General features: G+C 58.6%; 52 protein-coding genes (1 of these 52 running past the window's edge). 40 read left to right on the forward strand and 12 right to left on the reverse strand.

The window, feature by feature from the left end; genetic code table 11:
* Positions 1-178 precede the first annotated feature (178 nt).
* Both B5F19_RS03685 and B5F19_RS03690 read right to left on the reverse strand, forming a co-directional pair.
* Positions 179-1,183 carry a deoxyguanosinetriphosphate triphosphohydrolase gene (locus B5F19_RS03685; protein WP_087288116.1) on the reverse strand — a complete coding sequence of 335 codons (1,005 nt, stop codon included), beginning with the start codon at positions 1,181-1,183 and terminating at the stop codon, positions 179-181.
* 105 nt (positions 1,184-1,288) lie between these two features.
* Positions 1,289-2,470, reverse strand: coding sequence for an FtsW/RodA/SpoVE family cell cycle protein (locus B5F19_RS03690; protein WP_087288118.1), 1,182 nt, complete (start codon positions 2,468-2,470; stop codon positions 1,289-1,291).
* 125 nt (positions 2,471-2,595) lie between these two features.
* Between B5F19_RS03690 and tsaE the strand changes: the two genes are divergently transcribed.
* The 17 genes from tsaE to B5F19_RS03775 all read left to right on the forward strand — a co-directional run bounded on the left by tsaE (position 2,596) and on the right by B5F19_RS03775 (position 20,814).
* Entirely contained in the window at positions 2,596-3,027 is a 432-nt protein-coding gene (gene tsaE, locus B5F19_RS03695) for a tRNA (adenosine(37)-N6)-threonylcarbamoyltransferase complex ATPase subunit type 1 TsaE (RefSeq protein WP_087288120.1), read from the forward strand.
* A gap of 679 nt (positions 3,028-3,706) precedes the next feature.
* Entirely contained in the window at positions 3,707-4,417 is a 711-nt protein-coding gene (tsaB, locus tag B5F19_RS03700; RefSeq protein ID WP_087288122.1) for a tRNA (adenosine(37)-N6)-threonylcarbamoyltransferase complex dimerization subunit type 1 TsaB, read from the forward strand.
* Between the two features lie 36 nt (positions 4,418-4,453).
* Entirely contained in the window at positions 4,454-5,095 is a 642-nt protein-coding gene (gene upp, locus B5F19_RS03705; protein ID WP_087288124.1) for a uracil phosphoribosyltransferase, read from the forward strand.
* Between the two features lie 226 nt (positions 5,096-5,321).
* Positions 5,322-6,371: a D-alanine--D-alanine ligase gene (locus tag B5F19_RS03710; RefSeq protein ID WP_087288126.1), complete on the forward strand. Its 1,050-nt coding sequence runs from the start codon at positions 5,322-5,324 to the stop codon at positions 6,369-6,371.
* A gap of 6 nt (positions 6,372-6,377) precedes the next feature.
* Positions 6,378-7,772 carry a UDP-N-acetylmuramoyl-tripeptide--D-alanyl-D-alanine ligase gene (gene murF, locus B5F19_RS03715; RefSeq protein WP_087288128.1) on the forward strand — a complete coding sequence of 465 codons (1,395 nt, stop codon included), beginning with the start codon at positions 6,378-6,380 and terminating at the stop codon, positions 7,770-7,772.
* A 29-nt stretch (positions 7,773-7,801) separates the two neighbouring features.
* Positions 7,802-8,131 carry a hypothetical protein gene (locus tag B5F19_RS03720; protein ID WP_087288130.1) on the forward strand — a complete coding sequence of 110 codons (330 nt, stop codon included), beginning with the start codon at positions 7,802-7,804 and terminating at the stop codon, positions 8,129-8,131.
* Positions 8,132-8,153: 22 nt separating this feature from the next.
* Positions 8,154-10,073, forward strand: a complete 1,920-nt coding sequence (abc-f, locus tag B5F19_RS03725) for a ribosomal protection-like ABC-F family protein (RefSeq protein ID WP_087288132.1) — start codon at positions 8,154-8,156, stop codon at positions 10,071-10,073.
* 31 nt (positions 10,074-10,104) lie between these two features.
* Complete coding sequence (locus tag B5F19_RS03730; RefSeq protein ID WP_087288134.1) at positions 10,105-10,743, forward strand: YdcF family protein; 639 nt, start codon at positions 10,105-10,107, stop codon at positions 10,741-10,743.
* Positions 10,744-10,781: 38 nt separating this feature from the next.
* Positions 10,782-11,477 carry an MBL fold metallo-hydrolase gene (locus B5F19_RS03735; protein WP_087288135.1) on the forward strand — a complete coding sequence of 232 codons (696 nt, stop codon included), beginning with the start codon at positions 10,782-10,784 and terminating at the stop codon, positions 11,475-11,477.
* A gap of 548 nt (positions 11,478-12,025) precedes the next feature.
* The gene (gene prfA / locus B5F19_RS03740; protein WP_087288138.1) at positions 12,026-13,090 is read left to right on the forward strand and encodes a peptide chain release factor 1; all 1,065 of its coding nucleotides are present in this window, start codon (positions 12,026-12,028) and stop codon (positions 13,088-13,090) included.
* Between the two features lie 95 nt (positions 13,091-13,185).
* Positions 13,186-13,443: a hypothetical protein gene (locus B5F19_RS03745; protein ID WP_087288140.1), complete on the forward strand. Its 258-nt coding sequence runs from the start codon at positions 13,186-13,188 to the stop codon at positions 13,441-13,443.
* A gap of 11 nt (positions 13,444-13,454) precedes the next feature.
* Positions 13,455-14,108, forward strand: a complete 654-nt coding sequence (locus B5F19_RS03750) for an HAD-IA family hydrolase (protein WP_087288142.1) — start codon at positions 13,455-13,457, stop codon at positions 14,106-14,108.
* Positions 14,101-15,648: an L-threonylcarbamoyladenylate synthase gene (locus tag B5F19_RS03755; RefSeq protein ID WP_087288144.1), complete on the forward strand. Its 1,548-nt coding sequence runs from the start codon at positions 14,101-14,103 to the stop codon at positions 15,646-15,648. Before B5F19_RS03750 ends, B5F19_RS03755 begins: the two co-directional genes overlap by 8 nt.
* 976 nt (positions 15,649-16,624) lie before the next feature.
* A complete protein-coding gene (locus B5F19_RS03760; RefSeq protein ID WP_087288146.1) occupies positions 16,625-16,978 on the forward strand; it encodes a DUF4180 domain-containing protein in 354 nt (117 codons plus the stop codon).
* Positions 16,979-17,174: 196 nt separating this feature from the next.
* Positions 17,175-17,780 (forward strand): dephospho-CoA kinase, encoded by a 606-nt coding sequence (gene coaE, locus B5F19_RS03765; RefSeq protein WP_087288148.1) that lies wholly within the window; start codon positions 17,175-17,177, stop codon positions 17,778-17,780.
* Between the two features lie 3 nt (positions 17,781-17,783).
* Positions 17,784-19,193 carry an aminopeptidase gene (locus tag B5F19_RS03770; RefSeq protein ID WP_087288150.1) on the forward strand — a complete coding sequence of 470 codons (1,410 nt, stop codon included), beginning with the start codon at positions 17,784-17,786 and terminating at the stop codon, positions 19,191-19,193.
* 523 nt (positions 19,194-19,716) lie between these two features.
* The gene (locus tag B5F19_RS03775) at positions 19,717-20,814 is read left to right on the forward strand and encodes an SLC13 family permease (protein WP_242972685.1); all 1,098 of its coding nucleotides are present in this window, start codon (positions 19,717-19,719) and stop codon (positions 20,812-20,814) included.
* A 110-nt stretch (positions 20,815-20,924) separates the two neighbouring features.
* On the opposite strand, the gene B5F19_RS03780 is transcribed toward B5F19_RS03775, so the two are convergent.
* Positions 20,925-21,362: a hypothetical protein gene (locus B5F19_RS03780; protein ID WP_087288153.1), complete on the reverse strand. Its 438-nt coding sequence runs from the start codon at positions 21,360-21,362 to the stop codon at positions 20,925-20,927.
* On the reverse strand, positions 21,359-21,922 hold the full coding sequence (locus B5F19_RS03785; RefSeq protein ID WP_242972686.1) for a helix-turn-helix transcriptional regulator: 564 nt from the start codon (positions 21,920-21,922) through the stop codon (positions 21,359-21,361). Before B5F19_RS03785 ends, B5F19_RS03780 begins: the two co-directional genes overlap by 4 nt.
* Positions 21,923-22,084: 162 nt before the next feature.
* Between B5F19_RS03785 and B5F19_RS03790 the strand changes: the two genes are divergently transcribed.
* The 6 genes from B5F19_RS03790 (at position 22,085) to B5F19_RS03815 (ending at position 30,243) form a co-directional block, all read left to right on the forward strand.
* Entirely contained in the window at positions 22,085-22,789 is a 705-nt protein-coding gene (locus tag B5F19_RS03790; RefSeq protein ID WP_087288157.1) for an ATP-dependent Clp protease proteolytic subunit, read from the forward strand.
* A 378-nt stretch (positions 22,790-23,167) separates the two neighbouring features.
* Positions 23,168-24,931: an S-layer homology domain-containing protein gene (locus B5F19_RS03795; protein ID WP_087288159.1), complete on the forward strand. Its 1,764-nt coding sequence runs from the start codon at positions 23,168-23,170 to the stop codon at positions 24,929-24,931.
* Between the two features lie 27 nt (positions 24,932-24,958).
* Positions 24,959-26,368, forward strand: coding sequence for an MBOAT family O-acyltransferase (locus B5F19_RS03800; protein ID WP_087288161.1), 1,410 nt, complete (start codon positions 24,959-24,961; stop codon positions 26,366-26,368).
* A 15-nt stretch (positions 26,369-26,383) separates the two neighbouring features.
* Positions 26,384-27,766 (forward strand): hypothetical protein, encoded by a 1,383-nt coding sequence (locus tag B5F19_RS03805; RefSeq protein WP_087288163.1) that lies wholly within the window; start codon positions 26,384-26,386, stop codon positions 27,764-27,766.
* Between the two features lie 31 nt (positions 27,767-27,797).
* Positions 27,798-28,442 carry a hypothetical protein gene (locus tag B5F19_RS17405; RefSeq protein WP_087288165.1) on the forward strand — a complete coding sequence of 215 codons (645 nt, stop codon included), beginning with the start codon at positions 27,798-27,800 and terminating at the stop codon, positions 28,440-28,442.
* A gap of 82 nt (positions 28,443-28,524) precedes the next feature.
* Entirely contained in the window at positions 28,525-30,243 is a 1,719-nt protein-coding gene (locus tag B5F19_RS03815) for a D-alanyl-D-alanine carboxypeptidase family protein (protein ID WP_087288167.1), read from the forward strand.
* A gap of 60 nt (positions 30,244-30,303) precedes the next feature.
* Here the strand turns inward: B5F19_RS03815 and B5F19_RS03820 are convergent, their stop codons facing one another.
* The 4 genes from B5F19_RS03820 to B5F19_RS03835 all read right to left on the reverse strand — a co-directional run bounded on the left by B5F19_RS03820 (position 30,304) and on the right by B5F19_RS03835 (position 35,084).
* Complete coding sequence (locus B5F19_RS03820) at positions 30,304-31,029, reverse strand: GNAT family N-acetyltransferase (RefSeq protein WP_087288169.1); 726 nt, start codon at positions 31,027-31,029, stop codon at positions 30,304-30,306.
* On the reverse strand, positions 31,022-32,155 hold the full coding sequence (locus tag B5F19_RS18300; RefSeq protein WP_087288171.1) for a HAMP domain-containing sensor histidine kinase: 1,134 nt from the start codon (positions 32,153-32,155) through the stop codon (positions 31,022-31,024). The genes B5F19_RS03820 and B5F19_RS18300 overlap by 8 nt, the downstream gene beginning before the upstream one ends.
* Positions 32,148-32,846, reverse strand: coding sequence for a VanR-ABDEGLN family response regulator transcription factor (vanR, locus tag B5F19_RS03830; protein ID WP_087288173.1), 699 nt, complete (start codon positions 32,844-32,846; stop codon positions 32,148-32,150). Before vanR ends, B5F19_RS18300 begins: the two co-directional genes overlap by 8 nt.
* Before the next feature lie 996 nt (positions 32,847-33,842).
* Positions 33,843-35,084: a 6-phosphofructokinase gene (locus B5F19_RS03835; RefSeq protein WP_087288175.1), complete on the reverse strand. Its 1,242-nt coding sequence runs from the start codon at positions 35,082-35,084 to the stop codon at positions 33,843-33,845.
* Between the two features lie 145 nt (positions 35,085-35,229).
* Between B5F19_RS03835 and fba the strand changes: the two genes are divergently transcribed.
* Together fba and B5F19_RS03845 are read left to right on the forward strand one after the other, a co-directional pair.
* Positions 35,230-36,198, forward strand: a complete 969-nt coding sequence (gene fba / locus B5F19_RS03840; RefSeq protein ID WP_087288177.1) for a class II fructose-1,6-bisphosphate aldolase — start codon at positions 35,230-35,232, stop codon at positions 36,196-36,198.
* Positions 36,199-36,395: 197 nt separating this feature from the next.
* The gene (locus B5F19_RS03845; RefSeq protein WP_242972687.1) at positions 36,396-37,718 is read left to right on the forward strand and encodes a glycosyltransferase; all 1,323 of its coding nucleotides are present in this window, start codon (positions 36,396-36,398) and stop codon (positions 37,716-37,718) included.
* A 22-nt stretch (positions 37,719-37,740) separates the two neighbouring features.
* Here the strand turns inward: B5F19_RS03845 and B5F19_RS03850 are convergent, their stop codons facing one another.
* Together B5F19_RS03850 and B5F19_RS03855 are read right to left on the reverse strand one after the other, a co-directional pair.
* Complete coding sequence (locus B5F19_RS03850; RefSeq protein ID WP_087288181.1) at positions 37,741-38,382, reverse strand: undecaprenyl diphosphate synthase family protein; 642 nt, start codon at positions 38,380-38,382, stop codon at positions 37,741-37,743.
* A gap of 598 nt (positions 38,383-38,980) precedes the next feature.
* Positions 38,981-40,984, reverse strand: a complete 2,004-nt coding sequence (locus tag B5F19_RS03855; protein WP_087288183.1) for a DUF262 domain-containing protein — start codon at positions 40,982-40,984, stop codon at positions 38,981-38,983.
* Between the two features lie 334 nt (positions 40,985-41,318).
* Between B5F19_RS03855 and B5F19_RS03860 the strand changes: the two genes are divergently transcribed.
* A complete protein-coding gene (locus B5F19_RS03860; protein ID WP_140394150.1) occupies positions 41,319-41,906 on the forward strand; it encodes a hypothetical protein in 588 nt (195 codons plus the stop codon).
* Positions 41,907-42,476: 570 nt separating this feature from the next.
* Here the strand turns inward: B5F19_RS03860 and B5F19_RS03865 are convergent.
* On the reverse strand, positions 42,477-42,812 hold the full coding sequence (locus B5F19_RS03865) for a type II toxin-antitoxin system RelE/ParE family toxin (RefSeq protein WP_087288187.1): 336 nt from the start codon (positions 42,810-42,812) through the stop codon (positions 42,477-42,479).
* 2 nt (positions 42,813-42,814) lie between these two features.
* Complete coding sequence (locus B5F19_RS03870; RefSeq protein ID WP_087288189.1) at positions 42,815-43,111, reverse strand: type II toxin-antitoxin system RelB/DinJ family antitoxin; 297 nt, start codon at positions 43,109-43,111, stop codon at positions 42,815-42,817.
* 303 nt (positions 43,112-43,414) lie between these two features.
* On the opposite strand from B5F19_RS03870, the gene B5F19_RS03875 reads away from it, so the two are divergent.
* From B5F19_RS03875 to B5F19_RS03935, 14 genes are all read left to right on the forward strand, one after another.
* Positions 43,415-43,543: a DUF4391 domain-containing protein gene (locus B5F19_RS03875; RefSeq protein ID WP_087288191.1), complete on the forward strand. Its 129-nt coding sequence runs from the start codon at positions 43,415-43,417 to the stop codon at positions 43,541-43,543.
* A gap of 2 nt (positions 43,544-43,545) precedes the next feature.
* On the forward strand, positions 43,546-44,364 hold the full coding sequence (locus tag B5F19_RS17035) for a hypothetical protein (protein ID WP_087397831.1): 819 nt from the start codon (positions 43,546-43,548) through the stop codon (positions 44,362-44,364).
* Positions 44,351-46,306, forward strand: coding sequence for a site-specific DNA-methyltransferase (locus B5F19_RS03880; protein ID WP_087288194.1), 1,956 nt, complete (start codon positions 44,351-44,353; stop codon positions 46,304-46,306). Before B5F19_RS17035 ends, B5F19_RS03880 begins: the two co-directional genes overlap by 14 nt.
* Positions 46,307-46,317: 11 nt before the next feature.
* On the forward strand, positions 46,318-47,196 hold the full coding sequence (locus B5F19_RS03885; protein WP_087397829.1) for a hypothetical protein: 879 nt from the start codon (positions 46,318-46,320) through the stop codon (positions 47,194-47,196).
* The gene (locus B5F19_RS03890) at positions 47,193-50,183 is read left to right on the forward strand and encodes a DEAD/DEAH box helicase family protein (RefSeq protein ID WP_087288199.1); all 2,991 of its coding nucleotides are present in this window, start codon (positions 47,193-47,195) and stop codon (positions 50,181-50,183) included. Before B5F19_RS03885 ends, B5F19_RS03890 begins: the two co-directional genes overlap by 4 nt.
* Positions 50,184-50,521: 338 nt before the next feature.
* Positions 50,522-50,911: a sigma-70 family RNA polymerase sigma factor gene (locus B5F19_RS03895; protein ID WP_158099076.1), complete on the forward strand. Its 390-nt coding sequence runs from the start codon at positions 50,522-50,524 to the stop codon at positions 50,909-50,911.
* 224 nt (positions 50,912-51,135) lie between these two features.
* Positions 51,136-51,498 carry a hypothetical protein gene (locus B5F19_RS03900; protein ID WP_087288203.1) on the forward strand — a complete coding sequence of 121 codons (363 nt, stop codon included), beginning with the start codon at positions 51,136-51,138 and terminating at the stop codon, positions 51,496-51,498.
* Positions 51,495-51,704: a DNA-binding protein gene (locus tag B5F19_RS03905; RefSeq protein WP_087288205.1), complete on the forward strand. Its 210-nt coding sequence runs from the start codon at positions 51,495-51,497 to the stop codon at positions 51,702-51,704. The genes B5F19_RS03900 and B5F19_RS03905 overlap by 4 nt, the downstream gene beginning before the upstream one ends.
* Positions 51,701-52,075, forward strand: a complete 375-nt coding sequence (locus tag B5F19_RS03910; RefSeq protein ID WP_087288207.1) for a helix-turn-helix domain-containing protein — start codon at positions 51,701-51,703, stop codon at positions 52,073-52,075. Before B5F19_RS03905 ends, B5F19_RS03910 begins: the two co-directional genes overlap by 4 nt.
* A 356-nt stretch (positions 52,076-52,431) precedes the next feature.
* On the forward strand, positions 52,432-52,851 hold the full coding sequence (locus tag B5F19_RS03915) for a hypothetical protein (protein ID WP_087288210.1): 420 nt from the start codon (positions 52,432-52,434) through the stop codon (positions 52,849-52,851).
* Positions 52,839-54,794 (forward strand): MobP3 family relaxase, encoded by a 1,956-nt coding sequence (gene mobP3 / locus B5F19_RS03920; protein WP_164475103.1) that lies wholly within the window; start codon positions 52,839-52,841, stop codon positions 54,792-54,794. Before B5F19_RS03915 ends, mobP3 begins: the two co-directional genes overlap by 13 nt.
* 144 nt (positions 54,795-54,938) lie before the next feature.
* Positions 54,939-55,241 (forward strand): DUF6809 family protein, encoded by a 303-nt coding sequence (locus B5F19_RS03925; protein ID WP_087288211.1) that lies wholly within the window; start codon positions 54,939-54,941, stop codon positions 55,239-55,241.
* A 3-nt stretch (positions 55,242-55,244) separates the two neighbouring features.
* Complete coding sequence (locus B5F19_RS03930) at positions 55,245-56,402, forward strand: site-specific integrase (protein WP_087288213.1); 1,158 nt, start codon at positions 55,245-55,247, stop codon at positions 56,400-56,402.
* A gap of 4 nt (positions 56,403-56,406) precedes the next feature.
* Positions 56,407-57,671, forward strand: partial view of a site-specific integrase gene (locus B5F19_RS03935; RefSeq protein WP_087288215.1) — the 5' portion only. 310 nt of this gene lie beyond the right edge of the window; the window shows 1,265 of its 1,575 coding nt (coding positions 1-1,265); it begins with the start codon at positions 56,407-56,409; the stop codon falls past the right edge of the window.

A 57,671-nucleotide genomic window follows, 5' to 3' on the forward strand; every position in this document is an offset into this window, starting at 1 on the left:
GCTCGATGGCAAAAGGATCGGTCATGCCGATTCCCACGGGGCGGGCCCCGTGGGAGCCCTTTTGATTTTAAATGCTCGGGCGAAGTGAATTCGCCCCACGCCAAGGTTTTCGCCTGCGGCGAAAACGCTTGTACGCGCTGCGCGCGCCCCATCTGCGATGGGGCCCCCATCGCCGGCCCTATTTGACGGTCCAGGCCATGGGAATAAACAGCTTCGTAAACTGCTCGATGGCAAAAGGATCGGTCATGCCGGCGATGTAGTCGCACACGGCCCGGTCCACACCCTCCTCCAGGCGGATCTCCTGAAAGTCGGGGGGAAGCTCGTCCGGGTTTTTCTGGTAGTGCTCGAACAGCCGCCGGAGCATCTCCTGGGCCTTGCCCTCCTCGCCCTTGGCCAGGGGGTTGGTGTAGACGCTCTCGAACATGAACTCCCGCAGGGCGGCCATGGCCTCGCCCACCTCCGGGGACTGGCAGATGGCGTCCTGGTCCCGGCTGGCGGTGATCACGTCCTCCACCAGGGCGTTGATCCGCTCCCCGTGGGTGAAGCCCAGAATTTTGGAGATGGCCAGGGGGATGTCCATGGGGTAGATGATCCCGCCCCGGAGGGCGTCCTCAATGTCGTGGTTGATGTAGGCGATCTGGTCAGCCAGGCGGACCACCTGGCCCTCCAGGGTGGCGGCCTGCCGGCCCTTGGTGTGGCAGACGATGCCGTTGCGCACCTCCCAGGTGAGGTTCAGCCCCTCGCCCTCCTTTTCCAGCCGGTCCACCACCCGCAAAGACTGCTGGTAGTGGGCGAAGCCCCCGGGCATAATGGAGTTGAGCAGCCGCTCTCCGGCGTGGCCGAAGGGGGTGTGGCCCAGGTCGTGGCCCAGGGCGACGGCCTCGGTGAGGTCCTCGTTCAGGGAGAGGGCCCGGGCGATGGTCCGGGCGATGCGGTTGACCTCCAGGGTGTGGGTCATGCGGGTGCGGTAGTGGTCCCCCTCCGGCTGGAGGAATACCTGGGTCTTGTGCTTCAGCCTCCGGAAGGACTTGCTGTATACGATGCGGTCAATGTCCCGCTGGAAGCAGGTGCGGATGGAACACTCCTCCTCCGGGCGCTGGCGGCCGCGGCTGTCTTTGGCCTGACAGGCGCGGGGGCCCAGGAGGGACGCCTCCACCTGCTCCCGGTGTTCCCGGGGCGTCATAGGCAGAACCTCCTTTCCCACGGGCAAAAACCCTTCTACTACAATATACGAAAAAACAAGGGAATTTCCTTCTTGGTTCCGAAAAAAATTTGAAAATTTTTCGCCTCACTGACCGGAGCGGTCCCGCAGCCAGCTGGGCAGGTTCCGGGCCTTGATGCTGGAGACGATGCCCATGGCGGCGTACAGGGTGATGATAGAGGAGCCGCCGTAGCTGAAGAAGGGGAGGGTGAGGCCCATCACGGGGAAGACGAACAGGCACATCCCCACATTGGCCGCCACCTGAATGAGCAGCATACCCGCCATCCCCATGGCCACATAGGCGTGGAAGGGGGAGTTGGCGTTTCGGGCCACCCAGATGCACCGGAGGATGATGAGGGAGAGGAGGAGCAGCAGGGCCAGACAGCCCACCATGCCCAGCTCCTCGCCGCACACGGCGAAAATAAAGTCGGTGTCCCGGGCGGGGAGCGCGCCGGTGGTGGACTGGGTCATGCTCCCTTGCAGGTAGCCCTTGCCGAAGATCTGGCCGGAGCCGATGGCCAGGAGGGAGCGGGTCTGCTGGAGGCCCACCCCCAGGGGCTCAAAGCTGTGGTCAAAGAGTACCCGGATGCGCTTGATGAAATATACGCTGTCCCAGGCGGCTGTGTTGGGCAGCACAAAGATCCAGAGTACCGCAAAGCCAATGACAACGGCGCCGATTGCCAGCACGAACCAGCGCAGCTTCACCCCAGCGCTCCATGCCATGGTGACGAAAATAAAGGTATACACCACGCACATGCCCATGTCGCCGCACACGGCGGCGATGAGCCCCAGCATAAAGACGGTATAAGCGCCGATTTGGAGGACCGAGAGGACTGAGCCGATGTCCCGGCCCTGATCCTGAATCTTGGTAATCAACAGGGCCAGAAGAAGGATGAAGGGAATCTTATCAATCTCGTTGGGTTGAATGTTGATAGGGAGAAAAGGAAGGTCCAACCAGTTCCGGTTGCCGCCCACATTACTGCCAAAGGGAGTGAGCAGCAGCAGGATAAACAGGACGCTGCCCACAAAGAGCCACTTCCAGTTTTTCTCCACGAACAGCTGAAAGTCCACAAAGGTACAAAGGATATAGACCACCACCCCCAATAGGATGGCGATGATCTGGATGATCACCTCCCGGTCATTCTCATTGTACCGGGTGGCGGAATAGATCAGAGCCACGCCATAGGCGCTGGCCAGCAGACACAGGAGCAGAAGGAGCTTGTCCCCTTTTTTCCAGAACTCCTGAAGGGGGGAGAACAGGGTATTCACAGGTTCACCTCCGGTCAAATGGAATACGGCCCTATATTTTATCACTTTTTTGTGGAAAGGGGAAGGGTATCTGTGTTATAATCAAAAAGATTCTGAAAACATTTTGTGAACGCGGGGGAGATCCCATGGAGTATATTTCCAACAGCGCCCAGGAGACCGAGGCCCTGGGGGAGCGACTGGCCGCCCGGCTGCGGCCGGGGGACGTAATCGCCTACACCGGCGACCTGGGGGCGGGCAAGACCGCCTTTACCCGGGGGCTGGCCCGGGGTCTGGGGGTCATCGACCGGGTGACCAGCCCTACCTTTACCATTGTCAACGAGTACGAGGGGGGGCGGCTGCCCCTGTTCCACTTCGATTTGTACCGCATGGACTCCCCGGAGGAGCTCTTTGACATCGGCTGGGAGGACTACCTGGCCCGGGGCGGCGTGTGCGCCGTGGAGTGGAGCGAGCACGCCGAGGGCGCTTTTGAGGAGGAGCCCATCTGGGTGGACATCCGGCGGGGGGAGAGCGATGAGCAGAGGGTTATCTCCATCCGCAATGCTCCAGACCTTCTTTAAAAAGGAAGTTTGGAAAGAAATTTTGTGCGGGACGGCGTTTCACAAGGGTTTCGCCCTGCGGGGCGAGGTTCTTCTCTGTGATTCAAGGGGGAGTTTCGCCGCCTGCGGGCGGCGAGTGACTTTCTGGCCGTCCAGAAAGTCACCAAAGAACCGCTGGGGACGCGGCCGACGGGCACTTCGTGCCCATAGGACCGCTTTCCCCAGACCCCGTTTACGGGGGATGCGCACCTGCGAGTCGGCAGAAAATTTCCGGCGCGCAAAATCTGAGTGACTTTCTGCCTCTCCTTCCGGCCCACTGGGGCCTGACTGTTCCAAAATTGCGGCCAGTGCGGTTTCCCTTCCGCGCCTGGCTTTGCCGAGCCAACGCTCCCGGTGCGTATTTGGGAGGGAGCCCCAAGGGGCTCCCCTACCCAAATTCAGAAAAAGTGTCCTTGAAACCCGTAGGGGAGGGGCTCGCCCCTCCCGACGTTCCAAGATACGGCGGGCCGGTCTGGGACCGGCCCCTGCGAAATGGGGGACGGCTTCTGTGTTCGCCGTAGGGGCGGCTATCAGCCGCCCGAGCCTTCCCCTTTAGGGGCCGACTCCCCTTATCAAGGGGACGATTCCCCCTGGGGGGAAGGCTTATAAAAAGCAGACGGCGCAGCTCCCCCTTGAAAAAAGACAAAGAAGGAATACAACCATGAAAATTTTAGCCTTAGAATCCTCCGCCACCGCCTGCTCGGCGGCCCTGTGGGGGGAGGATGGGCTCATCGCCCAGAACTTTCAGAACAGCGGCCTCACCCACAGCCGCACCCTGCTGCCCATGGCCCGGGACCTGCTGAAAAACTGCGGGACCTCCCTGGAGGAGGTGGACGTGATCGCGGTGGCGGCGGGGCCGGGGTCCTTCACCGGACTGCGCATCGGGGTGGCCACCGCCAAGGGGTTATCTTGGGGGGCGGACAAGGACTGCGCGGCCTGCTCCACCCTGGAGTCCATGGCCTGGCCCCTGGCCTTTTATGAGGACGCGGTCATCGTGTGCGCCATGGACGCCCGGCGCAAGCAGGTGTATAACGCCCTGTTCCAGACCGGCGGGGAAAAGCTGGAGCGGCTGACCCCCGACCGTGCCATCTCCCTGGAGGAGCTGGGGGAGGAGCTGAAAAAAATCCAAAAACGGAAAATTGTCGTTGGAGACGGGGCCAAGCTGTGTTATAATACCCTTCGAGAGGCCGGGCTCCAGCTGGAGCTGGCCCCCGAGCCCCTGCGCATGCAGAGCGCGTGGGGGGTGGCCCGGGCAGCGGTGGAGCTGGCCCGGGCCGGAGAGCTGGTCAAAGGACAGGACCTGGTCCCGGTGTACCACCGCCTGTCTCAGGCGGAGCGGGAACGGCTGGAACGGGAGCGGCAGGGCCGCTGACCCAAGAAAATGAACCAAAGAAGGGGCTTGATTGCAATGTATGAAAATGACAGCAAAGTACATGTGTTAGACCATCCGCTGCTGCAGCACAAGCTGAGCATCCTCCGGGACGAGCGCACCGGCGTGAAGGAGTTCCGGGAGATCGTCTCCGAGATCGCCACCCTGGAGTGCTATGAGGCCACCCGGGACCTGCCCACGGAAGAGGTGGAGATCAAGACCCCCGTGGCCACCGGGACCTTCCGGGTGCTGGCCGGCAAGAAGCTGGCCATCGTCCCCATCCTGCGGGCCGGCCTGGGCATGGTGGAGGGTATCCTCACCCTGATCCCCTCGGCCAAGGTGGGCCACATCGGCCTGTACCGGGACCCGGAGACCCTGGCTCCCGTGGAGTACTACTGCAAGATGCCCAACGACATCGCCGAGCGGGACGTGATCGTCCTGGACCCCATGCTGGCCACCGGCGGCTCCGCCGTGGCGGCCATCCACTTTATGAAGAACTACGGCTGCAAGCACATCAAGCTCATGAACATCCTGGCCGCCCCCGAGGGCATCAAAGCCGTGCGGGAGGCCCACCCCGACGTGGACATCTACGTGGCCGGCGTGGACGAGAAGCTCAACGACCACGGCTACATCGTCCCCGGTCTGGGGGACGCCGGCGACCGGATCTTCGGCACCAAGTAAATTGCTTTGGACAACTACCAGCGGGGCGGACTTCTGCTCCGCTGGTAGTTTCTGCGTCTGGGAGCTGGACGCCCGCGCTCCTTCCAAAAGCAGGCGGTCCAAAATGCGCCTGTTGTCTTGAGTATTTCAAAGGAATGTGATAAAATACATGGTCAGCGTGTAGACTGTGAGAAGAAGGAATTCCAAATTTCCCAAGAACCAAATCAGGTATAAGGTGGTTGATACCATGAAAATTGTCGTACTGGCCGGCGGCCTGAGCCCGGAGCGGAACGTCTCCCTGTCCTCCGGCGCCATGGTGTGCGAGGCCCTGCGGTCCAAGGGGCACCGGACGGCCCTGGTGGACCTGTTTTTCGGCATGGAGGGGCGCGACCCCGCCGTGGACCCCTATGAGGCCCCCGTCCCCCAGGAGTTTAAAAAGGTGAGCCCTCAGGCCCCCGACCTGAACGAGGTGCGCCGGAGCCGGAAGGACCAGAGCCCCTCCGCCATCGGCCCCGGGGTGCTGGAGCTGTGCGCCGGAGCCGACGTGGTGTTCCTGGCCCTCCACGGCTCCTGCGGGGAGGACGGCCGCATCCAGGCCGCCCTGGACCTGCTGGGCGTGCCCTACACCGGGGCGGGCTGCCTGGCCTCCGCCATCGCCATGGACAAGGACATGACCAAGCGCCTGGTGTCCGGTCTGGTGACCACCCCCCGGTGGGAGACGGTCACCGTCACGGCGGACAACCTGGAGGAGCTGGTGGAGCAGACCCCTCTGCCCGCGGTGGTCAAGCCCATCGCCAGCGGCTCCTCCATCGGGGTGACCATCGCCCACGACCGGGCGGCCCTGCGCCGCGGCCTGGAGGAGAGCATGGCCCTGGGCGGCCGCACCGTCCTGGAGCAGTACATCAAGGGGCGGGAGATCCAGGTGGCCGTGCTGGACGGCAAGGCCCTGCCCTCCATTGAGATCATTCCCCAGGCGGACTTCTACGACTATGAGAACAAGTACCAGCCCGGCGCCGCCAAAGAGGTGTGCCCCTCGGAGATCCCCCCGGAGTGGGAGGAGAAGGTGGGCCAGGCGGCTCAGACCGTCTTCCAGGCCATCGGGCTGTCGGTGTACGCCCGGGCGGACTTCATCGTCACCCAGGACGGCACCCCCTACTTTTTGGAGATCAACACCCTGCCCGGCATGACCCCCACCAGCCTGGTGCCCCAGGAGGCGGCGGCGGTGGGCATTGACTACGCCGCGCTGTGCGAGACCATCGTGGAGGTCTCCCTCCGGGTGCGGAAGGAAGGAGCGTAACGGCCCATGGAAGCCATTACTCTGCGGGAGCTGCTGGAGGCGGTGGGGGGGACCCTCATCGGCCCGGCGGCCGGTCTGGAGCAGACGGTCTCCCATGTGGACACCGACAGCCGGAACATCCACCCCGGCTCCCTGTTCATCCCCCTGGTGGGGGAGCGCTTTGACGGCCACGCCTACATCAACTCCGCCCTGGAGGGGGGAGCGGCGGGCTGCCTCACCCAGCGGGAGCGGGAGAGCTATCGGGAGGACCGCTTTTATATTAAGGTAAAGGACACCCAGCGGGCCCTGCGGGACCTGGCCGCCTGGTACAAGGACCGCTTCCCCATCCCCTTCGTTGGGGTGACGGGCAGCGTGGGCAAGACCACCGCCAAGGATATGATCGCCGCCGTACTGGGGGTGAAGTACAAGGTCCTGAAGACCGAGGGCAACTTCAACAACAACATCGGCCTGCCCCTGACCCTGCTCCGCCTGGACCGCACCTACCAGATGGGGGTGCTGGAGATGGGAATGGACAAGTTCGGGGAGATCGACTACCTGGGGGACATCGTCCGGCCCGAAGTGGGGGTCATCACCAACATCGGCGACGCCCACATTGAGAAGCTGGGCAGCCGGGAGAACATCTTCAAGGCCAAGTGCGAGCTGCTGCCCCACATCCGGAAGGAGAACGGCCTGCTCATCCTCAACGCCGACGACGGGCTGCTGGTCACCCTCCGGGGGAACACCCCGGTAAAGACCGTCTTCTGCGGCAGGAGCGAGGGGGCGGAGTACCGGGCTCAGGTCACCGGCGGGGATGGGGTGAGTCACATCCACTGCCACCTCACCACCCCGGCCATGGACCGGGAGGTGAAGATCCCCGCCCTGGGGGAGCACATGATCTACCCCACCCTCATCGCCGCGGCGGTGGGGGAGCACTTCGGCCTCACCGCCTGCGAGATCGAGAAGGGGATCTCCCGCTTTGTCCCCACCCGCATGCGCATGAACCTGGTGCAGCGGGGGGAGAACATCACCATTCTGGACGACACCTACAACGCCAACCCCCAGTCCATGCGGGCGGCCATCCGGGTGCTCTCCGACAGCCACAGCAGCTATAAGGCCGCCGTGCTGGGGGATATGTTTGAGCTGGGGCCCTACTCGCCCGCCCTCCACACCGAGGTGGGGGAGTGCCTGGGCAAGCAGAACATCCACTGCCTGGTGGCGGTGGGGGACGAGGCCAGGCACATCGCCCAGGGGGCCAAGACAAGCGGCGTGCCCCAGGTCTATTACTGCAAAGACAAGGAGGAGGCCAAAAAAATCCTTCCGGAGATCGTCCGGCCGGACAGCACCATCCTGGTGAAAGCCTCCCGGGGCATGAAGATGGAGGAGCTGGTGGCCCGGCTGGTGGAGCTGACCCCTGAGGGGTAACAGGGCCCTTTACAAAGGAGGAGACCGGCATGAGAGCATGGACATGGAAAACGGCGGTCAAACTGACCGCCCTGATCTGCGGCATCCTGCTGCTGGGCTATTTCTTTCTCACCCCTATGGGAGCGCTGCGGCTGGCTGTGCTGTGGGGAGGACACCCCATCGTTGCGGCCACCATGCAGGTGCGGGAGGCTGTGCCGGAGGACGCTTTTTTGAAGTGGTTCGACAATCCGCCCAATACCACAATTTATCACATTGAGGACCCGGTCCCGGTGAGCCGTTTGACGCTGGTGCCCATGGAGAATTGGATTGTGACAGAGGTCGGTCCCTTCTACTGGGCGGACTACTATGGATATTGCTGAGAAATAACGCGACGAGGACACTATGATCGACATTTCAGTTTCCAACCTGGTGAAGGAGTTTGAGGTTGGACATAAAATTTTAGACGGACTTACCTTCCAGGTGGACACTGGGGAGCGGGTGGGTCTGCTGGGCCCCAACGGCTGCGGCAAGACCACCCTGCTCCGCATTCTCACGGGGGTCATGGACTATGACGAGGGGGATGTGGTCATTGCGCCGGGCAAGCGCATGGGTCTCATCTCCCAGATCCCCGTCTACCCGGCGGGGTACACCGTGGAGGATGTGCTGGCCACCGCCTTTGAGCCCCTGCGGGAGATGGAGCGGGAGATGGCCGCCCTGGCGGAGCAGATGGGGGAGGGGACCGACCCCGCCCTCCTGGCCCGGTACGACAAGCTCACCGCCGCCTTTGAGGCCGCCGGGGGCTATGAGACGGACACCAAGACCAACAAGGTGTGCAACGGCCTGACCATTCCCCAGAGCATGCGGGAGCAGCTCTTCGACAAGCTCTCCGGCGGGGAGAAGACGAGGGTGAACCTGGCCCGGCTCATTCTGGAGGACACGGACATCCTCCTGCTGGACGAGCCCACCAACCACCTGGACCTGCGGGCCACCGAGTGGCTGGAGGAGTACCTGGACAAGTTCAAGGGGACGGTGCTCACCGTCTCCCACGACCGGTACTTTCTGGACAAGGTGGTAAACCGCATCGTGGAGATCCAGGCTGGGAAGGCGGAGTTCTACTCCGGCAATTACAGCTTCTACGTGGTGGAGAAGGAGCGCCGGTACGAGGAGAAGCTCCGCCAGTACGAGAAGGAGCAGGCCAAGATCGAGCAGCTGGAGAAGGCCGCCGAGCAGATGCGGGTCTGGGCCTACTCCGGCATGGACAAGACCTTCAAGCGGGTCAAGTCCATGGAGAAGCGCATCGAGCGCATGCGCACCACCGACCGCCCCACCAGGGAGCGGAAGATGGAGGTCCGCTTCGGGGAGCGGGAGTTCCGGGGGGACGAGGTGCTCACCATCAAGGGGCTGACCAAGTCCTTCGGGGAGCGCACTCTGTTCTCCAACCTGAGTTTGGAGGTGGCGGGGGGCGAGCGCATCGCCCTGCTGGGAGACAACGGCAGCGGAAAGACCACACTCCTGAAGATTCTCCTGGGGGAGGAGGAGCCGGACGCCGGAAAGGTCCGCATGGGGCCGACTGTAAAGGTGGGTTACCTGCCCCAGCGCGTCCACTTTGACCACCCGGAGCGGAACCTGGTGGACACCCTCATTTACGAGCAGGACTGCACCGCCCAGACTGCCCGGAACCGGCTGGCGGCCTTTAAGTTCCGGGGGGAGGACGTGTTCAAGCCCGTGTCCGCCCTGTCCGGCGGGGAGCAGAGCCGCCTGCGGCTGTGCATGCTCATGGACGAGAAGATCAACCTCCTGATTTTGGACGAGCCCACCAACCACCTGGACATCCAGAGCCGGGAGTGGATCGAGGAGGCCGTGGAGGAGTACGAGGGCAACCTGCTCTTTGTCTCCCACGACCGCTATTTTATTGACCGCTTCGCCAGCCGCATCTGGATGCTGGAGGACGGACATATCACCGATTTCCGGGGAAATTATCAGGAGTACCAGGCGGCCCGGGCCCGGGGGGCGGCGGGCAAGTCTGCCTCCGACGTGCAGGTTTCCGTGGAGAAGGCCCCGGAGCCCAAGGAGAAGAAGGAGAAGCCCAAGCGCCCCGGCGGCACCAAGAACCTGGAGAAAGAGGTGACCGCCGCCGAGCGGGCGGTGGCCAAGGCGGAGGAGCAGATGTACGACCTGGAGCAGCAGATCCAGGAGGCCTCCGCCGACTATTTAAAACTCCAGGAGCTGTATGAGCAGCGGGAGGCCCTGGAGGAGGAAATTTTGAAGCTGTACGGCGCCTGGGAGACCCTGTCCGCCCAGCTGGAAGAGGCTCGGGGCTGAACAAGGCCCCAGGCCGTGGAGGGATGAGCCGATGAAATTACAGAGAAAACGTCCCTATGCCTATCGGGGCAAGCGCCGCATCACCTGGTGGAAGGCCCTGGCCGCCCTGGCGCTGGCCGGAATTTTGGTGTTTGCCGGACTGTTCGGCGCGGTGATGTACGGCTCCTACGACCACATCCAGGACGACCCCCAGGTGATGGTCGTTTTGGGCTGCCGTGTAATGCCGGAGGGGCACCCCTCCATTCTGCTCCAGGACCGGCTGGACACCGCCCTGGACTACTGGGAGGAGCACCCGGACGTCACCATCGTCACCTCCGGGGGCCAGGGGAGCAACGAGCCGGTCTCCGAGGCCCGGTGCATGGCCGACTATCTGATGGAGGGCGGCGTGCCGGAGGACCGGATTCTCCTGGAGGACCAGTCCCACAATACGAAAGAGAATTTCCTTTACAGCAAAGAGCTGCTGGCGGATGAGGGGATCGACGTGGGAGAGACGGACGTGCTGGTGGTCTCCAACGGCTTCCACCTCACCCGGGCCCGGATGCTGGCGGAGCGATTCGGATACGGGGAGGTCTCCACCCTGGCCGCCCCCACCTCCCACCTCCCGTCCAGGATTCAAATGTACATCCGGGAGCCGCTGGCCCTGGTCAAATCCTTCCTCCTGGACCGATAGGAGAACAGTCCCAGGTTGAGGCAAACAGGAGAAAAACGATGGAACGCTATCGTATACTGCCCATAACAGAGTGTTACGGCGGGATGGAGCACCGCCTGTACCCGGTGGTGCTGTTTGGCCCGGAGGACGCGGTCCTGGTGGACTGCGGCTATCCAGGATGCTCCGCCGCTCTGGAGGAGGCGCTGACCCAGGCGGGCGTCCGGCCGGAGCAGCTGACCAAGCTGCTGCTGACCCACCAGGACGACGACCACATGGGGGCGGCTTTTGAGCTGGTCCAACGATATCCCCGGCTCCAGGTGGCCGCTTCCAGGACCGAGCGCCCCTTCCTTTCCGGAGAGAAAAAGAACCTGCGCTTGGAGCAGGCGGAACAGCTCCAGGAGCACCTTCCGGAGGAGCAGAAGGCCTTTGGCCTCCAGTTCTGCCAGCGGCTCCGGGCGGCCCGGCCGGTGAAGGTGGACCTGGAGGTGGAGGAGGGGGACTGGTTCCCCTGGGCCGGCGGGTGCCGGGTCCTGGCCACCCCGGGACACACCCCGGGGCATATCTCCCTCTACCTGGAGCAGGAGCAGGTGCTGATTACCGGAGACGCCGCCGTGGCGGAGGGGGGGCGGCTGGAGGTGGCCAATCCCCAGTTCTGCCTGGACCCGGAGCAGGCGGAGCGCTCCCTGGAGCGGCTCCGGGGCGTCCCCTGCGCCCGGTATATTTGCTACCACGGAGGCGTGCTGGAGAAGGGGTGACGTTCCCTTTCCGCCGGGGATTCCGCCGTCTGCGGACGGCGGGCGGCCCGGTGTGCCGCCCTACGTCGTTTTGCGTGTAAGCGGAACAGGCCGTGTCCTACAAAAGAAGATTCCCCCAGGGCGGGCGGGTGAGGACACCCGCCCCTACGGCGGATGTAGAAACGTTCTGTCCTTTCGTAGGGGCCGGACACTGGCCGGCCCGCGGGCGCATATCATGCGCCCGCCCGTATACGCTCCAGGAACGATAGCCCGGTAAAGTCAGGCGCAGCTGTGGGACCGCACCAGCGGCAATTTTTGCAACCCCAGGGCCCAGTGGCCCGGAAGAAATTGCGGAAAGCTACTCAAATTTTGCGCGACGAAAATTCGGCACAACCGATCAGTAGGGCGTCCCCCGTAACGGGGTCCGGGGTGCAGTGACTATGAGCACGAAGTGCTCATCGGAGCGAACCCCGGGGGCGTTTTGCCTTCTTTTTCGCCATGGAAAAAGAAGGTCGCCGCCCGCAGGCGGCGAAATCCCCCGCAAAGAACCAAATGAAAGGAACAAGCCTATGCTGGACAAGCTGGCGGCCATTGAGGCCAAATACAGTCAAATCGAGGCCCGCCTGGCCGCCCCGGAGACCTACGACGATCCCGCCCAGGTGGCCAAGCTGAACAAGGAGCAGAACGAGCTCGCTCCGGTGGTGGAGACCTACCGGCAGTACCTGCGGGCCCAGGCGCAGAAGGAGGAGTCCGAGGCACTCCTGTCCGACCCGGAGATGAAGGAGCTGGCCCAGGAGGAGTTTCACCAGGCCAAGGCCGACCTGGAGCGGCTGGAGCAGGAGCTGCAGATCCTGCTTCTCCCCAAGGACCCCAACGACGGGAAAAACGTCATCATGGAGATCCGGGCCGGAGTGGGGGGCGAGGAGGCCGCCCTGTTCGCCCACTCCCTGTACCGTATGTACTCCATGTACGCCGAGTCCCGCCGGTGGAAGACCGAGATCAACAGCGTCAACGAGACGGAGCTGGGCGGCGTGAAGGAGATCTCCTTTACTATCGAGGGGGAGGGGGTCTACTCCCGCCTGAAGTTTGAGAGCGGGGTCCACCGGGTCCAGCGGGTGCCGGAGACCGAGTCGGGCGGCCGGGTCCACACCTCCACCGCCACGGTGGCGGTGCTGCCTGAGATGGAGGAGGTGGACGTGCAGCTTGACCCGGCGGACGTGGAGATGCAGGTGTTCCGGGCCTCGGGAGCCGGCGGCCAGCACGTGAACAAGACCTCGTCGGCGGTGCGGCTCATTCACAAGCCCACCGGCATGGTGGTGGAGTGCCAGCAGGAGCGCAGCCAGTTCCAGAACCGGGACAAGGCCATGCGCATCCTGGCCTCCCGGCTGTACGAGGCGGAACAGGAGAAGATCGCCGGGGAGTTCACCGCCGAGCGGCGCAGCCAGGTGGGCACCGGCATGCGCAACGAGCGCATCCGCACCTATAACTTCCCCCAGGGCCGGGTGACCGACCACCGCATCGGCTTGACGCTGTACAAAATTGAGAGTATCATGGACGGCGGCCTGGACGAGGTCATCGACGCCCTGGTCACCGCCGACCGGGCGGAACGCCTCAAGTCGGAACAGACCGAATAAGCTGTGGTTCAAACTCGAACACTGTCAAAGTAGCAGACCTTCAAAAGACAATTCTTCATTCTTAATTCTTAATTCAAAAAGATTGGAGCGTAATTATGGACCTTTATATTCACTATACAGAACTGCCCCAGGGCAAGGAGCTGGCCGACATCGTGGGCGAGCTCAACGAGGTGCTGGACGAGCACGGGGCCGTGTGCGGCGGCGCCGCCGGGCGCATCGACCTGGACCTGGAGGACGAGCGCATCAACCCCAAGTACGCCCAGATCGCGGTGAAGAGCTACCTCCAGCGCTCGGGCTTTTCCAAGGACACCGCCATCGAGATCGGCGGCATGGAGATCGGCATTTACGAGTGAGGTTTTCTTCCATGTATTCCTATGTGATTTTTGATCTGGACGGCACCCTGCTGAACACCATCGACGACCTGGCGGACACGGGGAACCACGTGTGCGCCCTCCACGGCTGGCCCGCCCACTCGGTGGAGGAGTATAAGCACATGGTGGGCAACGGCATCCCCAAGCTGGTGGAGCGGTTCGCCCCGGCGGGGACGGACCAGCCCACCCTGGACCAGGCCTTTGAGGAGTTCATGGCCTGGTACGGCGTCCACAAGGAGGACAAGACCGCCCCATACCCCGGCATGAACGAGGCCGCCCTGCGGCTGAAGGAGGCTGGGGTGTCCATCGCGGTGCTGTCCAACAAGGCCGACGAGATGGCCGGGCCGGTGGTGGAGCACTACTACCCCGGGGTGTTCCCTCTGGTGCAGGGGGCCCTCTCCGGCGTCCCCACCAAGCCGGACCCCACCCTCCTCTATAAGCTGATGGAGCGGATGGGGGCCAAGCCGGAGCAGACCCTCTTTGTGGGGGACAGCAACGTGGACATCCGCACGGCCAAGAACGGAAATCTGACCAGCTGCGGCGTGCTGTGGGGCTTCCGCTCCCGGCAGGAGCTGGAGGACGAGGGGGCCGGCTATCTGGCCGAGACCCCGGCGGAGCTGATAAAGGTGGTGCTGGGAGATGGCTGAGAATATCTTGGAGACCGACCGCCTGGCGCTGCGGGAGATGACCGACGGGGATTTTCCCGCCCTGTGCCGGATGCTCCAGGACGGGGAGGTCATGTACGCCTATGAGCACGCCTTCTCGGACCAGGAGGCCTGGGACTGGCTCCGCCGCCAGCAGGAGCGCTACCGGACCGACGGGTTCGGCCTGTGGGCGGTGGTGGAGAAATGTTCCGGGGAGATGGTGGGCCAGTGCGGCCTCACCTGGCAGGAGCTGGGGGACGGAACGCGGGTGCCCGAGGTGGGCTATCTGCTGGAAAAGGCCGCCTGGCACAAGGGCTACGCCGCCGAGGCGGCCCGGGCCTGCCGGGACTACGCCATGGACCGCCTGGGCTTCGAAGAGGTGTACTCCATCATCCGGGACAACAATCTGGCCTCCCAGAAGGTGGCCCGGCGTAATGGGATGCGGGAGCGGGGCTCCTTTGTGAAGCACTACTACGGGATGGACATGCCTCACATTGTATTCTCCGTCCGGCGGGAGGAGCGGCCCCGGCTGGAGACCCGGGACCTGACCGCCGGAGAGGCGGACCAGGCGGCTCAAATTCTCCGGGAGGGGGGGCTGGTGGGTATCCCCACCGAGACGGTGTACGGCCTGGGGGCAAACGGCCTGGACCCGGACGCGGTGGCCCGTATCTTTGAGGCCAAGGGCCGCCCTCAGGACAACCCCCTGATCCTGCACATCCCCTCGGCGGACCACCTGGAGCGGTACTGCCAGGAGATTCCGGACAGCGCTTACGCCCTGGCGGAGGCCTGCTGGCCGGGACCCCTCACCATGATTTTACGGCGGAAGCCCATCGTCCCCGACGTGGTGACGGCGGGGCTGGACACGGTGGGCATGCGGTGCCCCTCCCATCCCGTGTGCCACGCCATTTTGGAGGCGGCGGATGTGCCGGTGGCGGCCCCCTCTGGGAACACCTCCGGACGGCCCAGCCCCACCACCGCCGCCCACATGTGGGAGGACATGGACGGGAAGATCGACGCCATCGTGGACGGCGGTCCCTGCACCGTGGGGGTGGAGTCCACCATCATCGACCTGACCTGTACGCCGCCCCGGCTCCTGCGGCCGGGGGGGATCACCCTGGAGCAGCTCCAGGCCGTCCTGGGGACGGTGGAGGTGGACCCGGCGGTGACCCGGCTCATGGGGGCGGGGGAGAAGCCCAAGGCCCCCGGCATGAAGTACCGCCACTACGCCCCCAAGGCGCCGGTGACGGTGGTGGCCGGGGAGCCGGCCCAGAGCGCCGCGTACATTCGGGCCCACGCCCAGCCGGAGGACGGGATCATCTGCTTTGACGAGTTTGCCTCCCGCTTTGGGGCACACTATGTGGAGAAGCTGGGGCCCACCGCCGACAAGGGGGAGCAGGCCCGGCACATCTTCGACGCTCTCCGGGCCTTCGACCACACCCCCGTGAAGGCCATCTGGGCCCAGTGCCCGGACCCCTCCGGGCTGGGGCTGGCCATCGCCAACCGGCTCAATAAGGCGGCGGGGTTTCATATCGTGCGTGTTTGAGTATTGTTTTCTTTCCCTCAAAAGCCTTCCCCCTGGGGGCGGCTCCCCTTGTCAAGGGGAGATGTCGCGAAGCGACAGAGGGGATAGGGACAGGTGGCCTCGAAGGGGACGGATGAGGGGGCCATATTTGCTCCAGTTTGACCGAACGAATCCGGTAGGGCGGGGGCTTGCCCCCGCCGCCCTTTCGGTTTTTGCTTACTCCGTAGGGCGCAAGAAGGTGAATTGCCCAGAAGGGGCAAGAGAAGCTGGCCTGGGCCACGACCCGGCGCGCCGTTTTACAGGGTTTCACCCTGCGGGGCGAGGTGCTTTCCCAGTGATGGGAAAGTACCCAAAGGATCACTGGGGACGGCTCCGATGAGCACTTTGTGCTCATAGTTGCCTTTCCCCAGACCCCGTTTACGGGGGACGCGTACCTGCAAGGTGGAGCAAAATTTCCGGCGCGCAAAATCTGAGTGACGTTTCTCATTCAATCCGGCCCACTGGGGCCTGGTATTCCCAAAATTGAAACTAATGCGGTTCCCGTTCCGCGCCTGGCTTTGCTGAGCAGAGGGAGTTTGGTGCGAATCCCAGCGGGAGGCCCAAGGGCCTCCCCCACCCAATTTCGGAAGAATTTTTTGAGAGTTGTAGGGGAGGGGCTGAAGGTGAATCGGCCGAAGGCCGAGAGAAGCCACCCTGGGGTGTGCCTCTCCCGCAGGCCGGTCTGGGACCGGCCCCTACGATCAAGAAGGGACGACTTCTCTGCAAGCCGTAGGGGCGGGCGTCCTCACCCGCCCGCCAGGTTTCAGACAAGGTCCCCATAAAGCCGTAGGGGCGACCCTTGCGGTCGCCCGTGCCGGATACGGAATCAGGTTTCGGACCCCTTTGCAGGGGCGGCTCGCTGGGCCGCCCGCCGTATTCCGCCGCTGCGGCGGAACTCTCCCCATCATAATTTTAAAACAACCAACTTCAAATCCAAAAGAAATGAGTGTAGAATACTATGGTAAACATTGAGATCAAGGAAAACGTGGCCATTGTCCGGCCTGCCCGCCCCATCGCCGACAGCAAGGACGCCCTGGACGTGATTCACTCCGTCCGCTTCCAGACGGGGCGGAACAACATGCTCCTGGAGCGCGGCGCCTTTGTGCCCGAGATGTTCGACCTGTCCACCGGCGTGGTGACCCAGGTGCTCAAGGCCTTTGTGGACGAGAAGATGCGCCTGGCCATCGTGGGCGACCTGTACGACTGCTACCAGTCCTCCATGCGGGACGTGATCTTCACCTGCAACCGGAGCAACCAGGTGAGCTTCTGGGAGACCGAGGCCGAGGGCCTGGCCTGGCTGAACAAGAGGTAAGTTTCCCGCCAAACGCCTGAGCCCCAAGGGGCGCAACCTCACGTTGCGCGGGAAGTGCTTTACAAAATAAAAGACGCGGTCCGGCGCCTATCTGTTCTGGACCGCGCTGCCGGCTCTGGCCGTGAACGGCAGCGATCTCTTGGTCATGTACAGTCCATCCATTCGGAGGCGGTTTTGTATGCTGGAGAGGAAACCAATGAAGATTTTAGGCATCACCGGCCCCACCGGGGCGGGGAAGACCACCGCCCTCAACGAGGTGGAGAAGCTGGGCGGCGCGGTCATCGACTGCGACGCGGTGTACCATGAATTGCTGGAAAGCGACATTGCTTTACAGAGCGAATTAGAGGAGCTGTTCGGCCCCCTGCGGGGGGAGGACGGGGCCATCGACCGGAAGAAGCTGGGGACCATCGTCTTCGGCGACCCCGAGAAGCTGGAGCTCCTCAACACGGTGGCCCAGAGGGCCACGGTGGCGAAAACCCGGGAGCTGGTAGACGGATGCGAGCGCGAGGGGAGACCCCTGGCGGCCATCGACGCCATCGCCCTGCTGGAGAGCGGCCTGAAGGAGCTCTGCCACGCCACTGTCGCGGTGATCGCGCCCCCGGAGGTGCGGGTGCGGCGCATCATGGCCCGGGAGGGCATTTCAGAGGACTACGCCTGGGCCCGGGTGCGGGCCCAGAAGCCGGACGATTACTTTATAAAGGGGTGCGACTACACCCTTTGGAACGACTGTGCCGGCCCGGAGGAATTTGGAGCCCGGGTGCGGGCGCTTTTGGAGAAACTATTTGCGGACAAGGAGGTCTGAACCATGAAGGACAAGGAAAAGAGCCTGGGCGATCAGCTGCGGGAGGCCCTGTGCTATGACAAGAAAAACGGCTATGACCGGGTGAACCGGGAGGAGCTGGAGGCCATGGAGGCCTACTGCACCGGCTACAAGCAGTTTTTGGACGCGGGCAAGACCGAGCGGGAGTGCGTGGACCGGGCCGTGGCCCTGGCGGAGGCCGCCGGCTTCCGGGAGTACAAGCGGGGCATGGATCTGAAGCCCGGGGACAAGGTGTACCGGGTGAACCGGGGCAAGTCCGTCATGCTGGCGGTGATGGGCCGGAAAGGCCTGGAGGAGGGCGTGAACATCGGAGCCGCCCACATCGACTCCCCCCGCCTGGATTTGAAGCAGAACCCCCTCTATGAGGCGGACGATCTGGCCTTTTTGAAGACCCACTACTACGGCGGCCTGCGGAAGTACCAGTGGGTGACCATCCCCCTGGAGCTCCACGGGGTGGTGGCCCTGAAAAACGGCCAGGTGGTCCGGGTGTCCATCGGCAACGGGGCGGGGGACCCCCTGTTCACCATCGACGACCTGCTGCCCCACCTGGGGGTGGAGCAGTCCCGGAAGCCCCTGGGGGAGGCCATCCCCGCCGAGAGCCTGAACATCCTGGTGGGCAGCCGCCCCCTGCTGGACGACGAGGGCAAGGACCGGGTGAAGCTGTCCGTTCTGGAGCTGCTGAACCGGAAGTACGGCATCGTGGAGGAGGACTTTATCTCCGCCGAGCTGTCCGCGGTGCCCGCCTTCAACGCCAGCGACATCGGCTTTGACCGCTCTCTCATCGGGGCCTACGGCCACGACGACCGGGTGTGCGCCTACGCCTGCTTTGCCGCCCTGCTCCAGCTGGGCACCCCGGAGCGCACCGCCGTGTGCATGCTGGCCGACAAGGAGGAGATCGGCTCCGAGGGCGTCACCGGCATGAAGTCCGCCGCCTTCGACACCTTTATGGAGGACCTGTGCGAGAGCCGGAACGTCCCCCTGCGGGTGTGCTATGAGAAGTCCTTCTGCCTGTCCGCCGACGTGACGGCGGCCTACGACCCCAACTTTGCCGACGTGTACGAGAAGCGCAACAGCGCCCTGGTAAACGGCGGCGTGGGCCTGTGCAAGTACACCGGCTCCCGGGGCAAGTCCGGGGCCTCCGACGCCTCCGCCGAGCTGGTGGCCTATGTGCGGAAGGTGCTGGATGAAAACGGCGTGATCTGGCAGATGGCCGAGCTGGGCAAGGTGGACGCCGGCGGCGGCGGCACCGTGGCCATGTTCATGGCCGAGCGGAACATCGACACCCTGGACGCGGGGGTGCCCGTGCTCTCCATGCACTCCCCCTTCGAGACGGTGGGCAAGCTGGACTGCTATATGACCTTTAAGGGCATGAAGGCCATTTACGAGGCCCGGTAAGGGCCGTCAGAGGCGCCCTGTGTTCTTTCGGGCCGCCTCCCCTGGGGGAGAGGCTTGCGGGCAGTTGGTAGCCACCCCTGCGAAATATGGGGACTCTCCGAATTTTTTGCAGGGCCCCACGGGCGCGCCCTGTGCACTCCTACGGCAGTGACCACACGGGCAGCATGGATCGGAAACCCAGGCGCAGAAATTGGATTGCATCAGCCCCAATTTTGGGAAGATCAGGCCCCCAGTGGGGCCGGGGTGAATTCAGATTGTCACACAGATTTCCACGCGCCGGAAGGGTTATCGCGAGCCTAAAGGAGAATACCCTCGTAATAGGGGGACCGGGGGAAAGCGGCCTATGGACCTAGGCGGAGCCGTAGTCCATCGGACGCGTCCCCCGGCGATTCTTTGGTTCCTTTCTCATCAATGAGAAAGGAACTCGCCGCCCGGGACACGTCCCGAAGGAATGAGAGGGAATTTTTGGCGGCGAAATCCAGCCCTCTCATTCCAAAAAGATTCCATATAGGGAGGAAACACGGTGAGGAAACGAATTCTGGACATGTTCCGCCGGGATGTGGTGCTGACGGTCTCGCTGGTGCTGGCGGCGCTGTCCTGTCTCATTGCGCCGCCCAGTCCGGCCTATGTGGGGTACATTGACTTCAATACCCTCATTGTGCTCTTCTGCCTGATGCTGTTGGTGGAGGGGCTGCGGGAGGAGAATTTCCTCCAGTACATCGCCGCCAAGGTGCTCTCCCGGGTGGGGACCATGCGGGGGATGGCGGCCACCCTGATCTTTCTCTGCTTTTTCAGCAGTATGTTCATCACCAACGACGTGTCCCTCATCACCTTCGTCCCCCTGGGGGTGATGATGCTGCGGATGGCCTCCCTGCGCCGGAAGCTGTGCTATACCGTCACCCTGATGACCATTGCCGCCAATCTGGGCAGCATGTTCACCCCCATCGGCAACCCCCAGAACCTGTACTTATTCGCCCTGTCCGGCCTGAGCCTGCCGGAGTTTCTGCTCCTCACCGGCCCCTACGCCGCGGGGGCGGCGCTGCTGCTGGGGGTGTGCGTGCTCTTTGGCTACCGCCACCGCCGGCTGTCCATCCGCATGGGGGAGACCGCCCCTCTGCGCCGGGGAAACATCGCCTTTTATCTGGTCCTCTTTCTGCTGTGCGTGCTCACGGTGGCGGGCTTTCTGCCCCACCCGGCACTGCTGGCGGTGGTGGGGATTCTGCTGCTGTGGCGGAACCGGGGGCTGTTTGTCCGCATCGACTACTCCCTGATCCTCACCTTTGTGTTCTTTTTTATCTTTGTGGGTAATTTGAAGCAGCTGGATGCGCTCCAGACCTGGATCGGCGGGGCTATGGCCGGCCGGGACCGGCTCATCGGGGTACTGGTCAGCCAGGTCATCAGCAATGTGCCCGCCGCCATGCTCCTGTCCGGGTACAGCAGCGATCTGCGGGAGCTCATCGTGGGGGTGAACGTGGGAGGCCTGGGGACCCTGATCGCCTCCATGGCCAGCCTCATCTCCTACAAGCAGGTGGCGGGGCAGTACCCCAGTCTGAGAAAGCGGTATTTGATCCTGTTCACCCTCCTGAACCTGGGCTTTTTGGTGCTGCTGTACCTGATTTGATTATGTGCACGCACAACAGCCTGCTCTGATTCTGGGAGCCCCGTGGAACTCTCTGGCACAAATCGAAAAAGAGATGGAAAGTGAATTTACTTTCCATCTCTTTTTATTTCTCATGTTTCGCTCAGAGGGGCGGTGAGACACAGGGTCTGTGCGTTGATGGTCAGATACAGGGTGGCGTCCCGGCTCCCATCGGCGTATTCTGTGACCCCGTACACCCCATAGCCCTCCGGCTGGCCCGGAAACGCCAGGGTGTAGACCTGGGCGTTGGGATCTGCGTCCTCAGCGGGATAGAGGGTCCCGGTGCAGGTCTCCCCGGCGGCGTGGTCGGTGAGGGTGATGGTCCCGCCCTCTACCTGGGCTGTGAGGTTCAGCGAGGGGACGTTTTGGATGGAGGTCCCCTCCGCCGCGGCCAGAATATCTCCGTCCTCCTGGGACTGGAGGGTCTGGGCAGTCCAGGTCAGGCCCTCCGGGATGCCGGAGGCGGAAGCTCCGCCACACCCGGTCAGGAGCACCAGAGCAAAGGCACATAAAAGAGTGCGCAGTTTCATTTCAGTCTCCTTTCCAGCCGCCAGACCTGGACGGCCAGTACAATGCAGACAATCAGGGCAGCCAGCTGGGTGAGCAGATAGAACTGGGGTGGAAAGGCAGTATCCGAGGCAGATACATAGATCTGAGTGGGGCCGTCGGCGCCGCCGATCACGCCGATGCTGGTAGACGGAAGGATCTGAGCCAGGAGAATGGTACCCCAGGGCAGACAAGAGAGCAGACACCAGACTCCAATTCCCGTGAGCAGCCACCGGAACAGCTTTAAATACCGCCGGGCGGTGTTTTTCTGGGACTGCTCCATGGCCTGGACCGCCGCCTGGCCCGCCTCCTCCTTGGTGAGGGTGGGGGAGGGGGTGCGCTCCCCCTGGAGGAGCTCCACCAGGGAGACCCCCAGCTCCTGGGCCAGGGGCTCCAGCAGCTTCAGGTCCGGAAACCCCTTGCCCGTCTCCCACTTGCTGACCGCCTTGTCGGTGACGTGGAGCCGCTCCGCCAGCTCCTTTTGGGTGAGATTCTGTTCCTTGCGGAGCTGGGCCACAAAGCGGCCGAACTGGATGTTGTCCAAGGAAATCGCTCCTTTCATTCCCTGCTATCATAGCGTATCGCCTGAAAAATGGCAACCTACCAAAAGTAGAGCGGCGCATTTTGGACAGAAGCGGGAATAAGATGCCCCCTTTTTGTCCACGCTATGGAGGTATGCGGAAGCGAATGAAGGAGGCGTTTGAAGATGGAAGAACAGCAGGCGATGGAGCCCAGGGGCGAGAGCGCTGGGAGCCAGTCCATTTTAGAATTCGGGTCTTCTCTGATCCAGTCCAAGCGGGGGACCATCCACGTGCTCACCATCGTGGGGCAGATCGAGGGGCACCAAGTGCTGCCCCCCACCAGCAAGAGCACCAAGTATGAGCACGTCATGCCCCTGCTGGCCCTGGTGGAGGAGAGCGACGAGATCGACGGCCTGCTGGTGCTGCTGAACACGGTGGGGGGCGACATTGAGGCGGGGCTGGGCATTGCGGAGCTCATCGCCAGCATGTCCAAGCCCACCGTCTCCCTGGTACTGGGGGGCGGGCACTCCATCGGCGTGCCCCTGGCGGTGTCCGCCAAGCGGTCCTTCATCGCCCCCTCGGCGGCCATGACCATCCACCCGGTGCGGCTCAACGGTCTGGTCATCGGGGTGCCCCAGACCTTCTATTACTTCGAGCGCATCCAGGAGCGCATCACCCAATTTGTAATTGCCAACAGCGGGATAAAGCGGGAGGACTTTACAAAGCTGATGCTCCAGACCGGGGAGCTGGCCGCCGATGTGGGTAGCGTGATCTACGGCGAGGAGGCGGTGGAGCTGGGGCTGATTGATGAGATCGGGGGCCTGTCCGACGCGCTGACATATCTTCACAAGATGATCGAACAGCGGAAGCGGGCCGAACCGGCGGAATAGATGGTCCGGCCACCTGAACTGCCGCTGCAGAACAACCTCTGGGGCGGACAGAGAGGTTGGGCCGGGCCTGTCCCGCTGGGAGATGCGGTGCGGGAAAAAATTCAGAAGAGAGAGAAAAGAGACCGCCATAAACGGGGATTTTTTCCAAATAAGAGCGGGAGATTCTGAGTAAATCTGAGAGAAACAAAAACGGAACTCTAACTTGACAAGTAAAGACACTTTACAATCTGCGGTTGAGAAATGAAATTGACAAATTTTTAAATGAGTGTATAATTTATACAAACTTTGCCCCTTTTCGGCCAGATTCGACGGGGCAGGTGTGTGTTGTGTTTGATTTTGAAAAATGCCTACTGTTGCAGATTTGAGGAGAGTGTGTTTATGAAGAAGCAAGCCCGAATGGGGACCTCGCTGTTCCTGTCCCTGCTGCTGTGCGGATGCAGCACTCTGCCAGCTCAGGCGGCGGAGGCGGCGCCGGAATCCCAGGACAGCGCCTATGTCCAGGAGGATGGACGGGTCTGGGTCCGGTTCGACGCCAACGGCGGCTCCGGGACGGTTCCGGACGGCCTGGCCGCGCAGAGGGGAGAGGAAGTGACCCTGCCCTCAGCCCAGCTGTCCGTGCGGATGGAGGGGGATACCTGGCGCTTCGTGGGCTGGTCCACCAGTGAGACCGCCTCCCTTCCGGAATATGAGCCGGGCGGCAGCTTCACAGTGGGAGAGGATACCACCCTGTACGCGGTGTACGCCTCCGGGGATTGCCGTGTCACCTATCGGGTGGACGGCGTAACCACCACCGAAAAGGTGCAGCCGGGCGAGACCCCAAAGAAGGTCCCTGATCTGCCCGACGGCTATACGGGCTGGGTGAACGGAAACGGAGCGGCGGTGGACCCGGCCTCCGCCCAGATCTGGAGTGACCAGACCTTTACCGCCTATGAGACCTTCACGCTGAACACCTGGGACCACGGAAAGTACATGGACGGCTCCAGCGACGGTCTGTTCCATCCCGGCCAGTACATGACCCGGGCTGAGGTGGCTCAGGTGCTCTACGGTCTGCTGGCGGAGAAACCGGAGGCTGGAGTGTCTTTCTCGGACGTATCCGGCGACATGTGGTACGCCGAGGCCGTTGAGACTTTGGGCGCTATGGGAGTTCTGGACTGTGAGGCGGGCTCCGCCTTCCGGCCCGATGCCGCCATCTCCCGGGGAGAATTTGCTTTGATGCTCAGTCATTTTATCTCCGGGACCGGGGATTTGGAGTCCTTTGCAGATGTGCCTGCCGGAAGCCGGTACTATGAGGCTGCCGGCGCGGCGGCGGCGGAGGGACTGTTCAGCGGCTATGCCGACGGTACCTTCCGCCCGGACGATGCCCTGACCCGGGCTCAGGCCGCAGTGGTATTCAATAATCTGCTCCACCGGGAGGCGGACGCCTCGGCCATCGCCGGCAACCCCAACGTCCGCCTGTTCCCCGACGTGCCCACCACCTACTGGGCCTACGGGGAGATCATGGAGGCCACCATCTCCCACACCTATGACGGCAGCACGGGGCGGGAGGTCTGGACCCAGGTGACCGCCGAGCGCACTGCCTTACCCGACGGTTACTACCGAATCAACGGCCGGCTCTACCGGGTGCAGGACGGCATGTTCCTCCACAACACCACGGTGGACGGCTTTACATACGACGCCCAGGGCCGCTACACCACCGGTTCGGCCACCCTGGATACCAAGCTGAACAACATTGTGGAGACCTATACCAACAGCTCCATGACCCGGGACCAGAAGCTGCGGGCCCTCTATAACTATGTGCGGGATAATTTCACCTATCTGAAGCGGCCCCTGGTGTCCAAGGGACAGACCGGCTGGGAGGCCGCCTACGCCGAGGAGTTCCTGAACCTGGGCCGGGGCAACTGTTACAGCTTCTCCGCCACTTACTGCCTGCTGGCCCGGGAGCTGGGCCTGCCGGCCTACACGGTGGTGGGCGGTCTGGGGGCCAGCAACAGCCCCCACGGCTGGGTGGAGATGGAACTGGACGGCACGGTCTACATGTTCGATCCCCAGTTGGAGTGGCGGTATCTCCACGACTACGGGCGCACAGGCTATAACCTGTTCAAGATGCTCCCCAGCCATGCCCGGTTCACCTATATCCGCTGAGCGGCCGTGTGAGGATATTGTCGAGAAATGGTATTTAGTTCACCTGTTTTTCTGTTCGCCTTTCTGCCGGTGACGTATCTGGGGTACCGGCTCCTGCCTGGGCTGCCTCTGCGCAACGCCTGGCTCACCCTGGCCAGCCTGGTGTTTTTCTCCTTTGGACAGCTGCCCTACCTGGTACTGCTGCTCATCAGTGTATTGCTCAACTATCTCTTCGGGCTGTGGCTGCAGTCCGGGGGGCGTTATCGCCGTCTGGCCGCAGGTCTGGCGGCGGGGACCAATCTGGCCCTACTGGGCGTGTTCAAGTACATAGACTTTGTCATCGGGACCTTTAACAGCCTGTCCGGGGCGGATCTGGCCCTCACAGGCATCGTGCTGCCCATCGGGATCTCCTTCTATACCTTCCAGGGGATGAGCTACGTCATCGACGTTTACCGCCATCCTGAGTGGGGGACCCGGAACCCCGGTAAGCTGCTGCTGTACATCTCTTTCTTTCCTCAGCTTATCGCCGGTCCCATCGTCATCTATCACGACGTAGCCGGCCAGATCGACCGGCGGGAGATGACCCCGGAACTGACCCTGTCCGGTCTGCGCCGGTTTATTCTCGGCCTGGGGAAGAAGATGCTCCTGGCAAACTCCATGGGGGAGATCGCCGACGCGGTGTTTGCCATGACGGCCGCCGAGCTGGATTTCCGCCTGGCCTGGCTGGGAGCGGTGTGCTACACCCTGCAAATCTACTTCGACTTCAGCGGATACAGCGACATGGCCATCGGCCTGGGCCGGATGTTCGGCTTCCGGTTTTTGGAGAACTTCAACCTGCCCTATGCCTCCAAGTCCATCAAGGAGTTCTGGCGGCGGTGGCACATCTCCCTCAGCTCCTGGTTCCGGGACTATCTGTACATCCCCCTGGGGGGCAACCGGAAGGGGGCGGCCCGCACCAATCTCAATAAATTCATCGTCTTTTTCGCCACAGGCCTTTGGCATGGGGCCAACTGGACCTTTGTGCTGTGGGGCCTGTGGCATGGTCTGTTCTCCACCCTGGAGGGGGTGGGGGCCATCCCCAAGCGCCTGCGGGAGTCCCGGCTGGGCCATGTGTACACCATGCTGGTGGTCATCCTGGGCTTCACCCTGTTCCGGGCGGACACCCTCGCCGGCGCGGGGGTGATGTTTGCGGCCATGTTCACCGGATTTTCCATTGCACCGGCCAACACTCTGGCCCTCATCGCACTGCTGGACGCCAAGGCGGTGTTCCTGCTGGTGACCGCCCTGCTCTTTGCCTTTGGCGTCCCCCAGTGGGCGTGGCGGCAGCTTCAGCAGCGGGGCCTGCCCCAGTGTGCGGGGGCGGCGGCCGCGGCCGTGGGGTACAGCGCCCTGTTCGGCGTGAGCGTGCTCACCCTGGCGGGGGCCACCTTCAACCCCTTCATCTATTTTCAGTTTTAAGGAGGGGGACAGGACATGACACAAAAGACCAAGGCGCGCATTGCGCTCACCGCCTTTCTGGCGGCCTGCCTGATCCCCTCGGCGGGGATGCTTCTGCTGCCCCAGGGGGAGGCGGCGGCCAACCAGACCCTGGCCCCCGCGCCCCGGCTCTTTCTGGAGGACGGCAGCTTCAACACCCAGGTGCTGGACGAGGTCACCGACTATGTGGCCGACCACTTCGCCTTCCGGCAGGAGATGATCACCGCCGGAGCCGCCCTGGACGCGGCGGTGTTCCACGTGTCGTCCGAGGAGGACGTGGTGCTGGGGCGGGAGGACTGGCTCTTCTACCGGGAGACCCTGGACGACTACCTGCACACCAACCCATTGAGCGAGCAGCAGCTCTTCGGGGCGGCCCGGACCCTGGCCCTGCTCCAGGAGTACGCCCAGAGCCGGGGGGCCCGGCTGTATGTCACCGTGGCCCCCAACAAGGCCTCCCTGTACCCGGAGTACCTGCCCCATGTGGGGACGCCTCTGGAGGGGGAGGACGACATCGACCGGCTGATCCCCTATCTGGAGGGACAGGGGGTGTCCTACATCGACCTGTTTGCCCCCTTCCGGGAGACGGACGAGGTCCTCTACTACCACACCGACTCCCACTGGAACATGCGGGGGGCGGCCCTGGCCCACGATACCCTCATCGCCGGGCTGGGCAAGACCGACCAGGAGCCCTTCTTTGACGGCTCTTACCACCTGGGGGAGCCCCACTTGGGAGACCTCTATGAGATGGTTTTCCCCACCGGAATGAAAACGGAGGAGGACGCGGCCTACGACCGGGAATTTGCCTTCTCCTACGCCCGGCCCATCCGCAGCGCCGAGGACCAGTTCATTCAGACGGAGAACCCGGACCGGAGCGGGAACCTGCTCATGTTCCGGGACTCCTTCGGCAACCTGCTGCACCCCTATTTGGCGGACGCCTACGGCCAGGCCGCCTTCTCCCGGGCCATGCCCTATACCATGTCCCTGCTGGACCAGACCGGGGCGGACACGGTGCTCATTGAGATCGTGGAGCGCAACCTGGACTGGTGGGCCACCCAGGCCCCCATTTTCCCGGCCCCGGAGCGGGTCCTGAACGGCGTGCCCCCCCAGGGGACGGCCCAGGCCCGGCTCACCGCCGCGGAGGACGGCCTGCTGGAGGGGTACACCCGGCTGGAGGGACGCCTTACCGGAGACGTGGACGGCGATTCCCCCATCTATGTCCAGCTGGGGGATATGCTCTATGAGGCCAGCCCGGTGGGCGAGGCGGGGGAGGGGGTTCCCTTCACCCTGTACGTCCCGGCGGAGCAGGCCCAGGCGGACACGGAGATTTTGTATCAGTTTGAGGGACAGCTCTATACAACCGGAGCGGTTTCCCGGCAATAAACGACAAATTCAGAAAGGATTTGGATGTAAGATGAAAAAGAGAACCATTGCCCTGCTCTTGGCTGCAACCCTGGCGGGCGGCCTCACCGCCTGCGGCGGGACCCCCTCTGATGCCTCCAGCGCCCAGGATGGAAGCGGCAGCCAGTCTGTCTCCTCCAGCCAGGAGGAGATCGCCTCGGTGGAGGACCGCTCCGCCGGCGGAGACGTGTCTGTGACCGCCCCCGAGGACAGCCCGGCCGGAGACAGCAGTTCCAGCGCCTCGGCAGGGGATGCCTCCACCCAGGACCAGGAGGACGCCTCCGCAAGTACAACCACCCAGACTCAGCAGTCCTCCGGACAGCCTGCGGTGACCCAGCCCTCGGTCCAGCAGCCTCAGACCCCCACGGTGACTGCGCCGGAGTCTGAGCCCGAACCCGATCCGGAACCCGCTTCGGAGCCCGCTTCGGAGCCCGCCGCCGACCCGGAGCCCGAGCCCGTGGCCGCCACGGCGGACGCCGCCCGGGCCTACATCGGACAGAGCGCCTCCAGCCTGATTGCCGCCATCGGCTCCCCCATCAGCAGCTCCTATGCCCCCAGCTGCCTGGGCCCGGGGGAGGACGGGGAGCTGGTCTATGACGGCTTCACCGTGTACACCTACCGGGAGAACGGCGTGGAGACGGTGGAGGACGTGCTGTAAGAGAAAACCTCTTGGCGGGAGTTCCGTCCGGTCCGGATGATCGTGGACCGGGCGGCAGCTTCCGAGATAGAAGGAGAGCGCTATGCAGAAACGATGGACCGCTTTGATTTTGGCGGCGCTGATGCTGGTCACCACCTCCTGCGGCCGGACGGCCCAGCCCCAGGAGGACGTGTCCGGCTCCGCGCCCGACCCCTGGACCCCGCCGGCCAGCTCCTCCCAAGTGGAGGAGGAGCCGGAGCCTGTGAAGGAGCCCCCGGCCTGGGAGACGGGCCGCACGGTGGAGCACCTGCCGGACAACTACAACGGTCTGGAGCTGCCCATTCAGGGGGCCACCGGCTACACCTCGGTGGAGCTGCCCCTGTGGGCCGACCCGGCCGACCAGGAGGCCGCCGCCACGGCGGTGGAGGAGTGGGAGAAGGCCGAGGAGGAGCGAAAGCGGCTGGAGGAGGAACAGAAGCGCTTAGAGGAGGAGCGGGCCCGCGCAGAGGCGGAGGCCGCCGCTCAGGCTCAGGCGCAGGGGGAGACCAGTTCCCCCTCGGCCTCTTCCAGTGCGAGCGCCGCCCCGGCGGAGCAGACCACTCCGGCCCCCGACGCGTCCGGCGGCGGGGAGACTGCGCCGGCAGCGGGGGAGACGGAGACGGCGCAGTCCCAGGAGGGGACAAGCTCCGCCCAGACGGGAACAGACCCGGCCCAGCCCGGAGAAACTCCGGCGGCGGAGACCCCCGCCGTCCAGGAGCCCGCCCCGGAGACTCCGGCCGATACGCCGGACCCCTCCGGTTCTGCTGAGACTCCGGCCGCGGAGCCCCAGACCCCGGCGGAGACCGAGCCGGTGGAAGAGGAGGAGCCCCCCACCCTCACCGACGGGGCCCTGGCCCTGGTGGCCTCCGGAACCCCCTTCACGGTGCTCCGGGAGGAGGGGGGCTGGTGGCAGGTGGCGGTGACCACAGACTACTTCACCGACGAGGAGCAGACCCAGACCCAGCGCGGGGAGATCACCGGCTGGCTGGAGCACAAGTACTGTCTGGTGAACCTGCCCGACGTGATCCCCTCCATCATCTATGACGCCACCAACAGCTACTCCTCCCACTTCCGGTCCTGCGGCAAGGTCATCCCCGAGGTCACCGGCGAGGCCTTCTACCCCAGCAAGACCTACAACGAGCGGCTGGGCAAGATGGAGTTTATGATGCCGGTACTCTACTCCATGGCCTTCAAGCTGTGCGAGGCCCAGCAGAGCGCCCTGGCCGAGGGCAACAGCCTGATCCTGTACGAGGGCTACCGCCCCCACGAGGTACAGACCAAGGTGCTCAACTCCCTGTCCGCCATGACCCGCACCGATCCGGAGGTGAAGGAGGCGGTAACCGGGGCCCCCTGGCGGATCTCCTGGTTCATCTCCGGGGGCTACTCCAACCACCAGCGGGGCTACGCGGTGGATATGGGGCTGGCCAAGGTGAGCGAGACCAAGGAGTACACCACCGGCGGGTACCGCTATGTGCGGGTGTGGAACTATGAGCGCTATGAGATGCCCACCCCCATCCACGAGCTCAGCCGGGCGGCGGCTACCTACACCGCCCCGGTGACCATCAACTCCACCACCGCCTGGAAGAATGCGGAGATGACCCAGGCCATGGCCTCCAATAAGCCCGCCCTGGGGCTCCAGCGGTACTGCACCGGCGCGGAGCTCACCCCCCTGGCCTCGGAGTGGTGGCACTTCAACGACCTGTCCACCCGCAGCCAGGTGCTGGACAACCAAGGGATCGGGGATTTCCTCATCTCCAGCGTCCGAAGCGCCGCCCCCGCGTAATACATCAATCAGCAGAACAAACCGGCCCGCCGAATCGGCGGGCCGGTTTTTGTGTTAAGCCTAATTCAAATTCAGAAGATATGCCTGATAGGGGGCGCGCAACCGGTACCCCAGCTTTTCCGCCAGGGCAACCGAGGGCAGATTGTGGGCGTCCCAGCTGGGGACGAGCCCCCGGTCCAGACAGTCCAGAATCAGCCGCGCCCCGCAGGAGAGGGCCAGCCCCTTCCGCCGCTGGCCGGGCCGGGTGTCGATCTCGATCTCGACGCCTCCGTCACAGATGGTGTAGGAGGAGGCGCCGGCCACTGGGACACCCTCCAACAGGACAATTACCCCCAGCCCCCGGCGGACAAAGTCGTCCCCGTCCCGGAAGTTGCCGCACAGGTCCTTGGACCACGCCTGTCCCATGAGGACGGGGTAGTGCTGAGGCAGGATAGGGGAGAGGGCGTACCCCTCCGGCAGGGCGGCGGCGTACGCGGCCAGCCGCTCCCGGTCAAACGCCTCCGGCCCATCCATGGCATAGCGGGGAAAGGGAGACGCCTTTTCACCAAAAACAGACCGGAGCACAGGCTCCCAGTCCGGGGTGCGGGGGATCAGGATGGGGCGGTCGGCCTGGCGGGCCAGCTCCGGGTCGGGTCTCCCGGCCAGAAAACAGAAGTCCCCCACCGCGCACAGGGCGCTCTCCGGGGGCGTGCGCCCGTCGGTGACCACCGTGCCCATGTGGCCCTGGAGGCAGCTCCGCACCATGGTTTTCTTCCAACCGGCGAACAGGGGGGCGGCGCTATCCATGGAAATCCCCCTCCCGCCCCGCCTTGGGCAGGGTGACCTGGAACTCCACCTGGTTGTCCCAGCTCCGGGCGGAGATGGTCCCCCCGTGGAGCTCCACAATCTCCTTGGCGATGGCCAAGCCAAGGCCCGCGCCCCCCGTGCGGGTGGCGCGGGAGCTGTCCAGGCGGAAGAACTGCTCAAAGATGCGCTCCAGCTTCTCCGGAGGGATGGTCCTCCCCTCATTATGGAAGCTGAGAACGATAGATGCGCCGGTCTCCGCTCCGGAGATCTGAACCTCCGTCCCCGGCGTGCTGTAATGGCAGGCGTTGCGCAGCAGGTTGTCAAACACCCGGGCCAGCTTGTCCGGGTCGCAGGGGTAGTCCATCCGTGGCGGCAGGTCCAGGGTGCAGGTGAGCTGCTCCTCCGCGAGCATGGGCTCAAACTCGCTGACCACCTGCTGGAGCATGCGGCTTAAATCCACCGTCTGCTTCTCCAACTCCAGGTGGCTCAGGTTGAAGCGGGTGATGTCGAAAAATTCGTTGATCAGGTCCTCCAGCCGCTCCGCCTTTTCTAAGGCGATGCCGGTGTACCGCGCCCGCAGCTCCGGGGAGATCTGGGGCTCGTCCCGCAGGAGGGTCAGATAGCCGATGACGCTGGTGAGGGGCGTTTTCAGGTCGTGGGCCAGATAGACCACCAGATCGTTTTTCCGCTGTTCCGCCTCCCGGGCGGCCTGCTGGGCCCGGAGGGCCTCCTCCCGAGCCAGATTCAGCTGGTCCTCCACGCTCTTCATGGCGGGAGGGAGGCGGATGGGCTCCTCCGTCGGCTGGGAGAGCTGTCCGGAGGCCTCCACCAGTGCCTGGAGCTGCTGGTTGGGCCGGGCGATGAAGTAGTAGCTGATGACCACCCACCCCACCAGAATGACAAAGGCAAACACAAAGAAGTAATAGTCCCGCACCCAGTTGAGCAGATGGTAGAGGGGGTTGGTCTCGTACCAGATCAGGCTGCGGCAGATAATAAAGCCCAGCACGCTGACCACCAGCACAATGGTCACCCAGGCCATCAGGGCAAGCAGATAGTAGCCCCAGGCCTGGAGGGTGGAGCGGCGGGAGCGCCTCTGGCCGCCGCCCATTTGTCTTTGCTTACTCAATGGTATACCCCACCCCCCAAACGGTCTTGATGAATTTCGGCTTCCGGCTGGGCTCGTGCATCTTCTCCCGCAGCCGGGCGATGTGGCTCATCACGGTGTTGTTGCTCTCAAAGTACCGCTCCCCCCACACCGCCTCAAAGAGGGCCTCGCTGGACACCACCTGCCCCCGGTGCTGGCACAGGTACCAGAGGATGGAGAACTCCAACGGGGTGAGGGAGAGCTCCTCCCCAAAGAGGACGCACTTGTGGTTCACTTTGGAAATTTGAAGCCCCCGGAAGTCGTACTCCTGGGGTCCGCCCCCCTCGGCGGGGGCGGAGGGGTTGTAGCGGGTGTACCGCCGCAGCTGGGTTTTCACCCGGGCCACCAGCTCCAGGGGGTTGAAGGGCTTTGTGAGGTAGTCGTCAGCCCCCAGGGTCAGCCCCATGATCTTGTCCATGTCCTCCACCTTGGCGGTGAGCATGAGAATGGGGAACAGGTGGTCCTCCCGGATCTTCTGGCACAGGGTGAACCCGTCCACGTCCGGGAGCATCACGTCCAGAATGGCCAGGTCCAGGTGGGTGCTCTCCACACAGGAGAGGGCCTCCTTTCCGGTATAGAACTTGTGGACGGTGTAGCCCTCGTTTTTCAGGCAGATCTCCACCAGGTCGGCGATGGCCGCCTCGTCGTCTACCACTAAAATGTCGGTGCTCATGGAAGAAACCTCCCTTTCGGTTCCGTCCCATTGTACCATAGATTTTCAGGGGAGGGAAGCGGCGGGGGCGGGGGAGAAATCTTAAATTTCATGGGTGTTTGAAACCTTTGGTCCCAGTTCTGCAATATGATATGTTCGGCACCCAGGTGGAACTGGAGGAGATCCACGCCATCTTGGATTCTCTGGAGCTGTCTCAGATGACCGGTGGTTTTACGGGAAATTGAGGTTTGGGCGTTTTACGGACCCTCATCCGCCCCAGTGTGCGCACTGGGGCACCTTCCCCTAAAGGGGAAGGCTTTCGGGCGGCTGATAGCCGCCCCTACGAATAGGGGAGAGCGGTCCCAAAATCGGGCGGGCGGCCCAGGTGTGCCGCCCCTACGGGTGGAACGGTTTTCCCACAGTGGGCGACCGCAAGGGTCTCCCCTACGGCGTTTCTATGCGGCGATTCAGAACGGCGCGTCCAGGAGGCCGCGCCCTACAAAGGGAGAATCCCTCCAGAGCGGGCGGGTGAGGACACCCGCCCCTACGGCGGATGCGGAAGCGTCCTGTCCTTTCGTAGGGGCCGGACACTGGCCGGCCCGCCGATCACGGACCAGCAAACACCTGCTCGGCAAAGCCAGGCGCAGATGTAGAACCACACCAGCAGCAATTTTTGCAACCCCAGGGCCCAGTGGCCCGGGAGGAATCGCGGAGGTCACTCAGATTTTGCGCGCCGGAAATTCTCCTGAGACTGTCAAGTACGCGTCCCCCGTAATGGGGTCCGGGGAAAGGCGACTATGAGCACGAAGTGCTCATCGGAGCCGTCCCCGGTGGCGTTTTGGTTACTTTGCCGCCATGGGCAAAGTAACTCGCCGCCCGCAGGCGGCGAAACTCCCCTGCGAACGAAACAAGGGCGGCGGAGATGCGAAAAGACGAGGCAGGGGCAAAATCCCCTGAAAAATAAAACAAAAAGACGGAGCGCCGCAGCGCTCCGTCTTTCACAATATGAGGAAATGATTACATCTCGGTGGTGAGAACCTTCTTCAGGTGAGCGAACCGGGGCAGGCCGTTCTCCTTGGGAGCGTCGGTCTCACCCTGGATGAGGGGCAGGACGTAGTCGATGAACTCCTGCTTCACGCCGTTTCCGGCCTCGTTGATCCACTCGCGGGGGACCTTCTTCTCGAAGTTGGCCACGATGTCCAGGGGCTCCAGGGAGGTCTCGCAGGTGTAGCCGCCCTCGCGGGTGCACTTGAAGGCCACCATTTTGTCGGTGACGCCCTCCACGGCGGCGTTGACGGCGGCGGCGCCGGCCTGCCAGGCCTCCTTCACATCGGTCTTGGAGGCCAGATGAGCGCCGCAGCGCTGGAGCAGGGAGAGCTCGATGCCGCGGACCTTGGCGCCGGTGGCCTGCTTCACGGTATCGGCCAGGTGAGCGGCCAGGCCGCCCAGCTGGGCGTGGCCGAAGCCGTCGGTGGCGGAGGTCTTGGCCTCGGACACGAAGGTGCCGTCGGCGTAGTGGATACCCTCGGACACGGCCACCATGCACTTGCCGGTCTTCTCATAGACGGCCTTCACGTCGGCGAGGAACTTGTCCATGTCGAAGTCGGTCTCGGGCAGATACACCAGGTCGGGGCCGCAGCCGGTGAGGGAGGCCAGGGCGGCGGAACCGGCCAGCCAGCCGGCGTGGCGGCCCATGATCTCGATAATGGTAATCATGCCGGTGTCGTACACGTGGGCGTCCTGCCACACCTCGGCGCAGGAGGTGGCGATATACTTGGCGGCGGAGGCGAAGCCGGGGCAGTGGTCGGTGCCGTTCAGGTCGTTGTCGATGGTCTTGGGCACGCCCATGATGCGGCACTCATAGCCCACCTTCTGCATATACTTGGAGATCTTGTTGCAGGTGTCCATGGAGTCGTTGCCGCCGTTGTAGAAGAAGTAGCGCACATTGTACTTCTCAAAAATCTCCAGAATGCGCTTATAATCGGTATCGTCCACATCGGGGTCGGCCAGCTTATAGCGGCAGGAACCCAGGGCGGAGGAGGGGGTGTACTGGAGCAGGTCCAGCTCCGCGGGGTCCTCCTGGGACATGTCGTACAGCTTGTCCTCCAGAACGCCCTTGATGCCGTGGGCGGCGCCCAGCACCCGGGTGATGCAGTCCGCCTTCAAAGCGGTCTGGATGACGCCCTGAGCGCTGGCGTTAATGACGGCGGTAGGGCCGCCGGACTGGCCAATGATACATGCGCCGGTGAGTTTTTCCATGTTTAGTTCCTCCTAAAGTGTTGTTGAGATACCCAAAACTAGTTTTACCTAAATTTCTCTTACAAATCATACCACGTACCCTTGTATTTTTCAATCCACAATGGTACAATATGAGACGTAAAAAACTTACAAGGAGATGGTCACTATGCCATTAGTTACCTCCACCGAAATGTTCAAGAAGGCCTATGACGGCGGCTACGCCATCGGCGCCTTCAACGTCAACAATATGGAGATCGTCCAGGGCATCACCGAGGCCGCCCGGGACCTGAATGCTCCCCTGATCCTTCAGGTGTCCAAGGGCGCCCGCGCCTACGCCAACCACACCTACCTGGTGAAGCTGGTGGAGGCCGCCGCCATCGAGTGCCCCAACATCCCCATCGTGCTGCATCTGGACCACGGCCCCGACTTTGAGACCTGCAAGTCCTGCATCGACGGCGGCTTCACCTCCGTTATGATCGACGCCTCCTCCAAGCCCTTCCAGGAGAACATCGAGATCACCAAGAAGGTCGTGGAGTACGCCCACGACCACGGCGTGGTGGTAGAGGCCGAGCTGGGCGCTCTGGCCGGCATCGAGGACGACGTGAAGGTCTCCGCCGAGGAGTCCCACTACACCCACCCCGAGGAGGTGGAGGAGTTCGTATCCAAGACCGGCTGCGACTCCCTGGCCATCGCCATCGGCACCAGCCACGGCGCCTACAAGTTCACCGCTGAGCAGTGCACCCGCAATGAGAAGGGCGAGCTGGTTCCGCCTCCCCTGCGCTTCGACATCCTGGAGGAGGTCACCAAGCGCCTGCCCGGGTTCCCCATCGTGCTCCACGGCTCCTCCTCCGTGCCTCAGAACTTCGTGAAGATGATCAACGAGAACGGCGGCAAGATGCCCGACGCCGTGGGTATCCCCGAGGAGCAGCTGCGTCAGGCCGCCCGGAGCGCGGTGTGTAAGATCAACATCGACTCCGACCTGCGTCTGGCCATGACCGGCACCATCCGTCAGTTCTTCAACGAGCACCCCGACAAGTTCGACCCCCGCGAGTACCTCAAGCCCGCCCGGGCCGCCATCAAGGAGCTGGTCGCCCACAAGATCGTGGACGTGCTGGGCTGCGACGGCAAGGCATAATTTCATCCGCTGTTACTTCAAAGGAGCGCCCATGGGCGCTCCTTTTTTGCCTGAAAATGCCGCAAACGGACCTAAAACCGCGCCGCCTTGCCATGGGGGAAAAATCATGCTACAATTTTACTGTCCGTCCTGCCGGGGCGGGCGGTTTTGATCCCCATGATATTTCCATGATTTGTTCTGTAAGGAGGCGCTTTCCCTTGTCGAAAACCCCTATGGTGAGCATCATCGTCCCTGTCTACAACGCGTCTAAAACTCTCCGCCGCTGTGTGGACAGCGTGCTGAAGCAGGAGTACACCGATTTTGAGCTGTTTTTGGTGGACGACGGCAGCCAGGACGACTCCGGGACCATCTGTGACGAGTACGCCCGGAAGGACCCGCGGGTCCGCGTGATCCACAAGGCCAACGCCGGAGTCTCCGCCGCCCGCAACGATGCGCTGGATCAGGCGCTGGGGGAATACCTTCAGTTTTTGGACAGCGACGACTGGCTCAGCCCGGACGCCACCCGGCTGCTGGTCCGCACCGCCCAGGAGACCCAGTGCGACCTGGTGATTGCGGATTTTTACCGGGTGTCCGGGGAGCGGGTCTCCCACAAGGGGGAGATCGACGAGGAGGGGGTCATGTCCCGGGAGACCTTTGCCGCCTATATGATGGAAAACCCCGCCGACTACTACTATGGGGTGCTGTGGAATAAGCTCTTCCGCCGGAAAATCGTGGAGGAGTACCGTCTCCGTATGAACGAGGACCTGCGCTGGTGTGAGGATTTCCTGTTCAATCTGGAGTACATTCTCCACGGCGAGACCTTTGCCGCCCTCCGCGCCCCCATCTATTATTATGTGAAAACCAAGGGGTCCCTGGTGTCCCAGAGCATGAACCTGCCCAACATCATCCGCATGAAGCTGAGGGTGTTTGAATACTACAACGACTTCTACAAGCATGTGCTGGACGAGAGGGACTATGAGAAAAACCGGCTGAAGGTGTACCGCTTTCTGGTGGACGCGGCGGGGGACGAGAGCCTGCTGCCCAGCCTGAAGAAGCTGGGGGACGAGCGGCCCACCGTCTGCGCCCGGGCAGTGTCCGCCCAGGGGGCGGCAGCCGACGCCTACCGGAGCCGGAAGCTGCTGGAGCACTACCTGGAGCCGGCGGCCCAAAAGCACGATCTCACCGGAGTGGAGGTGCGGGTGCTGCTGTGCCTCTGGTGCGCGGGAGAGATGAACAGCCGGAAGGAACTGGCCGACTTTGCCGGTGTGAACCGGGTGGGCCTGATCCTGCCGCTCCAGAAGCTGGCGCTCCGGGGCCTGATTCAGGCGGAAGGGAGCGTGGAGGGGGAGGACGACTCCGGAAAGGGGAAGCGGCTGCGGGTCTCCCTGCTCCCAGCCGCCCAGCCCATTCTGGATGACATTGCCCAGGGGCTGGAGGACTACGACCAGGCCCGCTTCGCCGGTTTCAGCCGGGAGGAGCTGGAGCGGTACTCCGACCTGTCCGGAAAGATCCAGGAAAACATGCGGCGGGTCCTGCAATAAGAAGCGCCGAGAGAGCTGGCGGCTATCCGCCCAGGGTCACATCCTGCTTTTGGTACCATTGAAGGGCCTGAAAGAAATCCTCCGGCTGAAAATCGGGCCAGAGCCGGTCCACAACGAAGAAATCCGCGTAGACCGACTGCACCGGCAGAAAGCCGGACAGACGCCGCATCCCACCCCAGCGGATCACCAGATCCACCCGGGAGATATCCCGGGAGTTGAGCTGGGCGCAGATGGCTCCGCGGCGGATGCCGGGGTTGTTCAGGCAGGCCAGATCCCACTCCCAGCCGTAGTTGACCAGGAAATTGACCCGAGTGCCCCCGCCGTTCAAATCCCGCCGGGTTGTGTAGGGGAGCAGTGCCTGGGGAAACGCGGGCGCGTCCCGGTTGCCGGTCACCAGGAGAGAGACCGGCTCCGACGCGATCTGCTCCACCGCCTGGACGCACGCCCGGGAGAAGGCTTGGACCTGCTCCGGGGGCCGCCCGCAGTTGTCGGTGGTAAATCCATAAAACGTGAGCTCCTGGACTCCCGCGTCTCTGGCCAGCCGCAGCAGCTCCAGCCCCGGCTCCAGGCCGTGTGCGTAGCCGTCCTGCTTGGGCAGCCCGGCCCGCCTGGCCCAGCGCCGGTTTCCGTCCGGGATAATTCCGATGTGCTTTGGAATCCGCATCGTATCACCTTCCTGCCTGCTAGGATTTTCTTTTGTCCCCAGAATTATGCAGAGCCCTTTAGATCTAATAAAGTATCTGTTGATGGAGTTGTGGGAGAGTTCGCTGTTCCTCATATCCACGATCATTTTGTCCAGAACCAATTTTGTCAGGTCGCCTAGCTCCATTTGAGTATCAAGGAATTTTGAAATTGCGCTGAGATACTGGCGATAGGTAGTTAAAGTTTTTGCCGTCACACCCCCGGCCTGTCTGCTCAATAGGAAAGATTCAAAGTGTTCTGCGATGGTACCGTTCTCTGCACTCCTGGTTCGTCATTTTTTTAGAAAAAACCAAGCGTGCAAAATGAGGGCGCATGGAGCGGGTCAAAAAAAGAAAAACCGCTGAGACCTTTCAGGCTCAACGGTTTTCTCATAACTGGTCAGAGTGTAATTATAGGACTTGGAAAAATCCAGTCATATCAATGGTTTGCAAGCCGTCAGCAAGAGGTTTTATCCCCAATTATGCGTAAACTCCACAGGAATAATATCGGCAACCGCCTTTCTATTACTTTGTTTATTTAAATACACTTTAATTATTACAAAACGTGCTTTGCAAACCGAATCATTTAGACTTATCTAGAAAGTTCAGACCTAAAAATCGTATTTTATCATGTTTCGTATTTCCGATTTTGTATCCCCATCTATTCTGTAAAAAATTCACAAGTTTTAAACCACGTTTTAAAATTTCGTCAGCGCCCCAATTCTCAAATTCCGTTAATTCAATTTCTGCATATGTTCCATAGCGGTATCCTATATGATTTCCTTTGCCATCTCTTTTGTCAGGAAAAGGTAAATTTGCTAAACGACTATTTTTTATAGTTGAAACTGCTACAAAATTTCCAAGTGAGCTTCTAAGGGCGTGTTTTTGCTTTTGACTATATGGTTTGAAAGCATCTACCCAATATTGTTGACGTGCGCGTTGTGGATAAATATGCTCAATGGAATCATAGCCTTTCCCAAAATATACATCCCGATCTAACTTGCTAATATGAGATTTAGACATATTTTGTAGGCTAATTTCATACTCGCATAAGAAATACCTCAAAAAATTTCCCTCATAAAACCCGGTTTTACTATAATAAAGAATAATATTCCTATTAATATTTTCGTCAGCTATAAGGGCGTTGACTAACTTATCAATTTTTTCTTTTACCCCTGATACTACCATATCACCTCGATTTAATTTCTTTAGAATATCCACAACCTCTAAATTAATCATATTATAGTTCCCATCGAGGCATTCAAAGGGAATAAAAATAACCAAAAACAAAAATTTTTCAAACGATTTCAAAAACTTTAACAGTACGCCATCATCCCTACAATGTTGCAAACAAGATAATAAAAGAACTTTATGACTATCAACCTGCATTGCACTAAAACGACGAGTTATGTTCGCTTTTCTGGGCATTAACAGATAGTGAATTTTGGTTATATATTCCACAATTTCTTCATTGTAAGATGAATCTGCTGGGTAATTGATGATGTGCCATATTTTTATACAATTTTTTAAGCTTTCAATATACTCCATTACATTTTCTGTTGTAAGAGTACCTGATGGGATTTTATTAACAACAAAGTATTCCTCAAGCAAATAATTGTATAATGCAATACCAGGGCCGTAGAAAACAGAGCTTTTACGACGATAATTCTTATATATTTCACTTATTTGATCACAAAAATAAAGATGGAAATGAGCATCTAAGAACTCATCATCCGGGAGATAATTATTCTTGTCTTGCCCCAATATATGATATATATCTTTCCAACACTCATTAATATCTCTACGAAGTCGAGCTTTTATATCTGGAGAAACATCAAACAATGTCGATAGATATATGAGACGATTCTTTAGCAATTCCAGGTGTGACAAGGGTTTTCCACGGTTGTTCATGGTTTCAAAAGTAACATATACATCAATATCAGACGAGATTTCATATGTGTTAAAAAGGAATTGTTGAGTAATCTTTTTATATACTTTCTCAATTTCTTTTTCATCCATCTTTTCTAGCTGTGTTTCAAAATACGATACAGCATTCATCAAATTAAGAGTATACGTTGTTTTTTGTATATCAGGTAACTCGTTTTTATTGTTGCTATAAATTTGATTAACAAGATAATTATAGCTTGGATTGTTTAATTCATATCCAAAAAGATAGGTGCAAGATTTGTTTTCATCTTTACTTTCCGAAATAAATCTCTTTCGTATCTCTGATATTCCCGTATAATTTAATTGGGAAATCCCTCTTTTTTCCATGATGTTGATTATAGATTTTATAAGCAGTATGGATGTTGTTAGTCTCTGCTGTCCATCGACAATATAATATGGAGAGTATTTTTTAGACTCAATGAGCCAAACGTCATCTATCCAATTGCAATAAATCTTTTCTGAAACGGGTTCTAAAGTTAACACACCAACGTAGTGATTGTTTTGTCCGTCAAGCCGCATTAAATCATTCCAAAATTCTCCGACTTCTTTTTCTGTCCATGCAAAGCCTCTCTGATAGTCAGGAATTCTAAAGATTCTATCCGTAAATATTTTTGAGAGTGTCATCAGCTGATCGTTCATACTCTTCCCTCCTTATGGTACAACACTCCAAGGCGAAAAATGTTATAGCGCATAGTATTTTGTCAAAATCAATTATATATGATTTTATGGAAATGTGCAAAGCTTTTGGAAGAATTCGGAGAGTCATGGGTTGTAGCATACCATAGGCGAGAGTTTGAGATTTTACTATGTATATCCTGTTAGATATTCGCCTCCAATGAGACTTACAGGTGGCGTTTTCATATAGAAAAATCCGAAGGGAGGAGATAACCCCACCGGCCAGCCGTGAGGCTGGCTTTTTCCATTTCACGACAAAGGAGGTTTTTCATTTGCAACCATGTCCCTGGAGAATGGGATGGATGTGAAAACGCTCTCAACGATCATCAGCCATGTGTCGTCGGCCACGACACTGAATACCTACACCCACATCACCGACGAGATGTGGCAGAAAGCGGCGGTGAACATTGACCGAGGCATCGCAAAGGCGGAGGCGCAGCCAGAGCCGGAACAGGAGACGGAGAAGTCCCATGCACAAGAACCATTCACCCCTGTTTTCCCAGTCCGCCGCAGGCCGGGAACCGGATATGTCAAGCAGCTCAACGACCACCTCTGGGAGGGGAGATACTCCCCGGTGTGGCCGGACGGGAAAAAGCACTCCCGGAATGTCTATGGCCGTACGGAGGAGGAGTGTGAGGAGAAACTGAAAGCGCTGATCCTAGAAATGAAGGCGGAGATCGCCGCCCTGCGCTCGGGGGCCAGCACGGAGTACCCAGACGGGGTAAGCCCCAAGAAGAAAGCCATTGCCGCCTACCTGCGGGAGAATCCCGGTGTAACCAGCAAGTCCAGGATCGCCAGAGAGCTGAACATTGACCGGTCTACCGTACAGAAATATTACGACGAAATTCGGTCAGAGATTAGGGAGGGGAAAGTCCAGGCATCATGAAAAGTCAAAACCAGATGTAAAAGTACCCCCTCAAATTCTGCGCCGCTGTAAACAAGAAGAAGGGCCCCCTTAAAAAAGGGCGGCCCTTCCTGTGGTCAAAGTAAAAATCCGTCTGTGGTATTTCTGTGGTCAGATCAAAGGCGACAGTTTTTGATGATACTTTTCAAAGTAAGAAGTAAAGAAAAAGTGCTGTTTTCTTGCAAAAACAGCACTTTTTTGGTCGGAGTGCCGGGATTCGAACCCGGGGCCTCTTGGACCCGAAGGCCGATTTCAAACTTTTTCTGGGTATTTTATGTGGTTTTTAACCCTTTTTGCTCCAATCCAATTCATCTTCAGACCTCTTTGACCACCCGGTTTCCATGTGTTCCGAAGCGGTGTGTGGTATGTCCTGTGGTCAGAAACGCGCCCCCAGCCCCTGCCGGTGTTTTTCACCGACAAGGAGGGGGGAGCGCTTTTTTGCTTCCGGCTGCCTGTATTATAACTCGGATGGAAGGATGAAACAAGTTATTTCTACGCTGTCCACGGCTCAGGAATTGGGGGGCTGTAAACAAAGAATAAGTGCAGCCGCGGTTAACCTTGATCCTTCGGCATATTCCGAAGCGCTTGGAGTTGGTCCCTTCGGCCATAGACAACAACGGTGACCCATACGATTCTCTGACTTTCATTGATGCAATAATACACCAGAAAGTTTTCCACCGGCATTTTATGGATTCCCTCGGAACGCCACGGTTCTTCCGGCGTCAGAGGGTAGCGATTTGGCATCGTGCGCAGGGAAGAGATTTCCAACTTGACTCTTTCCAGCCATCGGCGGGCAGTCTCTGGAGACTGCAGCACGTTAGAGATATAGCTGACGATTTCCTGCAGCTGTTCCACTGCGTAGTCGGTCAGTTTGACTTGATACTCCATCCTCAGATACTCTTACTGATACGGGCAAACGCGGCGTCCAGATCCATCCCCTGGCCTACCTTAGCCTGTTTCAGTCCCTTCTCCATCATCTGGTCAAATTGTTCCTCCGACAGTCCGTCCCGCGTCGGGAGCGTAGGGATCCGGAAGGAATAGGGGATACTGTTCGTCATGATAATTTGTCGATAAAGGGAATCGATCAGCACAGACACCGGAATACCCAACTGATCCAGAATTGCCTCCGCTTTCTGCTTGATCTCCGGTTGAACCCGCGCCGTTACATTGGCCGTTTTGCCCGCCATAGGAAACACCGCCTTTCTGTCATGATTATACTATCTTGTGTGGCGTTTTGCAATACATTTTATTCTGTGAGTACGGAGCCAGTGGTGACTGGAATGGTTTCAATTAGGGAGAGCAGCTAACCGGATGTGTCCGTCTGGAAATAAAATGAAATTCAAAAATCCTTTGGTAGATTCATTGCGGATGTTATGTTATACTATGATAAAATCAGGAAGTTTTGCAGCGAAAAGTTCTGTTGTAAGAAAAAAGATCTGTTTCACGAAGGTCTCAGAGACAAGTTGACCGGCGGCGAGGCCCGGTAGCTCCTGGCCCAGTGGGAGCGGGTGGAGAAGGAGATCGCAGCCCTGCGGGTGGAGCTGAAAAAGGAGACCCAGTTCAGCCGGAAAGTGGAGCTGAATATGAAGATCAAGAAATTGGAGAACTCGGGTAAATAAAAATGAATGAGAAATTAAAGGAGCTATGTGAAAGTATTACACAGCATATAAGACGAGCGCCATATAAATGGGGCTTCTGGTGCGTTACAATCACTTTTATTTTGATTCCATTACTTATCTGGATCTTATATTTTATAGGTGATAATTGCCGTATCTTGATAAATACAAGTTTATCTGTCGGAGAGGCGCTTGGATTCTATGGCGCATCATTAGCAGCTATAGGAACAATCGCTTTAGGTGTTGTATCAATTATACAGAATAATCGAGCCACGCAGCTAAACTTGAAATTGATAGAAGAGCAACACAGGGCACAACTCCCTGTTTTCAGCGTCTTAAATACTACAGATTTAAGATACAAAATTGAAGATCAAAAATGGGATATTGGTTTTTTACACGGAGCTGATATTGGCTTTGAACTACAGAATAGTGCTATTGGCGGGCATGAAATAGGGTATATTACATTTGGGCTAAAAAATATTTCAAATTTCCAGATCTATGGGCTTAAAATTGTGAAAGCTACGCTCCATACGATAGGAGGAACTGATTTCCAAAGGTTTATGCCTGTATTTGAAGCACAAAATGGTATGGCGTCGGAGGAAACGAAAAAAATTAGTGTTTCATTTATTGCTTCATCCCACAATTTTATGGGGATAGATAAGAACAAGGTTCAAATCAATCTTGCTTTTGAGTGTTATAACCCCCAGAACTATCGAGTCCAATTTCATATAAGTTTTATAATTTATAACGGAAAACTCAGAAGCCTTGGAGAACAAGTACTTTCAGAATATTGCAAGGAGGCCACCACAGATGACAAAACTTGACGGCAAAACGCCGGATTTGGCGGCGGAGAATATAGAGCAGCTGCGGCAGATCTTCCCGGATGTGTTTGAGGAGGGAAAGATCGACTTTGACAAGCTCAAGCAGGTGCTGGGAGAGTATGTGGACGACGAAAAGGAGCGCTACAACTTCACCTGGAACGGCAAGGGAAAGGCCCTGCGGCTGGCGCAGGCCCCCACTACCGGCACCCTGCGCCCCTGTGAGGCAGAGAGCAAAAACTGGGACGACACCCAGAACCTCTACATTGAGGGCGACAATCTGGAAGTGCTCAAACTGCTGCAGAAGAGTTACCATGGGAAGATCAAGATGATCTATATCGATCCGCCCTACAACACCGGCGGTGACTTTATCTATCCAGATGACTTCGTTGACAGCGTTGAGAATTACAAGCGCATTACCAGCCAGGTGGATGATGAAGGTAGAAATACGGGAACAAATACAGAATCCAATGGACGCTACCACACTGACTGGCTTAACATGATGTACCCTCGCTTGCGGTTAGCCCGTAATTTACTTAAGGAAAATGGGACGATTTTTATCAGCATTGATGAGCATGAGGTCAATAATTTGAAGAAGCTGTGCAATGAAGTTTTTGGTGAGATGAACTTCCTTGCGTGTATTGCTAATATTAACAATCCAAAGGGACGCTCGGACGAGAAAAACTTTGCGACCGCTTTTGAATATATTATGGTTTATCAAAAGAGAGAGGCGTCGCTGATAGGATTTGCCCCTGAGGAAAATGTGATAAAACGATACAATAAAATTGACGATGACGGAAGGCGCTATAGACACATTGATTTACGCAAGACCGGAGATAGTGATAAGCGCTCTGATAGACCTAATATGTTCTATTATTTTATGTATTGTGAAAAAACAGGCGATTTCTATCCAACTTATGAAAGTACCATTCCGGAAGGCTATATAAAGATTGCTCCAATGAAAGATGATGGAACAGAAGGCCGATGGCGTGTGGGATTAGAAACTGCGCTTGAGAGAAAAAGTGTACTGCTTCCCAATTATATGCAGATTAAAAATAGATGGACGATTGTAGAAAAAGACTATCTCACAGACGATTTGCGTGTTAAACCTACTACTGCATGGACTTTTAAAGATGTGAATAGTGAAAGAGGTACAGAGCAGTTTATTGATTTGAAATTTGATAAAGAGGTTTTTCCGAGGCCAAAACCACTTGGAACAATAATGCGGCCACTTACATTGGCTACAAATGGGAATGATATTATACTCGATTTTTTCTCCGGTTCATCCACCACTGCTCACGCAGTCATGCAGATCAATGCTGAGGACGGTGGTAATCGCAAATTCATCATGGTGCAGCTACCGGAACCCTGTGCGGATGGCACCGAGGCAGCCAATGCAGGCTTTGAAAACATCTGTGAGATCGGCAAGGAACGCATCCGCCGGGCCGGAGAGAAGATCAAGGCGGAGGTCGAGGAGCAGAACGCCCAGTTAAAAATTGACGAGGAACCCAGGAAAGTCCCGGACATCGGCTTTAAGGTGTTCAAACTGGACAGCTCCAACCTGAAACAGTGGCAGCCGGACTATGACGACCTGGAGACCACCCTCTTTGACAGCATCAGCAACTATGTGGAGGGCCGCAGCGAGCTGGATGTGGTCTATGAGATCATGCTGAAAATGGGCATGGAGCTCACCTGGCCCCTGGAGACCCACATCATCGCCAGCCGGAATGTGTACGACATCGGCATGGGCGCCCTGATGATCTGCCTGGACGACCACATCACCGCCGAAGTGGCCGAAGGCATGGCGGCGCTCCGCCAGGAGGAGTCCTCCGAGGTCTGGCGGGTCGTGTTCAAAGACAACGGCTTTGAAAGCGACAGCGCCAAGGTCAACATCAAGGAGATTCTCAAACGCGCCGGCCTGGAAGAGGACGCGTTTACGACAGTGTGAGGAAAGAAAGTATGAGACAGAGAATTTCAGAAAAAAATAAATTCCCTTCCTTTGATTTATTTGATGAATATCAAAAGTTGGAAGCTATTTTTTCAAATTGGCGCACCATGGGTACATATGATGAATGGAGAACTCGAAAGCCGCCTATGTATACTTTTGAGGACTATATTCGCGATCTGCAATTTGAAAACTGGAATCTGCGGGGAACATTTATCAATTTACAGGAGATGCGTTCCAAACTCAACATTGCGCCAGAAGATTTTGTAGAAAAAAAGGTTTCTGAAGAACAATTATTAGATTTCATACAATTTCTCTTGAATTGTTGGTTGCGGATTCACGCAACTATCGAAACAGCACAAGCACATGCAATAGCATATATCGCAGACAAAAATGCGCTTGAAATGCTATTCCAAAATTGTAAATATCTTTTGGAAAAATTTCATTGCAAATGTCAGGTAGACGAAGAAAACAATGAAGTATATGTGATTTTCAAAGATGATTTAGCGACAATCATTTCCCAGAAAGATCCTGATGTTGAACCCAGCCTGACCGAATATAATCGAATTGATAATTGTGGAAATATAAGGCGAAAAGGTGAGATACTTTGTACGCTATCTAAGAAATTAGAAGCTGTAGAATCGCAAATCAAAGGAACAGAATTTTATCCTCTCTATAACGATACTACCTTTTTGCTTAACAAAATCGGCGCCCGACATTGGACGGGAAAAGATAAATTAGCCAATGCTACTTTTATGAAAATGTCACCAGACGAACTTGAAAAATGGTATGATACAACATTCAACTTAGTTGTGTCTTGCCTTGCTGCAGTTCCATATTTAACGGCTAAGGATAAAATCAAGGAAATTAAGCAGACGGGGGTTGACAAATGAAACTCCAATTTGAAGCCAACCTCCAATATCAGGAGCAAGCAGTTTCCGCTGTGGTAGATCTCTTTCGCGGCCAGACGCCAAAACGGAGCGTATTCACCGTCACAATGGAGGATGACGCAGGGCAGATGACCACAGATAACGGTATTGCCAACAAGCTGGAACTGATCGAGGATGAGATCCTGGAAAACCTCCAGGCGGTGCAGTTGCGCAACGGCCTGCCCCAGGCCAAGATGCTGAAAAAAGGGGCCTGTGATTTTGACATTGAGATGGAGACTGGCACCGGAAAGACCTATGTCTATCTGCGCACCATCTTTGAACTGAACAAGGCCTACGGTTTTAAAAAGTTCATCATTGTGGTGCCAAGCATCGCAATTAAAGAGGGAGTGGCCAAGTCCCTGGAGATCACCAAGGAACACTTCCAGACCATCTATAACAATGTGGTCTATGACACCTATATTTACGATGGCAGCAAGCCGGAGGAGGTACGCTCTTTCGCTGTCAATGATAACATCTCCATTATGGTCATCAATATCGCCGCCTTTCGAAAGAGCTTTGACGATCCGGAGAAAGAAAATAAGGCCAATATTATCCACCGGGCCATTGACAAACTTAACGGAATGCGCCCCATCAGCCTGATCCAGGAGACCAATCCAATCGTCATCGTGGACGAGCCCCAGAGCGTAGAGGGCAAAGGCGCCACGGCCTCTAAAAAAGCTATGGAATCCCTCAACGCCCTGTGTACCCTGCGTTACTCCGCCACCCATGTGGAAAAGCACAATTTGGTATACAAACTGGACGCGGTGGACGCCTTCGATCTGGAGTTGGTAAAGCAGATCGAGGTAGCCAGCTTTGAGAGTCTGGACTACCACAACAAGGCGTATATGAAACTGTTGTCGGTGGACAACAAGAAGTCTCCCATTACGGCCAAAATCGAGTTGGACTGTGAGGTCAAGGGTACGATCAAGCGCAAAGCGGTAACCGTGCGCCAGGGGGACGACCTGTCCGAGAAGCTGTCCGGCTATCGGGAAGTGTACAACGGCTATGTGGTAGACGACATCTATTGTGAGAAGGGCAATGAGTATGTCAGCTTTACCACCAAACCGGAGATCCTGCGGATCGGTGAGGCGGTGGGCGACATTGATGACCGGGCCATCAAGGAACAGCAGATCCGCAAGACCATTGAGGAGCACCTGAACAAGGAACTGGTTCTGAACCGCCGGGGCATTAAGGTGCTGAGCCTATTCTTCATCGACAAAGTGTCCAACTACCGCTATTACGACACTGATGGGGTGCGCCACAACGGTATCTACGCCGACATGTTTGAGAAGAACTATCGGGAACTGATCCAGCGGCCCAAGTATCGGACGCTGTTTCAGGATCAGGACATTGATTTGGAGTCCCTGCCCCATGAGGTGCATGGAGGATATTTTTCCGGCGACAAGAAGGGCGGAAACTCTGACAAGGAGTGGAAGGACACCAGCGGCACTACGGCTGTAGACGAGTCGGCCTACAACTTGATCATGCGCGACAAAGAAAAGCTACTGTCCTTTGACAGTAAGCTCCGTTTCATTTTCTCTCACTCAGCCTTGCGGGAGGGCTGGGATAACCCCAATGTATTTCAGATCTGCACCTTGAATGAGACGAAAAGCGAAGTTAAAAAGCGTCAGGAAATTGGACGTGGCCTACGGTTATGTGTCAATCAGAACGGTGAGCGGCAGCATGGTTTTGCTATCAACACGCTGACTGTCATGGCCAATGAGAGTTATGAAAGGTTTGCCGCAACCTTGCAGAAAGAATATGAGCAGGATGAGGGTATCCGCTTTGGCCTTCTGGAAAGCCACAGCTTTGCCAATATTCCCATTCAGCAGCCGGACGGTTCTATGGCTTATCTGGGTGCTGAGAAGTCAGAACATATCTATCAGGCATTCAAAGAGTGCGGCTACCTGGACGAAAAGGACAAGGTGACCGATGCGCTGAAGATTGCACTGAAAATGAATACCCTGCAGGTTCCAGTGGAGCTGGTCGAGCATAAGCATGCCATCGCCGGTGTATGCAAGAAGGCTGCCAGTGGCCTGAATATCAAACCTGCAAATGATAAGCGGACAGTTCACCTGAACAAAGAGCGTTTTCTGAGCGAGGAATTCAAGGAACTCTGGGATCGAATCAAATACAAGACGACATACAGGGTAGATTTTGACTCTGAAAAGCTGGTAGAACAGTGCTGCGAGAAGATGCAGTTGGATCTGGATGTAGGGGCGGCCAAGTTGATGTACACCAAAGCGAAGGTGCAGGTGTCCGAGGGCGGTGTGGACACCACTGAAACCCAACGGCTCTCCGTAAAGACCACCGATGGCAAGGAGCAGTTGCCTGACATCATCACTTATCTGCAAAATCGAACTGGCCTGACCCGCAGAACCATCGTAAAGATCCTGACTGAGAGCAAGACGCTTAATCTGTTCAAAAAGAATCCCCAGGCGTATATGGATCAAGTAGCGAAGTTGATCAGTTCCACTATGCAACTCTTCATTTTGGATGGCATCAAATACACAAAATTGGGGGACACAGAGTTCTATGCCCAGGAACTCTTTGACTCAGAGGAACTCACCGGATACCTTGAGCGAAATATGTTTGAGAGCCATCGTTCTGTCTATGACTATGTGGTCTATGACAGCGATGTGGAACACGGATTTGCGGAAAAGCTTGAAAGCAACGAAAGTGTAAAAGTATATGCCAAACTTCCCAATTGGTTCAAGGTTCCCACGCCCCTCGGTAGCTACAACCCGGATTGGGCTGTCGTCATTGAGGATAATGGACTCAATAAACTCTACTTTGTTGTAGAAACGAAGGGAAGTATTGAGGGCAAGGATCTTCGTCCTAAAGAACAAGCAAAGATTCGGTGCGGAGAAAAACATTTTGCCGCTCTTGGTAATGATGCAAAGTTCATGAAAGCTGATAGTTTCCAAAGGTTTACCGAGCGTTTGGTTTAAGAATTGCACTGCTGAAACGAAGGATTGAGGTACATTATGTATCCCAATCCTTTGTTCTGCCAGAAGGGGGCGATTCACTTTCCGCCGTGACAAAGAGAAAGTGCAAATTCAAATATTGACGGCAGGGAACGCTTGTTCTAAAATATGATCAGGCGAAAGCCTAAAACTCGTAGCTTTCCGGTGAGGTCCACACCCCGGTGGGACCTCAGACATTCATGGGCCTCGTAGGGCACCACAACCACCCTGTACGAAGGGAACTTCCATGAAGGTCTTCAGTATTTGGCGCTGTGCCGGCAGCGCGGGTGTGCGCCTTTCCGTGGAAAGCGGAAAGGATGCAAATGAACGACTCTGTCGCGATTACCTATAGTGGCCAGCAAGTATCAGTGCCAAAGGAGGTCGCAGACTTCCTGGAGCAGGATCGGAAGCGGGAACAGGCGCAGGAGAAACGGGACCAAAGGCATCTGAGTAGAAGTGAGTTTGAAACGGTGCTGTTCTGTTCGGATTGTGTCAGGCGTCCCGTGGAGGATGCTGTACTCCGGAACCTCCAGCTTGAAACTCTGCGGAAAGCCGTCGGTGATCTTGGTGACCAGGGCCGGGATCTGATCCAGCTCCGATATGGCAGAGGCCTGACCATGGAGGAGATCGGGACGATCTACGGCGTATCCAAGGCGTCGGTATCAAAGCGGCTGAAAAAGCTCCACGAACAGCTGAGGGGCTCTGTCTCATGACAGAGTCCCTCAGCTATTTTTGTTCTCTGAATTGTATTGTTCCAAGGCTCCGCTCCTGTCCACACTGGACGGGAGCAAAATTTTTAAAAATATTTTTTATTTTTGGGTTTACAAACCGCCTCTAAGTGTCCTGATAAGTAGAGGGTGATTTTCCGGCACTCGGAAACCTGACCTTGGCCGTAGTCAGGGGAACCCAGATCAAAATACACAGAGGAGCGATGACGATGGATTTATTTGGTACAAGGCAAAAACAACTGCTGCATTTCCTGACTGCCGATGCTGAGAAGGAAACTCTGGACTATGTCCTTCAGGAGATGCGGGAAGTTCTGGGGGAAGAGATGCCGGAGGAGGACGCGGTGCGAGCCTATCTGCAAGACCCGGACAAACCCACGAAGCTCAGCACAGAACAACAGATCGTGGTGATCGATAAGCTGCTGGAGTGTGCGGAGGTCAATCTCCGAACACTCTGTGATCTGATTCGTTACCAGCAACTCAAAGATGCCGGTGTAGTCAACTCCGTAAGGGAGTTCCTGCGTCTGGTCCATCCAGATGATGTCCGCGATATTTCAAAGGAGGATGCCGATTGAAAGAATCCGAATACAAGTTCTACGATGACCTGCCGCTGTTTCTCAACGCGGATACAGTAGGGAAGGTGCTGGGAGTGTTGCCCGCCAGTACCTATGAACTGATGCACGAGCCGGACTTCCCGATGCTGCGCGTCGGCAGCAGGATGGTAGTACCAAAGGAACAGTTCATCCAGTGGGTGAACGAGCACACGGGAGGCGGCGTATGAGGTACAGCAAGTACAGTGGCCGGGGTAATTTTTTCTCTCTGCCCAATGAGATTTTCCAGCTTGGACTGAACGCCGGTGAACTGTCGGTGTACTGCTTTCTGCGTCGGTGTGAAAACCACAGGACCCACCAGTGCTGGCCCAGCATCCGAACCATCGGAGAAGCAGTGGGCATGAGTGAAAACACTGTCCGCAAGTACATCCGGCAGCTGGAGGAGCGTGGATTCGTCACCACAGAACCCACAGAGGTAATCACTAAACACAACGGCCGGCGCAATGGCAATCTGCTGTTCACCCTCCGTCCGATCCAGGAGGTGGTCGACCAGTATTACGACCGGCAGATGGAGGAACTGGAACTGGCCACCGAGCGCTAGCGTGTGGCGAAGCTCCTGCGAGAACAGGAAAGCCCAGCGTGACTGCTTGCGGGCCCCTGTGTGCCCTGATTGCGGGAGGGGCAGAGTCCCTGCCCCTCCCGGCGGTTCCAAGCCGGATTTGGGGCAGTTTCACGGCCCTTATAGGGGACGAAAGGAAAAGCAGGATAAAGGACAGGCGTCAAGACCGCCGCTCTGCCCAGTCACATCTGCCCGCAGTGCGGGCAGTTCCGAGCGTTTCCCAGGTGGTCGGAATTGGGGTCAAATCCAGAAAGAAAAAATGATTCTGCGGTCACATTCCCCGAACGCCTACTGCCATAAGAAGAAAATAGGGGTCATACCCCGGAAAGGAGCCTATTTTGAGCCGAAAAGAGAAGTTTGCCTTTTACCTGACGCCGGAGAAGAAAGTACTCCTGGAACGACGGTATCAGGAGGACGGAAGCCGGAGTCTCACTGCTTTTATCGAAAACGCCGTGGACTTTTACCTGGACTACCTCAGCGCCAACAGTGCCGGACTATTCCTCCCTACTTCCCTCAAGTCCTATCTGGACGGGCGGCTGGGACGGTTGGAGGACCGGCTGTCCTCGCTCATATTCAAACAGGCGGTGGAGCAGGACATGGTAGCCGGCATCCTGGCAGATGCGTTTCAGTTCAGCGAAGATGACTTGCACCGCCGGCGAGCGGAGAGTGTTAACAATGTGAAGAAGACCAACGGTCGCATCTCACTGGAGCAGCGGGTGCGGGAAGCTTGGGAGGAGGACAATGAGTGGCAAGACTGATTGTCAAAAGCCCATACCTCAAATGCGGTGGGAGCAATTCTGTCAGCGGCTACCTGCGGTACATCGGAACCAGAGAGCGTGTAGAGCTACTCCCAGGTAACCGTCCGCCCACCAGAAAACAGGAGCAGCTCATCACAAAACTGGTAAAGGATTTTCCTAATAGCCAAGAGTTGGATGAGTATTCTGACTACGCAACCAAGCACACCAAAGCCAATGCCTCGACGTTCATCACAAGAGCACTGGAAGAAAACTGGGCAGCGGTGCAGCAGTCGGAGGGCTACATGAAGTACATCGCCACCCGACCAAGGGCGGAGCGGCTGGGGGATCACGGTCTCTTTGGTGACGAGGATGGCGTTGACTTGGCAACAACAATGGATGAATTAGATCGCTACACCGGAAATGTGTGGACGCACATTCTCTCCCTGAAACGGGAGGATGCTGCTCGCCTTGGCTATGACAACGCCAAAGCGTGGATGAATCTACTCCGGGCCAACCGCAATGACATCGCCGCCGCTATGAACATCCCGCCGAATCACTTCCGCTGGTACGCTGCCTACCACGATGAGGGCAAGCACCCCCATGTCCATATGATGGCATGGTCGACGGTGCCAGATGAAGCCTATCTGACGCGGGAGGGCATCCGCAAGATCAAGTCCACACTGGCCAATCAAATATTTAGGCAGGAGATGCTGCACACCTATGAGCAAAAGTCCTACTCCCGGGATGAACTGGTGTGGGAAGCCCGCCGTGCAATCCATCGTCTTATCCAGGAGATGGCCCGGAGCATCTACACCTACCCGGAGGCGGAAGAACTGATGCAGACGCTCTCTGCACAATTGGAAACGGTCAAGGGAAAGAAGTCCTACGGCTACCTCCCCAAGCCGGTGAAGAAAACCGTGAATGAGGTGGTGGACCGGCTGGAGGAGCTGCCGGTAGTCCGGGAGTGCTACAATCAGTGGTGTGCCCTCCAAAGTGAAGTCGACAGCTACTACCACGACAAGACTAGAGAAAAGAAAAAGCTGTCCCAGGAGAAAGAGTTCCGGCAGATCAAGAACGCCGTCATCCAGGAGGCGGAGCGCATCCGGCTGGGGGAAATCACCTTCGAGGATGCCGACCTGACTGGCCATGATGAACCAGAACAGGGGTGGGGAGAGTCCTATGCCTGCTGGGAACTGCGGCAGATCATCCGGGACGAGTCCCTTTCTCTGGCAGACCGGGACGACGCGGTGGAGGAATTGGAGCGGCTGGCAGAGCGAGGCGACGCCTATGCTCAATACTTGATGGGTCAGCTCTATCGGGACGGCCATCTGCTGATCCCGGACAGTCAAAAGGCGAAAGACTGGTTCACCCAGGCGTCAGGGCATGGCCTGCCGGAGGCCCAGTATGCCCTGGGTAAGATTCTTCTCTCTAATGATCCCGAAGTCCGAGAACCGGACGAGGGCATCCGTTGGTTGAAAGAAGCGGCGGCCCAGGGAAATTCCTGGGCCGCCTACCGGCTGGGCAAGGAGTATCTCGGCGGCGAGGTTGTGTCAAAAGATGCAACCAGAGCCACAGCGTGGCTCACCCAGTCAGCGGAGGCGGGCAACCAGTACGCCCAGTACATGCTGGGCAAGCTGTACCTGACAGGGCAGGGAGTGACTCACGACCAGACCCAGGCAATGGTTTGGTTCGGCCGTTCCGCCGCCCAAGGAAACCAGTATGCCCAACTCTTCCTGGAGCGGCAAAATGAAATCCGTCCGCCCTCCGTAATGCTGGCGGCCACCCGCCTGCTCTACCACATGAGCCGGATCTTTGAGAACCACTCTCTGCCCCAGTCCGGTGCCGGCCTGCACATCGACCGAAAGCGCCGCCAGCAGCTCCGGGAAAAGAGGATCGCGCTGGGCCACAAGCCAAACGACCATGAGGAAGAACAAAGCCAGGGTATGACTATGAAGGGGTGGTAACTCTCAAAATTATGATGCGGTTAACAATGAATACAGCGGCAGGCCGGAGTGCCTAAATGATAACAGTTTGATAACTATGCGCCGAGATACTAGCTATTTCCTGTTTCTGTGGTATGTTGTGTCGTTGAAAAGGAGGCGGCACACATGAGAGACACCCTGGAGAATCTGTACTTTGGAAAAATCACACCCAATGAGCAAGACATCACACCAGGTTCGGTCCTGGCAGATGCTATGGGCCGGGCGGAACAGTGCGAGGAGAGGCTCACTGCCCGGCTGGAAGGGGAGGAGAAGACTATGCTGCTCCGGCTCCTCAACGCCGAGAACGAGATCAGCAGCACCATGGCTCTGGAGAATTTTATCCTGGGTTTCCGGCTGGGGATGAGAATCGCTATCGACTCCTTGGACGAGGATGACGGGAGCCTGACTATGAACCGAGAGGAGGGATGAACTATGGGAAAGAGACGGCCGTCCGGCGACGGCATGGTGCGGAAACGGGAGGACGGACGGTGGGAAGGCCGCATCGTCATCGGTCACAAGGACAACGGAGAGCCCATCTTCCGGTATGTATCGGCCAAGACACAAAAGGATCTGCTGAAAAAACTCCATCAGAATATCGAGGAGTACCGGGATGTGAATCTGTGTGAGGACAGCAAGATGTCCCTGAGGGAATGGCTGGACCGCTGGCTGGAGGAGTATGTCGCCCCATCGGTGCGGCCCTCCACCCTGGAGGGATATCGAGGATACATCCAACGAAACATCAAGCCACACCTGGGGGATAAGCCGGTGGGAAAGATTACCACAGAGGACATCCGGAAGTTGTACCGGGAGCTCCAGGCCCACGGGCGGCAGGAGGAGCACCCTCAATATGGGTACCGGCTGGCAGGCTCCACCATCCGCCGCATCCATGGCGTCCTGCATGAAGCTCTGGATGCGGCGGTGCGGGAAAATATGATTGCCCGCAACCCCACCGAAGGCGTCACCCTGCCTAAGAAGAAAGCGGTCCCCAAACAGATCCTCAACGATGCACAGCTGGAGAGGTTTATGAAAGTCATTCAGGAGGACAAAATCTGGCACGACTTCTTCTACACGGAGTTGACCACCGGACTGCGGCGGGGTGAGATCTGCGGCCTCATGTGGTCGGATTTCGACGAGGCTCACGGGACGCTCTCCATCCGCCGCACTGTCCACGCCCAGAAGGGTGGCAGGTTGACCACTGGTGAGACTAAGACCGGCACTGGAAAGCGGACCATCACCCTGCCGCCCAGCACGGCCAAACTGCTGGCAGAGCGCAAGACAAAATCATACTCGGAGTGGATCTTTCCGGACCCACTGCGTCCCGAGCGCCCCATGCGACCCAATGCCGCTTACATCTACCTGAAAGAACTGCTGAAACAGGCCGGACTGCCTAGCATCCGATTCCACGATTTGAGGCATACATTTGCCACCCACGCTCTGGCCTCCGGAGTGGACGCCAAGACCCTCTCGGGTATCCTGGGCCATACCCAGGCCTCCTTCACCCTGGACACCTACACCCATGTGACCGGGGATATGCAGAAGCGGGCCAGCGAGATCGTGGGCAGCTTTATGGAAAACATCATGGTGAGGTGAGCGCATGTCGGGAAAGAGAAAGAAAGGGTCGGGAACCATCCGCCTTCGGAAAGACGGCCGCTGGGAGGGGCGGGTAGTTATCGGCTATGATGAGGCGGGCAGTCCAAAAACAAAAAATGTACTGGCAAAGACGAAGCGGGAGTGCGCGGAAAAGCTGAAGAAGCTGAAAGAGCAGTGCGGCGGCTTCCGCCCTGTTCAAGTCCGGCCTGAGATGCGGTTCGGGGACTGGTTAGAGTACTGGTACCAGAACTTCTCCAAGCCAAAGCTGCGGCAAAGTACACAACTTAGTTACGAGGGATGGATCTACAACCGCCTGATCCCCGGCGTGGGAGACATCCCTCTGAACAAACTGACCCAGGCAGATCTCCAGACCTTCTTCCGCAGTATGAAAGAAGCCGGTCGGATGACTAATGTAGACAAATGCGGGAAGGGGCTGTCAGACCGCTCAGTGCGAAGCTGCTACGCCGTCTGCCAGATGGCGCTGGACAAGGCAGTAGAGGAGCGGCTGATCCACAGCAACCCGGCCATCGGGTGCAAGCTGCCGCCCCTGAAGGGCAAGGAGATGAAAATCCTGACCCAAGAGGAGATCCAGCGGTTCCTCATTCAGGCCAAGGCGGAGGGAATGTACGAGCTGTTCCTGCTGGAGCTGACCACCGGAATGCGCCGGGGGGAACTGCTGGCCCTTCGCTGGGAGGACCTGGACTTCGCCACCGGAAAGCTCCGCATCGACAAACAGGTCAACCCGGTAGGCGGCAAGCTAGTCATCAGCGAACCGAAAACAAAGGCCGCCAACCGCACCATTATCCTGCCGCCTGCCATGTTGGAGGTGCTGGCGGAGTACAAGAGGGGCATCTTCTCGGACTTGATGTTTCCCTCCCGCACGAAACCGAACCAGCCCATCGACCCGGGCTATGTGCGCAAACGGCTCCAGGTGATCTTAAAGCGGGCAGAGTGCAAGAGGATAAGATTCCACGCTTTACGCCATACTTTTGCAACCATGTCCCTGGAGAATGGGATGGATGTGAAAACGCTCTCAACGATCATCGGCCATGTGTCGTCGGCCACGACACTGAATACCTACACCCACATCACCGACGAGATGTGGCAGAAAGCGGCGGTGAACATTGACCGAGGCATCGCCAAGGCGGAGGTGCAGTCAGAGCCGGAGCAGAAGGTGGAGAGACCCCATGCACAGGAAACATTCACCCCGATCCTTCCGGCCCGCCGCAGACCCGGCACGGGCTATGTCAAGCAGCTCAACGACCACCT

Origin of the sequence: Pseudoflavonifractor sp. An184 (genome assembly GCF_002160305.1) — a bacterium.
Taxonomy (GTDB): domain Bacteria; phylum Bacillota; class Clostridia; order Oscillospirales; family Oscillospiraceae; genus Lawsonibacter; species Lawsonibacter pullicola.

Coding starts and splice junctions, on each gene's coding strand:
- murF (WP_087288128.1), top strand. CDS start 6,378: ATGGAAGCCATTACTCTGCGGGAGCTGCTGGAGGCGGTGGGGGGGACC.
- B5F19_RS03930 (WP_087288213.1), top strand. CDS start 55,245: ATGGGAAAGAGACGGCCGTCCGGCGACGGCATGGTGCGGAAACGGGAG.
- B5F19_RS03885 (WP_087397829.1), top strand. CDS start 46,318: ATGAGACAGAGAATTTCAGAAAAAAATAAATTCCCTTCCTTTGATTTA.
- B5F19_RS03755 (WP_087288144.1), top strand. CDS start 14,101: ATGGCTGAGAATATCTTGGAGACCGACCGCCTGGCGCTGCGGGAGATG.
- B5F19_RS03735 (WP_087288135.1), top strand. CDS start 10,782: ATGGAACGCTATCGTATACTGCCCATAACAGAGTGTTACGGCGGGATG.
- vanR (WP_087288173.1), bottom strand. CDS start 32,846: ATGAGCACCGACATTTTAGTGGTAGACGACGAGGCGGCCATCGCCGAC.
- B5F19_RS03780 (WP_087288153.1), bottom strand. CDS start 21,362: ATGAAACTGCGCACTCTTTTATGTGCCTTTGCTCTGGTGCTCCTGACC.
- B5F19_RS03730 (WP_087288134.1), top strand. CDS start 10,105: ATGAAATTACAGAGAAAACGTCCCTATGCCTATCGGGGCAAGCGCCGC.
- B5F19_RS03820 (WP_087288169.1), bottom strand. CDS start 31,029: ATGGATAGCGCCGCCCCCCTGTTCGCCGGTTGGAAGAAAACCATGGTG.
- fba (WP_087288177.1), top strand. CDS start 35,230: ATGCCATTAGTTACCTCCACCGAAATGTTCAAGAAGGCCTATGACGGC.
- B5F19_RS03760 (WP_087288146.1), top strand. CDS start 16,625: ATGGTAAACATTGAGATCAAGGAAAACGTGGCCATTGTCCGGCCTGCC.
- B5F19_RS03770 (WP_087288150.1), top strand. CDS start 17,784: ATGAAGGACAAGGAAAAGAGCCTGGGCGATCAGCTGCGGGAGGCCCTG.
- B5F19_RS03790 (WP_087288157.1), top strand. CDS start 22,085: ATGGAAGAACAGCAGGCGATGGAGCCCAGGGGCGAGAGCGCTGGGAGC.
- B5F19_RS03800 (WP_087288161.1), top strand. CDS start 24,959: ATGGTATTTAGTTCACCTGTTTTTCTGTTCGCCTTTCTGCCGGTGACG.
- B5F19_RS03720 (WP_087288130.1), top strand. CDS start 7,802: ATGAGAGCATGGACATGGAAAACGGCGGTCAAACTGACCGCCCTGATC.
- B5F19_RS03850 (WP_087288181.1), bottom strand. CDS start 38,382: ATGCGGATTCCAAAGCACATCGGAATTATCCCGGACGGAAACCGGCGC.
- B5F19_RS03745 (WP_087288140.1), top strand. CDS start 13,186: ATGGACCTTTATATTCACTATACAGAACTGCCCCAGGGCAAGGAGCTG.
- B5F19_RS03880 (WP_087288194.1), top strand. CDS start 44,351: ATGACAAAACTTGACGGCAAAACGCCGGATTTGGCGGCGGAGAATATA.
- B5F19_RS03815 (WP_087288167.1), top strand. CDS start 28,525: ATGCAGAAACGATGGACCGCTTTGATTTTGGCGGCGCTGATGCTGGTC.
- abc-f (WP_087288132.1), top strand. CDS start 8,154: ATGATCGACATTTCAGTTTCCAACCTGGTGAAGGAGTTTGAGGTTGGA.
- B5F19_RS03685 (WP_087288116.1), bottom strand. CDS start 1,183: ATGACGCCCCGGGAACACCGGGAGCAGGTGGAGGCGTCCCTCCTGGGC.
- B5F19_RS03890 (WP_087288199.1), top strand. CDS start 47,193: ATGAAACTCCAATTTGAAGCCAACCTCCAATATCAGGAGCAAGCAGTT.
- tsaE (WP_087288120.1), top strand. CDS start 2,596: ATGGAGTATATTTCCAACAGCGCCCAGGAGACCGAGGCCCTGGGGGAG.
- B5F19_RS03835 (WP_087288175.1), bottom strand. CDS start 35,084: ATGGAAAAACTCACCGGCGCATGTATCATTGGCCAGTCCGGCGGCCCT.
- coaE (WP_087288148.1), top strand. CDS start 17,175: ATGAAGATTTTAGGCATCACCGGCCCCACCGGGGCGGGGAAGACCACC.
- B5F19_RS03870 (WP_087288189.1), bottom strand. CDS start 43,111: ATGGCGGGCAAAACGGCCAATGTAACGGCGCGGGTTCAACCGGAGATC.
- B5F19_RS03860 (WP_140394150.1), top strand. CDS start 41,319: ATGGATGTGAAAACGCTCTCAACGATCATCAGCCATGTGTCGTCGGCC.
- B5F19_RS03805 (WP_087288163.1), top strand. CDS start 26,384: ATGACACAAAAGACCAAGGCGCGCATTGCGCTCACCGCCTTTCTGGCG.
- B5F19_RS03855 (WP_087288183.1), bottom strand. CDS start 40,984: ATGAACGATCAGCTGATGACACTCTCAAAAATATTTACGGATAGAATC.
- B5F19_RS03795 (WP_087288159.1), top strand. CDS start 23,168: ATGAAGAAGCAAGCCCGAATGGGGACCTCGCTGTTCCTGTCCCTGCTG.
- B5F19_RS17405 (WP_087288165.1), top strand. CDS start 27,798: ATGAAAAAGAGAACCATTGCCCTGCTCTTGGCTGCAACCCTGGCGGGC.
- B5F19_RS03710 (WP_087288126.1), top strand. CDS start 5,322: ATGAAAATTGTCGTACTGGCCGGCGGCCTGAGCCCGGAGCGGAACGTC.
- B5F19_RS03910 (WP_087288207.1), top strand. CDS start 51,701: ATGAGGTACAGCAAGTACAGTGGCCGGGGTAATTTTTTCTCTCTGCCC.
- B5F19_RS03750 (WP_087288142.1), top strand. CDS start 13,455: ATGTATTCCTATGTGATTTTTGATCTGGACGGCACCCTGCTGAACACC.
- B5F19_RS03925 (WP_087288211.1), top strand. CDS start 54,939: ATGAGAGACACCCTGGAGAATCTGTACTTTGGAAAAATCACACCCAAT.
- tsaB (WP_087288122.1), top strand. CDS start 3,707: ATGAAAATTTTAGCCTTAGAATCCTCCGCCACCGCCTGCTCGGCGGCC.
- upp (WP_087288124.1), top strand. CDS start 4,454: ATGTATGAAAATGACAGCAAAGTACATGTGTTAGACCATCCGCTGCTG.
- prfA (WP_087288138.1), top strand. CDS start 12,026: ATGCTGGACAAGCTGGCGGCCATTGAGGCCAAATACAGTCAAATCGAG.
- B5F19_RS03895 (WP_158099076.1), top strand. CDS start 50,522: ATGAACGACTCTGTCGCGATTACCTATAGTGGCCAGCAAGTATCAGTG.
- B5F19_RS17035 (WP_087397831.1), top strand. CDS start 43,546: ATGAATGAGAAATTAAAGGAGCTATGTGAAAGTATTACACAGCATATA.
- B5F19_RS03900 (WP_087288203.1), top strand. CDS start 51,136: ATGGATTTATTTGGTACAAGGCAAAAACAACTGCTGCATTTCCTGACT.
- B5F19_RS03865 (WP_087288187.1), bottom strand. CDS start 42,812: ATGGAGTATCAAGTCAAACTGACCGACTACGCAGTGGAACAGCTGCAG.